This is a genomic window from Stenotrophomonas sp. KH_036_B, from assembly GCF_057839485.1.
On sequence record NZ_CM174491.1, the window covers coordinates 1,931,409 to 1,989,079 of the forward strand.

47 protein-coding genes (2 of these 47 cut by a window edge) are annotated in these 57,671 nt (G+C 67.8%); 27 read left to right on the top strand and 20 right to left on the bottom strand.

From position 1 onward, the window contains the following. From AC3ITN_RS08870 to AC3ITN_RS08895, 6 genes are all read left to right on the top strand, one after another. Positions 1 to 650 carry the 3' portion of a GH92 family glycosyl hydrolase gene (locus AC3ITN_RS08870; RefSeq protein WP_489392701.1) on the top strand. It extends 1,813 nt beyond the left edge of the window, so the window shows 650 of its 2,463 coding nt (coding positions 1,814-2,463); its start codon lies beyond the left edge, outside the window; its stop codon occupies positions 648 to 650. 118 nt (positions 651 to 768) lie between these two features. After that, positions 769 to 1,842, top strand: coding sequence for a LacI family DNA-binding transcriptional regulator (locus AC3ITN_RS08875; RefSeq protein ID WP_313342742.1), 1,074 nt, complete (start codon positions 769 to 771; stop codon positions 1,840 to 1,842). A 44-nt stretch (positions 1,843 to 1,886) separates the two neighbouring features. After that, positions 1,887 to 3,197, top strand: coding sequence for an L-fucose:H+ symporter permease (gene fucP / locus AC3ITN_RS08880; protein WP_489392702.1), 1,311 nt, complete (start codon positions 1,887 to 1,889; stop codon positions 3,195 to 3,197). Positions 3,198 to 3,204: 7 nt separating this feature from the next. Further along, on the top strand, positions 3,205 to 4,203 hold the full coding sequence (locus AC3ITN_RS08885; RefSeq protein WP_489392703.1) for a carbohydrate kinase family protein: 999 nt from the start codon (positions 3,205 to 3,207) through the stop codon (positions 4,201 to 4,203). Next, the gene (locus AC3ITN_RS08890; RefSeq protein ID WP_489392704.1) at positions 4,200 to 5,393 is read left to right on the top strand and encodes an AGE family epimerase/isomerase; all 1,194 of its coding nucleotides are present in this window, start codon (positions 4,200 to 4,202) and stop codon (positions 5,391 to 5,393) included. Before AC3ITN_RS08885 ends, AC3ITN_RS08890 begins: the two co-directional genes overlap by 4 nt. Before the next feature lie 23 nt (positions 5,394 to 5,416). Further along, positions 5,417 to 8,038, top strand: a complete 2,622-nt coding sequence (locus tag AC3ITN_RS08895) for a beta-mannosidase (protein ID WP_489392705.1) — start codon at positions 5,417 to 5,419, stop codon at positions 8,036 to 8,038. Between the two features lie 38 nt (positions 8,039 to 8,076). Here AC3ITN_RS08895 and mtnC read toward each other — a convergent pair whose 3' ends face one another. The 5 genes from mtnC to AC3ITN_RS08920 all read right to left on the bottom strand — a co-directional run bounded on the left by mtnC (position 8,077) and on the right by AC3ITN_RS08920 (position 13,554). After that, entirely contained in the window at positions 8,077 to 8,775 is a 699-nt protein-coding gene (gene mtnC, locus AC3ITN_RS08900) for an acireductone synthase (protein WP_489392706.1), read from the bottom strand. A 3-nt stretch (positions 8,776 to 8,778) separates the two neighbouring features. Next, on the bottom strand, positions 8,779 to 9,336 hold the full coding sequence (locus AC3ITN_RS08905) for a 1,2-dihydroxy-3-keto-5-methylthiopentene dioxygenase (RefSeq protein WP_489392707.1): 558 nt from the start codon (positions 9,334 to 9,336) through the stop codon (positions 8,779 to 8,781). Between the two features lie 316 nt (positions 9,337 to 9,652). Next, positions 9,653 to 10,291, bottom strand: coding sequence for a methylthioribulose 1-phosphate dehydratase (locus AC3ITN_RS08910; RefSeq protein WP_313342762.1), 639 nt, complete (start codon positions 10,289 to 10,291; stop codon positions 9,653 to 9,655). A gap of 359 nt (positions 10,292 to 10,650) precedes the next feature. Continuing rightward, on the bottom strand, positions 10,651 to 12,075 hold the full coding sequence (locus tag AC3ITN_RS08915) for an amino acid permease (protein WP_489392708.1): 1,425 nt from the start codon (positions 12,073 to 12,075) through the stop codon (positions 10,651 to 10,653). Positions 12,076 to 12,078: 3 nt separating this feature from the next. Beyond that, a complete protein-coding gene (locus AC3ITN_RS08920) occupies positions 12,079 to 13,554 on the bottom strand; it encodes an amino acid permease (RefSeq protein WP_313342768.1) in 1,476 nt (491 codons plus the stop codon). Positions 13,555 to 13,757: 203 nt separating this feature from the next. Between AC3ITN_RS08920 and AC3ITN_RS08925 the strand changes: the two genes are divergently transcribed. After that, positions 13,758 to 14,339 (top strand): NUDIX hydrolase, encoded by a 582-nt coding sequence (locus tag AC3ITN_RS08925; protein WP_489392709.1) that lies wholly within the window; start codon positions 13,758 to 13,760, stop codon positions 14,337 to 14,339. Positions 14,340 to 14,388: 49 nt separating this feature from the next. Here the strand turns inward: AC3ITN_RS08925 and serA are convergent, their stop codons facing one another. After that, positions 14,389 to 15,630, bottom strand: coding sequence for a phosphoglycerate dehydrogenase (gene serA / locus AC3ITN_RS08930; protein WP_313342774.1), 1,242 nt, complete (start codon positions 15,628 to 15,630; stop codon positions 14,389 to 14,391). A 172-nt stretch (positions 15,631 to 15,802) separates the two neighbouring features. On the opposite strand from serA, the gene AC3ITN_RS08935 reads away from it, so the two are divergent. The 4 genes from AC3ITN_RS08935 (at position 15,803) to AC3ITN_RS08950 (ending at position 20,293) form a co-directional block, all read left to right on the top strand. After that, positions 15,803 to 17,191, top strand: a complete 1,389-nt coding sequence (locus AC3ITN_RS08935; RefSeq protein ID WP_489392710.1) for an FAD-binding oxidoreductase — start codon at positions 15,803 to 15,805, stop codon at positions 17,189 to 17,191. A gap of 62 nt (positions 17,192 to 17,253) precedes the next feature. Continuing rightward, positions 17,254 to 17,550 carry a DUF2388 domain-containing protein gene (locus AC3ITN_RS08940; protein WP_313342779.1) on the top strand — a complete coding sequence of 99 codons (297 nt, stop codon included), beginning with the start codon at positions 17,254 to 17,256 and terminating at the stop codon, positions 17,548 to 17,550. Beyond that, positions 17,550 to 19,340: a DUF7844 domain-containing protein gene (locus tag AC3ITN_RS08945; protein ID WP_489392711.1), complete on the top strand. Its 1,791-nt coding sequence runs from the start codon at positions 17,550 to 17,552 to the stop codon at positions 19,338 to 19,340. Before AC3ITN_RS08940 ends, AC3ITN_RS08945 begins: the two co-directional genes overlap by 1 nt. A 218-nt stretch (positions 19,341 to 19,558) precedes the next feature. Then, positions 19,559 to 20,293: an MliC family protein gene (locus AC3ITN_RS08950; RefSeq protein WP_489392712.1), complete on the top strand. Its 735-nt coding sequence runs from the start codon at positions 19,559 to 19,561 to the stop codon at positions 20,291 to 20,293. 21 nt (positions 20,294 to 20,314) lie between these two features. Here AC3ITN_RS08950 and AC3ITN_RS08955 read toward each other — a convergent pair whose 3' ends face one another. The 7 genes from AC3ITN_RS08955 to AC3ITN_RS08985 form a co-directional block, all read right to left on the bottom strand. Further along, positions 20,315 to 20,863 carry a hypothetical protein gene (locus tag AC3ITN_RS08955; RefSeq protein ID WP_489392897.1) on the bottom strand — a complete coding sequence of 183 codons (549 nt, stop codon included), beginning with the start codon at positions 20,861 to 20,863 and terminating at the stop codon, positions 20,315 to 20,317. A gap of 2 nt (positions 20,864 to 20,865) precedes the next feature. After that, complete coding sequence (gene yeiP, locus AC3ITN_RS08960; RefSeq protein ID WP_313342790.1) at positions 20,866 to 21,432, bottom strand: elongation factor P-like protein YeiP; 567 nt, start codon at positions 21,430 to 21,432, stop codon at positions 20,866 to 20,868. A 38-nt stretch (positions 21,433 to 21,470) separates the two neighbouring features. Further along, positions 21,471 to 22,241 (bottom strand): SDR family NAD(P)-dependent oxidoreductase, encoded by a 771-nt coding sequence (locus AC3ITN_RS08965; protein ID WP_313342792.1) that lies wholly within the window; start codon positions 22,239 to 22,241, stop codon positions 21,471 to 21,473. Positions 22,242 to 22,319: 78 nt separating this feature from the next. Beyond that, positions 22,320 to 24,884, bottom strand: a complete 2,565-nt coding sequence (locus AC3ITN_RS08970; protein WP_313342794.1) for a sensor domain-containing protein — start codon at positions 24,882 to 24,884, stop codon at positions 22,320 to 22,322. After that, positions 24,881 to 25,774: a hydroxymethylglutaryl-CoA lyase gene (locus AC3ITN_RS08975; protein ID WP_489392713.1), complete on the bottom strand. Its 894-nt coding sequence runs from the start codon at positions 25,772 to 25,774 to the stop codon at positions 24,881 to 24,883. Before AC3ITN_RS08975 ends, AC3ITN_RS08970 begins: the two co-directional genes overlap by 4 nt. Positions 25,775 to 25,930: 156 nt before the next feature. Beyond that, the gene (locus tag AC3ITN_RS08980; protein ID WP_489392714.1) at positions 25,931 to 26,317 is read right to left on the bottom strand and encodes a VOC family protein; all 387 of its coding nucleotides are present in this window, start codon (positions 26,315 to 26,317) and stop codon (positions 25,931 to 25,933) included. A 10-nt stretch (positions 26,318 to 26,327) separates the two neighbouring features. Continuing rightward, positions 26,328 to 27,116, bottom strand: coding sequence for an enoyl-CoA hydratase-related protein (locus tag AC3ITN_RS08985; RefSeq protein ID WP_489392715.1), 789 nt, complete (start codon positions 27,114 to 27,116; stop codon positions 26,328 to 26,330). Positions 27,117 to 27,233: 117 nt separating this feature from the next. On the opposite strand from AC3ITN_RS08985, the gene AC3ITN_RS08990 reads away from it, so the two are divergent. The 9 genes from AC3ITN_RS08990 to recJ all read left to right on the top strand — a co-directional run bounded on the left by AC3ITN_RS08990 (position 27,234) and on the right by recJ (position 38,528). Continuing rightward, positions 27,234 to 27,488, top strand: coding sequence for a FeoA family protein (locus AC3ITN_RS08990; RefSeq protein WP_093536239.1), 255 nt, complete (start codon positions 27,234 to 27,236; stop codon positions 27,486 to 27,488). Then, positions 27,485 to 29,344, top strand: a complete 1,860-nt coding sequence (feoB, locus tag AC3ITN_RS08995) for a ferrous iron transport protein B (RefSeq protein WP_313342810.1) — start codon at positions 27,485 to 27,487, stop codon at positions 29,342 to 29,344. Before AC3ITN_RS08990 ends, feoB begins: the two co-directional genes overlap by 4 nt. Then, positions 29,344 to 29,601 (top strand): DUF6587 family protein, encoded by a 258-nt coding sequence (locus AC3ITN_RS09000; protein ID WP_489392716.1) that lies wholly within the window; start codon positions 29,344 to 29,346, stop codon positions 29,599 to 29,601. The genes feoB and AC3ITN_RS09000 overlap by 1 nt, the downstream gene beginning before the upstream one ends. Positions 29,602 to 29,729: 128 nt before the next feature. Then, entirely contained in the window at positions 29,730 to 30,458 is a 729-nt protein-coding gene (dapB, locus tag AC3ITN_RS09005; RefSeq protein ID WP_313342814.1) for a 4-hydroxy-tetrahydrodipicolinate reductase, read from the top strand. Between the two features lie 226 nt (positions 30,459 to 30,684). Continuing rightward, positions 30,685 to 31,815, top strand: coding sequence for a glutamine-hydrolyzing carbamoyl-phosphate synthase small subunit (gene carA, locus AC3ITN_RS09010; protein ID WP_313342815.1), 1,131 nt, complete (start codon positions 30,685 to 30,687; stop codon positions 31,813 to 31,815). A 153-nt stretch (positions 31,816 to 31,968) separates the two neighbouring features. Continuing rightward, the gene (carB, locus tag AC3ITN_RS09015) at positions 31,969 to 35,211 is read left to right on the top strand and encodes a carbamoyl-phosphate synthase large subunit (protein WP_489392717.1); all 3,243 of its coding nucleotides are present in this window, start codon (positions 31,969 to 31,971) and stop codon (positions 35,209 to 35,211) included. Positions 35,212 to 35,219: 8 nt separating this feature from the next. Continuing rightward, positions 35,220 to 35,684 carry a transcription elongation factor GreA gene (greA, locus tag AC3ITN_RS09020; protein WP_313342909.1) on the top strand — a complete coding sequence of 155 codons (465 nt, stop codon included), beginning with the start codon at positions 35,220 to 35,222 and terminating at the stop codon, positions 35,682 to 35,684. A gap of 7 nt (positions 35,685 to 35,691) precedes the next feature. Continuing rightward, positions 35,692 to 36,612 (top strand): phosphoglycerate mutase, encoded by a 921-nt coding sequence (locus AC3ITN_RS09025; protein WP_489392718.1) that lies wholly within the window; start codon positions 35,692 to 35,694, stop codon positions 36,610 to 36,612. A gap of 182 nt (positions 36,613 to 36,794) precedes the next feature. Continuing rightward, on the top strand, positions 36,795 to 38,528 hold the full coding sequence (gene recJ / locus AC3ITN_RS09030) for a single-stranded-DNA-specific exonuclease RecJ (RefSeq protein ID WP_489392719.1): 1,734 nt from the start codon (positions 36,795 to 36,797) through the stop codon (positions 38,526 to 38,528). Positions 38,529 to 38,536: 8 nt separating this feature from the next. On the opposite strand, the gene AC3ITN_RS09035 is transcribed toward recJ, so the two are convergent. Then, complete coding sequence (locus tag AC3ITN_RS09035; protein ID WP_489392720.1) at positions 38,537 to 39,598, bottom strand: DUF1176 domain-containing protein; 1,062 nt, start codon at positions 39,596 to 39,598, stop codon at positions 38,537 to 38,539. A gap of 150 nt (positions 39,599 to 39,748) precedes the next feature. Here AC3ITN_RS09035 and AC3ITN_RS09040 point away from each other — a divergent pair, with 150 nt between their 5' ends. From AC3ITN_RS09040 to AC3ITN_RS09065, 6 genes are all read left to right on the top strand, one after another. Then, complete coding sequence (locus AC3ITN_RS09040) at positions 39,749 to 42,700, top strand: DUF2135 domain-containing protein (protein ID WP_489392721.1); 2,952 nt, start codon at positions 39,749 to 39,751, stop codon at positions 42,698 to 42,700. Between the two features lie 16 nt (positions 42,701 to 42,716). After that, entirely contained in the window at positions 42,717 to 43,646 is a 930-nt protein-coding gene (locus AC3ITN_RS09045; RefSeq protein ID WP_489392722.1) for a LytTR family DNA-binding domain-containing protein, read from the top strand. Between the two features lie 55 nt (positions 43,647 to 43,701). After that, positions 43,702 to 44,827, top strand: a protein-coding gene (prfB, locus tag AC3ITN_RS09050; RefSeq protein ID WP_313342829.1) for a peptide chain release factor 2 whose coding sequence is annotated in 2 segments (ribosomal slippage) — positions 43,702 to 43,776 and positions 43,778 to 44,827 — 1,125 coding nt in all. Because the reading frame shifts where the segments join, the coding sequence is not laid out codon by codon here. Between the two features lie 123 nt (positions 44,828 to 44,950). Beyond that, positions 44,951 to 46,468, top strand: coding sequence for a lysine--tRNA ligase (gene lysS, locus AC3ITN_RS09055; RefSeq protein WP_313342831.1), 1,518 nt, complete (start codon positions 44,951 to 44,953; stop codon positions 46,466 to 46,468). Positions 46,469 to 46,671: 203 nt separating this feature from the next. Beyond that, entirely contained in the window at positions 46,672 to 47,811 is a 1,140-nt protein-coding gene (gene rpfG, locus AC3ITN_RS09060; RefSeq protein ID WP_489392723.1) for a cyclic di-GMP phosphodiesterase response regulator RpfG, read from the top strand. A gap of 1 nt (position 47,812) precedes the next feature. Continuing rightward, a complete protein-coding gene (locus tag AC3ITN_RS09065) occupies positions 47,813 to 49,966 on the top strand; it encodes a response regulator (protein WP_489392724.1) in 2,154 nt (717 codons plus the stop codon). 14 nt (positions 49,967 to 49,980) lie between these two features. Here AC3ITN_RS09065 and rpfF read toward each other — a convergent pair whose 3' ends face one another. From rpfF to bamE, 6 genes are all read right to left on the bottom strand, one after another. Beyond that, a complete protein-coding gene (rpfF, locus tag AC3ITN_RS09070; RefSeq protein ID WP_489392725.1) occupies positions 49,981 to 50,847 on the bottom strand; it encodes a diffusible signal factor synthase RpfF in 867 nt (288 codons plus the stop codon). 163 nt (positions 50,848 to 51,010) lie between these two features. Continuing rightward, positions 51,011 to 52,687: a long-chain fatty acid--CoA ligase gene (locus AC3ITN_RS09075; RefSeq protein WP_313342840.1), complete on the bottom strand. Its 1,677-nt coding sequence runs from the start codon at positions 52,685 to 52,687 to the stop codon at positions 51,011 to 51,013. Between the two features lie 117 nt (positions 52,688 to 52,804). Continuing rightward, complete coding sequence (locus tag AC3ITN_RS09080) at positions 52,805 to 53,464, bottom strand: ATPase (RefSeq protein WP_489392726.1); 660 nt, start codon at positions 53,462 to 53,464, stop codon at positions 52,805 to 52,807. Continuing rightward, positions 53,464 to 53,835: a type II toxin-antitoxin system Phd/YefM family antitoxin gene (locus AC3ITN_RS09085; RefSeq protein WP_313342845.1), complete on the bottom strand. Its 372-nt coding sequence runs from the start codon at positions 53,833 to 53,835 to the stop codon at positions 53,464 to 53,466. Before AC3ITN_RS09085 ends, AC3ITN_RS09080 begins: the two co-directional genes overlap by 1 nt. Before the next feature lie 131 nt (positions 53,836 to 53,966). After that, the gene (gene acnA, locus AC3ITN_RS09090) at positions 53,967 to 56,723 is read right to left on the bottom strand and encodes an aconitate hydratase AcnA (protein WP_489392727.1); all 2,757 of its coding nucleotides are present in this window, start codon (positions 56,721 to 56,723) and stop codon (positions 53,967 to 53,969) included. A 246-nt stretch (positions 56,724 to 56,969) separates the two neighbouring features. Next, positions 56,970 to 57,347: an outer membrane protein assembly factor BamE domain-containing protein gene (bamE, locus tag AC3ITN_RS09095; protein ID WP_313342851.1), complete on the bottom strand. Its 378-nt coding sequence runs from the start codon at positions 57,345 to 57,347 to the stop codon at positions 56,970 to 56,972. A 231-nt stretch (positions 57,348 to 57,578) separates the two neighbouring features. On the opposite strand from bamE, the gene AC3ITN_RS09100 reads away from it, so the two are divergent. Beyond that, a protein-coding gene (locus tag AC3ITN_RS09100; RefSeq protein WP_313342853.1) for an AbrB/MazE/SpoVT family DNA-binding domain-containing protein crosses the window boundary here: on the top strand, positions 57,579 to 57,671 show its 5' portion. 132 nt of this gene lie beyond the right edge of the window; 93 of the gene's 225 nt are visible here — the first part of the coding sequence; the start codon lies at positions 57,579 to 57,581; its stop codon lies off the right edge, out of view.

A 57,671-nucleotide genomic window follows, 5' to 3' on the forward strand; every position in this document is an offset into this window, starting at 1 on the left:
CCGGGCTGGTGCAGGCGATGCACGGCCGCGAGCAGGCCGGCAAGCGCCTGGATGCCTTCTTCGCCTACGACGCGCTGCTGCAGTCGCCGCTGCAGGCCGCGCGCAAGGAATGGGTGGTGGGGCCGTACAGCTACTACAACCAGTACCGCTACAACCCCAACAACGAGCCGGACCTGCACGCGCCGTGGATGTACACGCTGATCGGCCAGCCGTGGAAGACCGCCACGGTGGTGCGCGCCGCCCAGCAGCTGTTCACCAATGCGCCCAACGGCGTGACCGGCAACGACGACCTGGGCACGATGTCGGCCTGGTACCTGTTCAGTGCGCTGGGCCTGTACCCGGCCGTGCCGGGCAGCGGCCAGTTCCTGCTGCACACCCCGCGCTTCGCCAAGGTTGAAGTGGACCTGGGGCAGGGCCGCACGCTGCGCCTGCAGGCGCCCGGCGCGGATGGCCGCACGCTGCAGTACGTGCAGGGTGTGCAGGTCGATGGCCAGGCGCATGCACCGGTCTGGGTGGACTGGAGCCGCCTGCAGCAGGGCGGCACCATCGCCTTCACGCTCGGCACCCAGGCCCCGGAAACCGGTTGGGGGACCCGCGCCGAGGCGCTGCCGGTGTCCTGGTGCGCCACTCCTGGCGCCGCGCTGGAATAAGCCGCTGCGGCGGCAGGTCCCCGGGGCCTGCTGTCGTGATCGGCCCATGCGCCTGACCTGATCCGCTGACCGATGTGATCGTTTAGGCTTGCACCACCATGAGGATCGCCACGCCACGATGAAAAAGGACACCTCCAGCGCCAAGGGGACGCGTGCAGGCAGCGCCGCACGCACCGGTGCCGCACGCGCGGTCACCGTGACCGACATCGCCGATGCGATCGGGGTGTCGCGCGCCACGGTGTCGCTGGTGCTGCGCGGCAGCCCGCTGGTCAATGTGGATACCCGCGCACGCGTGGAGGCCGAGCTGCGTCGGCAGCGCTATGTCTACAACCGGGGGGCGGCGAACCTGCGTCGGCGCACCTCGACCAGCGTGGCGCTGGTGATCAACGATCTGTCCAATCCGTTCTTCGCCGAATTCGCCTCCGGTGTCGACGAGGCGCTGGGTGCCAAGGGGTTCGTGACCCTGCTGGGCAGTACCGGCGAATCGCCGGCACGGCAGCAGGCGGTGCTGACCACGCTGATGGAACACACGCCCGCGGGCCTGATCCTGTCGCCGGCCGAAGGCAGCGATGCAACCGAACTGCGCCAGGCGCTGGGCTTCAATGCCAACGTGCTGCTGTTCAACCGCGAATTGAAGGGCGCCGAGTGGGACTTCCTCACGCTGGACAACCAGCAGGGGGCCTACCTGGCCACGCGCCATCTGATCGAGCGCGGCCACCAGCGGATCGCCTTCTTCGGCGGCCATGCCGATTCCAGCTCCTGCGAGCAGCGCCGTAGCGGGTATGCGCAGGCCCTGGCCGAAGCGGGCCTGGCCGTGCAGCCGGCGTGGCTGATCGAATCGGCGCCCAACCGCCTCGAGGCGGCGGCGCGTACGGGCGAACTGTTCAACGGCAGCGTGCCTACCGCCGCGGTCTGCTACAACGACACCGTGGCGCTGGGCCTGATGCTGGGCCTTGCATCGCGCGGCGTGCAGCCAGGCCGCGATTTCGCGGTGACCGGTTTCGATGATATTTCCGAGGCAGCGGTGGCCCTGCCGCCGCTGACCACCCTGACGGTCAACCCGCGTGAGCGCGGCCGCCAGGCGGCCGAACTGCTGCTGCAGCGGCTTGATGATCCCACCGCCGCTCCACGACGCACCGTGGCACCGGTCCAGCTCCGTATCCGTGACAGCAGCGGCCCCGCCGTTCGCTGACCCCGACTCCCTTTCACCTGCCCGCGCATTGAGGCGCGTACCGCATGCCCATTTCTCCAACGCCCCGACTGCCCACCTCGTCTTCCTCCGCGCCCGTGGTCAACACGCGCATGGCGTTGGCCGTGGCGACCACGATCTTCTTCATGTGGGGCTTCCTGACCTGCCTCAACGACATCCTGATTCCGCACCTGAAGGCGGTGTTCGAACTGAACTACGCCAAGGCGATGCTGGTGCAATTCACCTTCTTCGGTGCGTATTTCCTGATGTCGCTGCCGGCGGGCCGTCTGGTCGCGCACCTGGGCTACAAGAAGGGCATCGTGGCCGGACTGGCCATCGCCGCGGTCGGTGCGCTGGGCTTCTGGCCCGCCGCCGAACTGCGTGTGTATGAAGCCTTCCTCGGCGCGCTGTTCGTGCTGGCCACGGGCATCACCGTGCTGCAGGTGGCGGCCAATCCCTACGTGGCGCTGCTGGGCCCGGAACAGACCGCATCGAGTCGACTGACCCTGGCACAGGCGCTGAACTCGCTGGGCACGGCGATCGCGCCGATCTTTGGCGGCCTGCTGATCCTCGGCAACACGGTCAAGAGTGCCGATGAACTGGCCGCGTTGGGCGCTGCCGAGCAGCTGGCCTACCGCACCCAGGAAGCGCAGGCCGTGCAGGGCCCGTATGTCGGCCTTGCCATCGCGCTGGCCCTGCTGGCCGTGTTCGTCTACTTGTTCCGCCTGCCCGCATTGAACGAAACCACCGAGAATGCCGACCCGGTCAAGCACACGTTGATGGATGCGTTGCGCCATCGCCACGTGTTGCTCGGCGTGCTGGGCATCTTCTTCTACGTTGGCGCGGAGGTGTCGATCGGCAGCTTCATGGTCAACTACCTGTCCATGCCCAATATCGGCGGCTTCACCGAACAGCAGGCCACCGGGTTGGTGTCGGTCTACTGGACCATGGCGATGATCGGGCGCTTCGCCGGCGCGGCGATCATGATGCGTTTCTCGCCGCGCCTGCTGCTCACGCTTTTCGCCTCGGCCAATGTGGCGCTGCTCGCGCTGACCATGAGCACCGAAGGGCACGTGGCGGTGTATTCGCTGGTGGCCATCGGTCTGTTCAACTCCATCATGTTCCCGACCATCTTCGCGCTGAGCATCGAACGCCTGGGTTCGTTGACCAACAAGGCCTCGAGCCTGCTGATCATGGCCATCGTGGGTGGGGCGATCGTTCCGCTGCTGCAGGGCCTGCTGGCCGACCGTATCGGGCTGCACCTGTCCTTCATCCTGCCGTTGCTGTGCTACGGCTACATCCTCTTCTACGGCGTGTGGGGCTCCCGCCCGAGCGCCGCATTCCGCCAGGGAGCCTGAGGCCCGAATGAGCAAGATTGTCTGTTTCGGCGAGATTTTGATCGATCTACTTGCCCAACCGCCGGCCACGCCGGAGACGCCGCGCGCCTTCCTGCAGTACGCCGGTGGCGCGCCGGCCAACGTCGCCGTGGCCGCCGCACGGCTTGGTGCCGACACCCATTTCGCCGGCATGCTCGGCCAGGACATGTTCGGCGACTTCCTCGCCGACAGCCTGGCGGAGGCCGGGGTGGCGACCGACTGCATCGTGCGCACCGACGCGGCCAAGACCGCGCTGGCGTTCGTGGCGCTGGACGCACACGGGGAGCGCAGCTTCAGCTTCTACCGGCCGCCGGCGGCCGACCTGCTGTTCCGCAGTGAGCACTTCCACGGCAACTGCTTTGCCGGCACCAGCAGCTTCCATGTGTGTTCCAACAGCCTCACCGAAACCGAGATCGCCGACGCCACGCTGGACGGCATGCGCCGTGCGCGCGACGCGGGCGCGATGGTCAGCATCGACCTCAACCTGCGCCCCGCGCTGTGGCCGACCGGGGTGGACCCGCTGCCGCGGCTGTGGGAAGCGCTGTCGCTGGCCGAGCTGGTCAAGCTCTCGCGTGAGGAACTGGACTACCTGGCCGCGCCGCTCGGGGCGGACGGCAACACGGCCGTGATCGAGCGCCTGCTGGCCGCCCACGCGCAGGCGGTGGTGGTGACCGACGGTGCCGCACCGATGCGCTGGTTCACCCGCCAGGGCCAGGGGTCGGTCCGCGGCTTCGAGGTGCCCACCGTGGACACCACCGCCGCAGGCGATGCCTTCGTTGGCGGGCTGCTGTTCGCGCTCGGCGAACGCACCGCCGACGGCGCTGCCTTCGCCGCGTTCTGCCGCGAGCCGGGCGGCCTGCGGGACGCCATTCGCTTCGGTGCCGCCGTCGGCGCACTCGCCGTCACCCGCAAGGGCGCGTTCGCCGCCATGCCCAGCCGTGACGAAGTCCAGCAGCTGCTGCAGCAACAACAGGAACATGCCGCATGACCACGACCCTTCCGGCCCAGCCCGATTTCCGTTCCCCCGAATTCCTGCGCGCCCACATCGCGCAGAGCATGGCCTTCTACCAGCCCAACGAGATCGACCCGGACGGTGGCTTCTTCCACTATTACCGTGACGATGGCAGCGTCTACGACCGCAGCCACCGCCACCTGGTGAGCAGCACCCGTTTCGTGTTCAACCACGCGATGGCGTACCGCGAGTTTGGCAAGCCGGAGGACCTGAAGGCCGTCGAGCATGGCATCCGCTACCTGCGCGAGGTACATCGCAATCCGGTCAGCGGCGGCTACGCGTGGACGCTGCGCGATGGGGTGGTGGAAGATGCCACCAACCACTGCTACGGCGTCGCGTTCGTGCTGCTGGCCTACAGCTGCGCGCTCAAGGCCGGTATCGGCGAAGCGCGCGAATGGATGAACGAAATCTGGTTGCTGCTGGAAGCGCGCTTCTGGGAACCGGCGTTCGGCCTGTACAAGGACGAGGCCGACGCGGACTGGAACTTCAGCGACTACCGCGGCCAGAACGCCAACATGCACATGTGCGAGGCGATGCTGGCGGCGTTCGAGGCCAGCGGTGAAGCCCGCTACCGCGATCGTGCACTGCTCCTGGCCGACCACATGACCCGCCGCCAGGCCGCGCAGGCCGATGGCCTGGTCTGGGAGCACTACGACCCGCAGTGGCAGATCGACTGGGACTACAACCGCGACAACCCCAAGCACCTGTTCCGCCCGTGGGGGTTCCAGCCCGGCCACCAGACCGAGTGGGCCAAGCTGCTGCTGATCCTGGACTGCCATGTGCAGGCCGACTGGCTGGTGCCCACGGCACGGCACCTGTTCGACACGGCCGTGGCGCGCAGCTGGGACGGGACCCGGGGCGGTCTGTACTACGGCTTCGCGCCGGATGGCAGCGTGTGCGACGACGACAAGTACTTCTGGGTGCAGGCCGAGTCGCTGGCCACGGCCGCGCTGCTGGCTGCACGCACGGGCGACACGGCCTACTGGGACTGGTACGACCGTCTTTGGGCTTACGCCTGGCAGCACATGATCGATCACCGCTACGGCGCGTGGTATCGCATCCTGGATGCGGACAACCGCAAGTACAGCGATGAGAAGAGCCCGGCGGGCAAGACCGATTACCACACCATGGGCGCGTGCTACGAAGTGCTCAACGTAGTGCGTTGAGGTTTCTTCCAGCGAGGTGATGCATGAAGCGATGGGCGTGGGGCGTTGGACTGGTTCTGCTGCTTGCGCTTCATGCGCTGCCCGCAGGTGCGGTGCCGTTGCAGGCGCAGTGGTCGTTCCGGCTGCTGCCGGGCAACGCGCAGCTGGCGGCGCATCCCGAGGCCGGGCAATGGCGGCCGGCGGCGGTGCCCGGGTCGGTGCATACCGACCTGCTGGCCAATGGCGTGATTCCCGACCCCCATGCCGGTGCACCCGAGGCGGGGCTGCAGTGGATCGGCCTGGCCGACTGGGAGTACCAGGCAACGTTTGACGTGGACGCGGCCACGCTGGCACGCGCCCACGCCGAGCTGGCCTTCGACGGGCTGGATACGTTCGCCGAGGTCCGCCTCAATGACCGCGCCCTGCTGCGTGCCGACAACAGCCACCGCACCTGGCGTGCGCGGGTGGATGGGCAGCTGCGCGCCACCGGCAACGTGCTGCGCATCGTGTTCCGCTCGCCGATCACCACGCTGCTGCCGGGTGTGCAGGCGATGCCGCACAAGATCGCCGGCAACTACCCGTCGCCGTACGGGGATGAGCCCAGGGACGCGATGGTCGGCAACTTCGTGCGCAAGCCGGGCTACCACTTCGGTTGGGACTGGGGCCCGCGCTATGTCACCGCCGGCGTGTGGCGTCCGGTGCGGCTGGAGAGCTGGGGTACACAGCGCATCACCGATGTCGCGGTACTGACCACGGCGCTGGATGCGAAGCGTGCCGAGCTGCAGGTGGCGGTGGACGTAGAGAGCGCAGCGGCGCGCGATGCCCGCGTGCGCGTGGTGCTGATCGATCCGGACGGGCGGGTGGCCGCGACCGTGGAGCAGGCGGCTGCGCTGCGCGCAGGCCCGCAGGCGGTGTCGCTGCCGGTACGGCTGGAGCAGCCGCGGCGCTGGTGGCCGGTGGGGCAGGGCGAGCAGGCCCGCTACACGGTGCGTGCCAGTGTGGATGCAGGCACCCGCGATGCCGTGGAGGCCAGCATCCGCACCGGGTTGCGCACGGTGGAGCTGCGCCGTGAGAACGATGCCAAGGGCGGGCAGGGCTTCACCTTCGTCATCAACGGGGTGCCGATCTTCGCCAAGGGCGCCAACGTCATTCCGTTCGACATGTTCCCGGCGCGCGTCGACCGGGCGCGGATCCGGCGTGAGCTGACCGCTGCGCGCGACGCCAACATGAACATGCTGCGCAACTGGGGCGGCGGCTACTACGAGGACGATGCGTTCTTCGACATTGCCGACGAGCTGGGCCTGCTGGTCTGGCAGGACTTCATGTTCGGCGGCGGCATGCAGCCCGGCTACGACCCGGCCTTCCGCGCGAACGTGGTGGCCGAAGCGCGCGACAACGTGCGCCGGCTGCGCCGCCACCCCAGCCTGGTGCTGTGGTGTGGCAACAACGAGGAAGAGACCGCCTGGAAGGACTGGGGGCACGGTCGCGACCTGAAGGCAGCCGATCCCGTGTTTGCCGCTCGCGTCTGGCAGGGCTACGTCGATCTGTTCGGCCACGACCTGCGCAAGGTGGTGGCCGAGGAGGGGCTGGGCGTGCCGTATTGGTCCAGCTCGCCCAGCAATGACCTGGACACGGTGGCCAATGATTCCACCCGCGGCGACAAGCATTACTGGCAGGTGTGGGGAAACCCGGCGCTGCCGGTGCAGGCCTACCTGCGCGAGACCCCGCGTTTCATGTCCGAATACGGGCTGCAGGCCTGGCCGGTACTGCGCACGCTCGACGGCATCATTCCGGCGGACGAGCGTCGGATGGACAGCGCCACGGTGCGCGCCCACCAGAAGTTCATGGCCGGGGAGGGCAACCAGCGGTTGCTGCAGTACATCGAGCGGGAGTTCGGGACGCCGCGCGACTTCGCAGACTTCGTCTACCTGAGCCAGGTGATGCAGGCCGAGGGCATCGCGCTCGCCGCGCTGCACCACCGCGCCTCGCGTCCCTACACGATGGGCTCGCTGTACTGGCAGCTCAACGATGTGTGGCCCGGCGCATCGTGGTCGAGCATCGACCATGCCGGTCGCTGGAAGGCGCTGCATTTCCATGCCCGGCGCTTCTTTGCCGACCACGCGGTGGCGGCGCTGCGCGACGAGGGCGTCACCCGGGTCAGCCTGCTCAACGACCTGCAGGCGCCGCTCACGGCGCAATGGCGGTTGCGGGTGATGGATGTGGATGGGCGCGAGCTGTCCAGACAGCAGCATGCGGTGGTGGTACCCGTACTGTCGGCGCTGGAGGTGGGGCGGTTCACGGACGCGCAGCTGCTGGGCAAGGCGGACCCGGCGCGGACGGTGGCGGTGGTGGAACTGCTCGAAGGCCAGCGGGTGCTGTCGCGCCAGGTGGTGTACTTTGCGGCGGCCAAGGACATGCAGTTGCCGAAGATGCAGATCGACAGCGACCTGCAGACCGAGGGCGGCGGGTACGTGCTGACGCTGCGCTCGCCGTCCCTGGTGCGCGCATTGTGGATCGACTTCGATGGGCGCGATGTCACCTTGACGGACAACGCGCTGGACCTGGTGCCGGGCGAGCCTGTGACGATTCGCGTGAGCAGCGATGCCGACCTGCAGACGCTACGCCGGACGATGCGAATGACCTCGCTGGCCAACGTCCTGCGGTAGAGCCACGCCATGCGTGGCTGTGCGGTTCCCGACGCGCGTTACAGCGTGATCTGCTGGAAATTCTCGACGCGGTCGTGGCCGTGGGTGGCGTCACCGGTGCGCGGCAGCGGGTAATCCTCGAGGCGATCGAGCAGGCGGGTCTGCAGGCCGGCTTCACGGGCCGCATCGAGTTCTTCGACCACATCGGACAGGAACACGATCTGGTTGGCCGGCACGCCGATCGCCTGCACGATGTTGCGGTAGCTGGCAGCGTCGCGCTTGCCGCCGATCTCGGTATCGAACCATCCCGACACCAGCGCGGTGAGATCGCCTGCCTCGCTGAAGCCGAAGAACAGCTTCTGCGACGGCACCGAGCCGGAGGAATACACATACAGCGGCTTGCCTTCTGCATGCCAGCCGCTGAGCATCGCCGCAACTTCAGGGTAGAAGTGCGCCTTGTAGTCGCCGTTGCGGTAACCGGCTTCCCAGATCATGCCCTGCAGCGCCTTGAGCGCGGTGTGCTTGCGATCCTGGTCGATCCAGCCCTGCAGGGTCTCCACGATCAGGCTGTCCTGGCAGGCACCGCCGATCTCCACGGCCACCACATCCAGCCACCGACGTACTTCGGGCTGCTGGCCGTGCGCGGCGACGAAGCCGGGCAGCGCGTTGCGCGCATACGGAAACAGCACGTTCTTGACGAACGAGATGCTGCTCGTGGTGCCTTCGATATCGGTGAGGATGACGGTGGGGTGGGGCATGGATCAGGACGCCTTGGTCGGAATGTAGCGGGGGAATTTCTGCGCGATGTCGCTACCGGTGAAGTGCCCGACCCAGCCATCCGGCTCGGTGAAGAAGCGGATCGCCACGAAGCTGGGTTCGTCGCCCATGTCAAACCAGTGCGTGGTGCCGTCCGGCACCGCGATCAGGTCATCCTTCACGCACTCGATCTCGTAGACCTTGGCGTCCACGTGCAGGGTGAACAGGCCTGAGCCGGCGACGAAGAAACGCACTTCGTCTTCCTTGTGCAGGTGTTCGTCCAGGAACTTCCTGCGCAGTTCGGCGCGATTGGGGTTGTCCGGGGCGATCGAGGCCACGTCCACGCTCTTGAAGCCGTGCTCGGCGACGAGGCGGTCGATGTCGACCTTGTAGGCGGCGAACACCTCGTCCTGGCTGGCGCCGGGCGCAACCTCGTGCGCAGCCGTCCAGCGTTCGAAGGTCACGCCGATCTTCTTCAACGCGTCGGCAATGATCGCGCCGTCCTGGGTGTCCAGCAGCGGGGCGTCGGGGGCGTGGTCGTCGTAGATGCGCAGTCGGCTCATGGCGGCAGCTTGAACGTCGGGGGGGGTGAAAGATTATCAGCGCACGGGGCTGAATGGGGATGCGTCCTCATGACGCCAAGGCATGAGGTGCCGGCGCCACAGCGAATGCCGGCCGCTGGCCGGCTCCACGCCATGCCAGGCGTTCCCGGGAGCCGGCCAGCGGCCGGCACTACAGCAGATGTCGGTCGCGCCGGTAGTGCCGGCCGCTGGCCGGCTCCAGGCGGTATCCGGTCGACACGTAACAGCGGATGTCGGCAGCGCCGGTAGTGCCGGCCGCTGGCCGGCTCCAGACGGTATCCGGTCGACAGGGGTTCGTTCAGGGCCCGCGCAACTTGCGCAGCTCGAGTTCGCAGTGGAACAGGAACTCGAAGGCTTCCAGGTGGCGGCGGGCTTCGGCCATGTCGCGGCCCCAGGCATACAGGCCGTGGCCGTCGATCAGGTAGCCCCACATGCAGCCTTCGTCCAGCGTGGCCTCGACCTTGGCGGCGAGCTCGTCCATGTCCTGGGTGTTGGCGAACACCGGCACTTCAACCGCCGTTTCATGGGTGCTGTTGCCGTGGAAGGCCTTGAGCAGCTCGTAGCCTTCCAGCCGGATATGGCCGTTGGCGGCGTACAGGCGCGAGGCAATGGTCTGCACGGGGGAATGGGTGTGCAGCACGCAGCCGATCTCGGGGAAGCGGCGGTACAGCTGGGTATGCAGGAGGGTCTCGGCGGAGGGGCGCAACGGGCGGCCGACGGCCTTGCCGTCGAAGTCGACGACCATGATGTCGTCTTCGATCAGGCGCCCCTTGTCCTTGCCGGACACGGTGATGGCCGCATGCCGGTCGTCCAGCCGATGCGAGAAGTTGCTGCTGGTCGCGGGCGTCCAGCCGGCCTGGGCCAGCTCGCGGATGTTGTCGATCAGCACCTGGGCCAGTTCGCTGAGCCGGGCCGTGTCATAAGGGGTGGAGTTCATGGCTGGCATTTTAACTGTGTAGAGCAGGTAAGGGCAGTCAAGAGCATGTTCCCAGGATGGGCCGCGCGGGGTACGGGTTGCGGGGGACGCCGTAAACCCATCCATGGGGGCTTGGTCGCCGCTTGCACGTGTGCGCTGTCCTGCGCGCACGGCAAGACCGGGGTTGGGTTCCTGCCCAACCCGTCGGGCGTATACGCCCGACCCATGCGGCTCACACCCCCGCAACCCGTACCCCGCCCGACCCTCGACACGTTGAGGCGAGTGCCAGCAATTTGGGGGAGGGGAGGGAAAAAAGCAGAGCCGGCCTGTTGGCCGGCTCTTCAGGGTGGTGCGCGGGGGCCGTCGGGACGGCCGTCCCGTCAGCCGCGGAGGCGGCTGTGTTTCATGCTGTAGCCGAAGTAGATCGCGAAGCCGACGACGGTCCAGACGCCCATCAGCATCCAGTTGTGCAGGGTCATGGCCGAGAGCAGGGCCAGGCAGCTCAGCACGCCCAGGCTGCAGATCAGCCAGGCGGCCGGGATGCGGAACGGGCGGGGCAGGTCGGGCTGGGTGCGGCGCAGGATCAGGACGCCGGCACAGACCGCGGCGAAGGCGATGAGGGTGCCCATCGAGGTCAGTTCGCCCAGCACGTCCAGCGGGAACAGGGCCGCCAGCAGGGCGATGCCGATGCCGGTGATCACGGTGTTGATGTGCGGGGTGCGGTACGTCGGGTGGATCTTGGTGAACACCGGCGGCAGCAGGCCGTCGCGGGCCATGATCATGAAGATGCGCGGCTGCGCGATCACCATCACCAGCACCACCGAGGACAGGCCGATCAAGGCGCCGATCTCCACCACCACGCGCAGCCACCCCAGGCCCGGGTGCGCGGCCACCGCGGTCACCACCGGCTCGTCGGTGCCCAGCATCGTGTACGGCACCAGCCCGGTCATCACTGCGGCCATCGCGATGTAGAGCACGGTGCAGACCACCAGCGAGAGCAGCATGCCGATGGGCATGTCGCGCTGCGGGCGGTGCGATTCCTGGGCGGCGACCGACACGGCCTCGAAGCCGATGTAGGCGAAGAACACCATCGCGGCACCCCGCAGGACACCTTCGAAGCCGAACTTGCCCGGTCCTTCGTTGGCCGGAATGAACGGGGTCCAGTTGGCCGGGTCCACGTACTTCCAGCCGACCACGATGACCAGCACGATCAGGCCGGTCTTGAGGACCACCATCGCCATGTTCATCGCCGACGACTTGCTGATGCCTACGTAGCACAGCCAGGTCAGCAGCAGCACCAGGATGGCCGCCGGCAGGTTGGCGATCGATCCGGTGGGGCGCAGTTGCGCGTCCAGCGGTGCGCTGACCAGCGCCGCGGGCAGGTAGAGGTCGAAATGGCTGAGCAGGCTCAGGAAATAACCCGTCCAGCTCACCGCCACCGCCGACGCCGAGACGCCATATTCCAGCACCAGCATCCAGCCGATGAACCAGGCCGAGAGCTCGCCGAAGGTCGCGTAGGTGTAGGTATAGGCGCTGCCCGAGACCGGCACCATCGCGGCGAATTCGGCGTACGCCATGGCGCAGAACGCGCAGCAGATCGCGGCGAGCACGAACGACAGCATGATCGCCGGGCCGGCATGGTTGGCCGCGGCCTGGCCGGTGATGACGAAGATGCCGCCGCCGATGACCGCGCCGATGCCCAGCGCGGTCAGGCCCCACGGGCCGAGCGTGCGGCGCAGGCTCAGTCCGTTGGCGTCTTCATGGGCGGCGTGCGGGTGCTTGGTGGCCCACAGTTGTTTCAGCATGGATCAGGACGCCTTGTTGAGCTTGCTGTGGCGGATGCCGTAACCGAAGTAAATCAGCAGGCCCAGTACCGTCCAGCCCACGAACAGGTGCCAATGCACCACGAACGCCTGCCAGAACAGGAACAGGCAGGACAGCGCGCCCACCGGGCAGATCAGCCACACCACCGGCACGCGGAACGGACGGGTCAGCTCCGGGCGCGTGTAGCGCAGCACCAGCACGCCCACGCAGACGGTGGCGAAGGCCAGCAGGGTGCCCATCGAGACCAGCTCGCCCAGTACGTTCAGCGGCATCAGGCCGGCCAGCGTGGCGGCGAGGACGCCGACCACGATGGTCGCCCAGTACGGGGTGCGGAAACGGGGGTGCACCTTGCCGAAGATCTTCGGCAGCAGGCCGTCGCGCGAGATGGTGTAGGCGATGCGGGTCTGCCCCATCATCATCACCAGCACCACCGAGGACAGGCCGGCGATCGCGCCGATTTCCACGAACGTCTTCAACCAGGACAGGCTCGGGTAGGCTTCCAGTGCCGTGGCCACCGGCTTGTCGGTGCCCAGCAGGTTGTACGGCAGCAGGCCCGTCAGTACCGCACACACGATGATGTAGACAATGGTGCACACGGCCAGCGAGCCGAGCAGGCCGATGGGCATGTTGCGCTGCGGGTCCTTGGTTTCACCCGCCGCGGTGGAGACCGCATCGAAGCCGATGTAGGCGAAGAACACGATGGTCGCCGCGCGGAACACGCCGCTCCAGCCGAACTCGCCGGACACGCCGGTGTTTTCGGGGATGAAGGGCGTCCAGTTGGCCGGGTCGATGTACATGGCGCCGAAGCCGATGAACAGGCAGATCACGGTGACCTTGATGGCTACGATGATCGCGTTGACGAAGGCCGACTGGGTCACGCCCACGTACAGCAGGCCGGACACCGCCGCCACGATCAGTACCGCCGGCAGGTTGAACAGCTTGCCGGAGGACACGAACTCATGACCGGTCCAGGCGATGGGGGCCGAGCTGAGCGCGTCGGGGAAGGGCATGTGCAATGTGGTGGTGATGAAACTGATCAGGTACGCCGACCAGCCCACCGCCACCGACGCCGAGGCGAACAGGTATTCCAGCACCAGGCACCAGCCGATGAACCAGGCCATGCCTTCGCCCAGGGTGGCGTAGGAGTAGGAGTAGGCGCTGCCGGAAACCGGCATCATCGCGGCGAACTCGGCGTAGCACAGGCCGGCCAGGGCGCAGGCGAAGCCGGCGATCACGAAGGACAGCATGACGGCCGGGCCGGCGTGGTTGGCGGCGGCCTGGCCCGTCAGCACGAAGATACCGGCGCCGATCACCGCGCCGATGCCGAGCATGATGAGGTGTTTCGCCGTGAGGGTCCGTTTCAGTGTGGCTTCGCCGTCCAGGCTGCCTTCGACCGGCTCGCCGGCATCAACGTGGCCGGCCGGTTCGACCGGCTTGACCCTCAACAGAGACTTCAGCATGCAATGCTTCCCAGTAGAGCGGGGCTCGGCCCCGCTGAATAAAAAGGTAGGTGCGCGATGCATTGCCGCGCACCTTGATGAATCGCTGTGCCGCCCCCACGAGGGCGACCGCTGTACCTTAGCCAAAGCTGAAGCCTGCGCACAAGCGCAAATGCAGCATGACCGGCGATAATCGTCATATTCTTCTTCCCACCCCGGTCGCCATGTCCCTTATCCCTGAATCCGTTGTAGGACTTGACGCCGCGCTGCGCGCCCAACTGGCCGATTACGCCCGTCGTTACCCCGAACACGCCGCGCTGGCTGACGAATTCAGCACACTGCTGGACGACCCGGAGAACCCGTTCCTGCGCAGCCGCCTGGCCGGGCACTTCACCGGCAGCGCCTGGCTGGTCAGCGCCGACGGCGCGCGGGTGCTGCTGACCCACCACCGCAAGCTGGACCGCTGGCTGCAGCTGGGCGGGCATGCCGACGGCGAGCGCGATCTGGCCCAGGTGGCGCTGAAGGAGGCCGAGGAGGAATCCGGGCTGGGCGGGCTGGTGCTGGAGGATGGCGTGCTGCTGGACATCGACAAGCACTGGATTCCCGAACGCACGGACGCTCCGGGGCACTGGCATTACGACGCGCGCTATGTGGTCCGGGCGCTGGGCAGCGAGACCTTCGCGATCAGCGAGGAATCGCTGGCACTGGCCTGGCGCGAGGTGGTCGACGTGGCCAACGCGGCGATCGAGACGCCCGACGGCGACGATTCGTTGCCGCGCATGGCCAAACGGTGGCTGGCGCGCTGATTCAAACGCGCGTCGCGCCGCGCGAGCGCACCGTCTGCCGCCGCTGCGATCAATACAGAACGCGCGTCCGCAAGGTGCCCGGAATCGCGGCCAGCTCGTCACGCACGGCGCCGGCCTGTGCCTCGCTGGCGGTGATGTCGATCACCACGTAGCCCACCTTCGGATCGGTGCGCAGGAACTGGCCGTCGATGTTGACGTTGTGGCGCGAGAAGATCTCGTTGACCTTGGACAGCACGCCCGGCACGTTCTGGTGGATGTGCAGCAGGCGCAGGCTGTCCTCATGCTCGGGCAGGGTCACTTCCGGGAAGTTGACCGCCGACAGGGTGCTGCCGTTGTCGCTGTAGCGCACCAGCTTGGCCGCCACTTCGATGCCGATGTTGTCCTGCGCTTCGAGCGTGCTGCCCCCCACGTGCGGGGTGAGGATGACATTGTCGTGCGCGGTCAGCGGCGACACGAACGCGTCGCCGTTGCCCTTGGGCTCGACCGGGAACACGTCCAGCGCCGCGCCGCCGATGTGGCCCGAACGCAGCGCCGCATCCAGCGCATCGATGTCTACCACGGTGCCGCGCGCGGCGTTGATCAGGTGCGCGCCGGCACGCATGCGGGCCAGCTGCGGTGCGCCGATCAGCCACTGGGTGGCCGGCGTCTCGGGCACGTGCACGGTGACGATGTCGGCGCGGGACAGCAGGTCGTCCAGGTCGATCGCCGCGCGCGCGTTGCCGAGCGACAGCTTGGTTTCGATGTCGTGGAAGATCACCTGCATGCCCATTGCTTCGGCCATCACCCCCACCTGGGTGCCGATGTGGCCGTAACCGATGATGCCCAGGGTCTTGCCGCGCACTTCGTGGCTGCCCGCGGCCGACTTCGACCAGCCGCCGCGATGGCATTCGGCGTTCTTCTGCGGAATGCCGCGGGTCAACATGATCGCCTCGGCGATCACCAGTTCGGCCACGCTGCGGGTATTGGAATAGGGTGCATTGAAGACCGGTATGCCGGCCAGTTCGGCGGCGTCGAGGTCGACCTGGTTGGTGCCGATGCAGAAGCAGCCCACGGCCATCAGGCGCTTGGCGTGCGACAGAACGTCGGCGCTGAGCTGGGTGCGCGAGCGGATGCCCACGATGTGTGCTTCGGCGATGCGGGCCTTCAGCTCGTCCTCGGGCAGCGCTTTGCTGTGCAGTTCGATCTGGGAGTAACCGGCGGCGCTGAACACGTCGATCGCGGTCTGGCTCACCCCCTCCAGCAACAACACGCGGATATCCTGCTTCGGGAACGAGGTCTTCTTCGGCGACATGGGCGAGCGGCAGCATGTTGGACGGGAGCTGCCCACTATGCCAGATCGGGGCGCCGATGGTGCGGTGCGCCATGGCCGGTGCGGACGGTTTCAGATGCGACCAATATCGGCCGAGGTCGCACGACCCACGGGCGTGCGCTACCCTTTCCGATTCCCGCCCGCTCTTGTTCCCATGACCGACCCGCGCCTTGAATCGCTCCTGCAGGACTGCCCCGGGCTGCGGCTCACGACCGAGCCGGCCGACCTGGAACACTACGGGCGCGACTGGACCCGTCGCTGGACGCCGGCGCCCCTGGCAATCGCGCTGCCCGGCAGCGTCGAACAGGTCCAGGCCATCCTGCGCTGGGCGAGTGCCCAGGGCGTGGCCGTGGTGCCCTCCGGTGGGCGAACCGGCCTGAGTGGCGGCGCGGTGGCAGCGCAGGGCGAGCTGGTGCTCAGCCTGGAACGCATGAACAAGCCGCTGGCCTTCGACGCGGTGGACCGCACGCTGACGGTACAGGCCGGCATGGCGCTGGAGGCGGTCCACAATGCCGCACGCGAGCACGGCCTGATCTACCCGGTCGATTTCGCGGCGCGTGGCTCGTGCTCGATCGGCGGCAACATCGCCACCAATGCCGGCGGCATCCGCGTCATCCGCTACGGCAATACCCGCGAATGGATCGCCGGGCTGAAGGTGGTCACCGCCAGCGGCGAGCTGCTCGAACTCAACAAGGGGCTGATCAAGAACTCCAGCGGCTATGACTTCCGCCAGCTGCTGATCGCGTCCGAGGGCACCTTGGGCGTGATCGTCGAGGCCACCCTGAAGCTCACCGATCCGCCGCCGGCCAGCAACGTGATGCTGCTGGCGCTGCCGTCGTTCGAGGTGTTGATGCAGGTGTTCGCCGCCTTCCGCGAGCGCATGCAGCTGCAGGCCTTCGAATTCTTCACCGACCGGGCGCTGGAACACGTGCTCGCGCACGGCGCGCAGGCCCCGTTCGCCGAGGTCCACCCGTTCTACGTGGTGACCGAATTCGCCGCGGGCGACGACGCGCAGGAGGCCGCCGCGATGGCCGCCTTCGAAGCCTGCATGGAGCAGGGCTGGGTCAGCGATGGCGTGGTCAGCCAGAGTGATGCACAGGCCGCGCAGCTGTGGCGCCTGCGCGAAGGCATCACCGAGGCGGTGGCGCGCTACACGCCCTACAAGAACGACGTGTCGGTGCGGATCTCGGCCATGCCTGCGTTCATGGCGCGCACCCAGGCGCTGATCGGCGAGGCCTACCCGCACTTCGACGTGGTCTGGTTCGGCCACATCGGCGACGGCAACCTGCACATCAACGTGCTCAAGCCCGATGGCACCGATGACGCGCAGTTCCTGCAGCAGTGCGAGCACGTGACCAAGCTGCTGGCGCAGGTGCTGAAGGATTTCGACGGCAGCATCTCGGCCGAACACGGCATCGGGCTGGTCAAGAAGGGCTACCTGGACAGCACCCGTGGCGCGGCGGAAATCGCGCTGATGAAGGCGGTCAAACGTGCGTTTGATCCCCAAGGGCTGCTGAATCCCGGCAAGGTTTTCGACCTGTAGCAGGCGACAGGATTTCACGCAGCCGATACCCTTTGCGCTTTCCTGTCTTGAATGACCCGAACATGATGCGATCGATCCTGCTCCTCGCCGTGCTTGCGCTGCCGCTGTCCGCCGTCGCGTCCAGCTTCGCCGGTTCTTCGGCCGGTTCCGCCTCCGGCGCGTCGTCGGCCGGGTCGTCCAGCTCGGACGACGACAAGGTGGTGGTCGACGCCCGCGAAGATGCGGCCGCATTCGTGGCCACCGACGGTGCCATCCGCGGTGCCCGCCTGGAGGCCGCGCTGCTGCACCTGCGTGAAACCGGCGCCGCCCAGCGCGATGCCAGCGACATGCAGCTCGCCCAGGCCCTGCTGGCCCGCTGATGCAACCCCGCCGCCGGGCCCTGCGCCGATGCGCGGCGGTCTTGGCGGCGTTGCTGTCCGCCCCGGCCGCCCATGCCGCCCTGAAGCTGCAGTTGCAGGCGGACGGTCTCGACCCCGAGCAGGTCGCGAAGGCCAACGCCGTGCTGGACGCGGCGCCCGCGCTGTTACCTGCGTCCTGGCAGGCACGCTTCGCCGCTCCCGTAACGCTGTCATGGTCGGATCGGCTCCCCGATACCGTGCATGGTCGTGCCCGGCACGGTGCCATCACCCTGCGGCGCAGCCTGCTTGACGAGGTCCAGCCCGGCCAGCCGTTGCCGCGTGCGGTGCAGGCCGCGCTGATCCATGAGTTGACCCATGTGCTGGATCGCGCCCCCGGCGGCGGGTGGTCGTACAGCGCACGCTGGCGTGACCTGGCCGGCTGGCAGCGGCGTCCGTGGCGGCTGGGCCGCGGCGCGAATGCGTTCACCGAGCGCAGCCCCGATCCCTACGAACGGCACAGCCCGGCCGAGTACCTGGCGGTCAATGCCGAGCACTACCTGCTTGATGCCAACTATGCCTGCCGGCGCCCGGCACTGGCGGCGTGGTTTGCCGACCACATCGGGGCCAGGCCGCAGTCGGCGTGCGACCCGCGCGTGGCGCTGGTGCAGGCGGGCGATGTCACCGGCGAGGCCTCGCTGCTGGAACTGGATCCGCAGCGGGTGTACGCGGTGGATTACCTGCTGGCCGAAGGCAACGACCAACTGATGAGCCGCTGGGGCCACAGCATGCTGCGGTTGGTGATCTGTGCCCCCGGACGGCCACGCGGTCCGGGGTGCCGGCTGGATCTGGCCCACCACCGGGTGTTGTCGTTCCGTGCCTTCGTCGGCGATGTGCAGATTTCAAGTTGGCGCGGCCTCACCGGCGCGTATCCATCGCGCTTGTTCGTGCTGCCGCTCAACCAGGTCATCAACGAATACACCCAGTTGGAGCTGCGCGGCCTGGTGTCGGTACCGCTGGCGTTGCAGCCGGGCGACATCGCCACGCTGCTGGAGCGGGTAGGGCAGGTGCATTGGAGCTATGACGGGCGGTACCGATTCGTGAGCAACAACTGCGCGGTGGAAACCGGCAAGTTGCTGCAGGAAGGCGTGCCGCGTTGGGCCGACCCTGGGCTGAACCGGCTCAGCCCGAGTGGCCTGCTGCGTCGGCTGGAGCGGCAGGGGCGTGCGGATGGCGCAGTGTTGGAGGATCGGCGCGAGGCCATGCGGTTGGGCTACTACTTTCCGTCGGCGCAGGCGCATTACCAGCAGCTGTTCGATGTGGCGCGCGCGGAACTGGTGCTCCCGACCGCGCAGGTCACCGCGTGGCTGCAGCTGCCCGCCGCGCAGCGCGCGGCATGGGCCGAACGCGGCGGCTTGCGCGCCACCTCGGCGCTGTTGCTGCTGGAGCAGGCGGCGCGCAACCGGGAAGAGCTGCGGGCGCGCGACGGGTTGAAGCGTGCGTTGGAGGGTTCAGGCGCCGGCGAGGATGCGGCGCTCGCGTCGCTGCGCGCACTGCTGGACGACGCGGGGCAACTGGTGAATCCGGCAGGGCTGGTTGGCAGCAATGGGTATGGCTTGCCGACGGCGGAAGAGCGGGTCATCGCTGCCGACGCCACACGCCAGATCAGCGCGCGCGGCATCCCGGCGTGGACGGCGTTGCAGGCGCAGCTGCGCGCGCAGCTGCCGGCGCACGAGCAGCAGGAGCTGGCGACGATCGACGAAACGCTGAACCGTCTGGGCAACCGCATGCGCCAGCTCGCGCGCGCACCGTAGAGCCACGCCCTGCGTGGCTGCGCGGTGCCCGGCGAAAAACAGCCACGCATGGCGTGGCTCTACGGGATTTCAGCGTAATCGTCCTGTGCACGTAACGGTTCGTAGAGACACGCCATGCGTGTCCACCGCGCGACGCGGCGCCGCAGGCGTTTCACCCCCGCTAACACGGCGGGCGCTAGCATCTCCGGTTGAACCAGAACATCGGCAAGGAGTCGAACATGCGTGCATCTCCCTTGATTTCCAGCCTGGCCATCGCCGCCGCCCTGGCGGCGTGCCAGCCGGCACAACAGGCCGGGGGCACACCGCCCGGCGCCAGCCCCGCCGGGAATGAAGTGGCGCCGCCCGCGGCCGCGCCCACCTCCGACGAACGCGTCTATGCCTTCCAGTGCGGTGATCTTGCCGTGCAGGCAACCTATCGCGGACAGGACGCCGCGACCGTGGTGGCGGGCAACCGCACCTTCGCGATGGCCAACGAAGTGGCGGCCTCCGGCGCCAGGTACGGCGACGGGCAGGGCAACACCTTCTGGACCAAGGGCACCACCGAGGGCACGCTCTCGCTCAAGGGTGAGCCTGAGCGTGCCTGCACCGGTTCCGGGAAGGAAGGCGAGGTCGTGGCGGCCGCCGCTCCCGTTGCCGCGACGGCCTTCCGTGCCACCGGCAACGAGCCCGGCTGGTTGGCCCAGGTAAGCGCGGGCGACGCTCCCCGTCTCCACGTGGAGACCGGCTACGGCGAACAGACGTTCGAGGTTGCCTCGCCCACCCAGGGCAAGGACGGCTGGTCAGGCAAGGCCGCCGATGGCACCGACATCAAGCTCAGTTTCCAGCGCACCGTCTGCCAGGACACCATGAGCGGGCAGGGATTCGGTGCCACGGTGATGCTGACGGTAGGGGCACGCCAGTACCACGGGTGCGGCGACTTCGCGGGTGCGCCGTCGCTGGCCGAGCGTCCCTGAGCGGGGCGACCGCAAGCGAGCTCAGTCCTGTGCGCGGCACGGGTCCGGCGCGACCAGGGTGAACAGGTCGTAGCGGTTGCCGATGTTGATGAGCGCGCCGCGGAGGGAGCAGTCATCGCGGTGCTGCTCGAACAGGTCGGCGAACTGCTGTTCGCGCCCGTCGCAGAATTCCGCGCTCGCCTGTTCCAGCTCACGGCGGCGCGCCTCGTCATAGGCTTCTTCACCGGCAAAATGCTGGCAGGTGTTCTCGCGCGCCAGGAAGGCGCGGACATCCTCAGGCACGCTGCAGTAGACGCGGATGTCGTCCAGATCGTAGACATCGTCGGACACCTCGCAGCCGGCATCGGCACGGGCACGTTGCAGTGCGTCGAACGGGTCGGGCGTATCGGCCACCGCCGCCGCGTCCTGTGCGGGCGCAGCCGCGCTGACCGCAGCCACGTCCGTTGCCGGAGGCACTGGGTCAGCGGCGCTGGCGTCCACGTGCTGGTCGGCTGCCCGCGGCGAACACGCCGCGAGCAGGACGAGCAGGACCGTGGTGCTGGCAGCCACCCATGGGGTGGCGCTACGCACGGTCAATCAGCGCGACCGGCGAATTCGCCGGTGGCGGTGTTGACCAGCACGCGTTCGCCGTTGGAGATGTACTCCGGCACCATGATTTCGAGGCCGGTGCTGAGCCTGGCCGGCTTCGGGCGCTTGGTGGCGGTGCCACCCTTCAGCTCGGGCGGGGTCTCGACCACTTCCAGCACCACGCTGCTCGGCATCTGCACGGCCACCGGCTGGTCGTCGATGACCTGCACGTAGATGCCGGTCAGTCCGTCGGTGATGTAACCGGCGTCGTCGCCGATGACATCGGCATCCAGGGTGTAGGGCGTGTAATCCTCATCGTCCATGAAGACGAACGCATCGCCGTCCTTGTACGAATAGGTGGACTGGCGGCGCAGCAGCTCGACTTCCGGCAGGTTGTCGTCGGCGTCGAAGCTGGCGTCGAGCTTGTTGCCGCCCGGCACGCTGTACATGATGAAGCGGAAGCGGACGTTGCCGCCGCGGCCCTGCGGCGAGCTGCGCTCGATGTCGCGGATCTGGTAAACGCCGCCGTTGTATTCGACGACGTTGCCTTTCTTGATGTCGTTGGCTTTCATGGGAATGAAGGTCGGTTCGTGGGAGGTAGGGTGCTTGCTTACTTGGGTGCCAGGCGCACCGCACCGTCCAGGCGGATGGTTTCGCCATTGAGGTAGGTGTTGCCGAGGATGTGTCCGACCAGGCTGGCGAAGTCGTCCGGCTTGCCCAGGCGGGGCGGGAACGGAATCGAGGCGGCCAGCGACTCCTGCACGGCCGGCGGCATGCCGTCGACCATCGGGGTCCAGAAGATGCCTGGCGCGATGGTCATCACGCGGATGCCGAAACGCGACAGTTCGCGGGCCATCGGCAGGGTCATGCTGACCACGCCACCCTTGGACGCGGCGTAGGCGGCCTGGCCGATCTGGCCTTCGTACGCGGCCACGCTGGCGGTGTTGATGATCACGCCGCGCTCGCCGTCTTCGCCGGGCGTGTTGTGCTGCATGCGGTTGGCGGCGGCCTTGGCGACGTTGAAGCTGCCCACCAGGTTGACCATGATCGTGTTCTGGAAGGTGGACAGCGCCATCGGCGCCTCCTTGCCCAGCACGCGGCCGGCGCCGAGGATGCCGGCGCAGCTGACCACGGCATTGAGGCCGCCCAGGAAGTCGTGCGCGGCATCGATCTGCGTGGCCACGGCGGCCTCGTCGCTGACGTTGGTGCTGAAGTAGCGGGCATTGGCCTCGCCCAGGTCGGCCACGGCGGCCGCACCCTTGTCGTCATTGAGGTCGAACAGGGCCACCTTGGCGCCCTGGCCGACCAGGAACTGGGCGACGGACAGGCCAAGGCCGGAAACGCCGCCGGTGACAACGGCGCGGACAGAAGACAGCTGCATTGCACGATCCCGCTGGTTCAAGAGCCGCCGATTCTAGCGGATGCCGGCGCGTTCGCCGTTGTGCAGCGCGTGCAGGGCTCAGTGGCGCGGCGCCAGCCGCCGGGCAAACTCATCCGGGGCCAGGCCAGGCGCGAACAGGAAGCCCTGGCCGACCGTCACGCCCATGCCATGCAGGAACCGCCGCTGCTCCTCCGATTCGATGCCTTCGGCGACCAGGCCCAGCCCCAGGCTGCGTGCGATGCCGCATACCGCCTCGCAGACGGCCACGTCCGATCGGTTGCCCGGCACGCCCTCGACGAACAGCTGGCTGAGCTTGAGCCCGTGGATCGGCAGCCGGCGCAGGTAGTTGAGCGCGCTGTAGCCTTCGCCGAAGTCGTCGATGGTCAGCAGCACCCCCATTTCGCGCAGCCGGGCGAAGGTCTGCAGGGTGTCCGGCGCGTCTTCGATCAGCACCCGCTCGGTGAATTCCAGTTCCAGCGCGCTGCCGGGCAGGCCGTACTGGTCCAGTGCCTGGCGCACGTTGCGCGCCAGGTCCTCGCCCACGAACTGGCGGTAGGAGACGTTGACCGCGACCCGCACGATGCCCAGCCCCGCATCCTGCCACTGGCGGACCTGCCGGCAGGCTTCGTTCAACACCCACAGCCCGATGCGCACGATGTCGCCGGTGCTTTCGGCATGGCCGATGAAGATGTCCGGGCGCAGCTCGCCCAGCTGTGTGTTGCGCCAGCGGATCAGGGCCTCGGCGGCCACCATCTGGCCGGTGTGCAGGTTCACCTGTGGCTGGTAGACCAGATGGAACTCGTCGTCGTCCAGCGCGCGGTGCAGCTTGCTTTCGATCTGCAGCCGGTCGTGCTGGCGCTGCGCCAGTTCGGGTGAGAATACCTGCCAGCCGTTGCGGGTGCGGCGCTTGCAGTCGTACATGGCGATGTCGGCGTTCTGGATCAGCTGCTGCGGGCGCAGCCCGTCCTGCGGGGCCCGCGCGATGCCGATGCTGGTGGTCACGGCGAACTCGTCGCTGCCGAAGCGGAACGGGGTGGAGAAGGCGTGGGTGATCGCCTCGGCCAGGCGCTCGGGCTGGTCGGGCTGGTCGCGGGTGTCGCACACCACCAGGAACTCGTCGCCGCCGAAGCGGGCCACCAGCCCTTCGGTACCGATCGCGGTGGAGATGCGGCGGGTGGCATCGATCAGCAGCTCGTCGCCGGCGTTGTGGCCGAGCAGGTCGTTGACGGTCTTGAACCGGTCCAGGTCGATGTACAGCACCCCCACCCGGCAGTGGGTGGGGCTGGCCATGCGCGTGGCCAGGTCGGTCAGCACCGCATCGCGGTTCATGATGCCGGTGAGTGGATCGGTGCGCGCCTGGATGCGCAGGGTTTCTTCGGCATGCTTGCGCGAGGTGATGTCCTGCACGGTGCCCGCGATGCGCGCGGCATTGACGTCGCCGGCCTCGGCCTCGCCGATCATGCGCACCCAGAACGAATGCCCGTCGCTGCGTTGCCCCTGCAGTTCCAGCTCGAACGGTGCCTGGCGGTCGATCACATCCAGCAGCGCCTGCTGCAGCTGGGAGCGGTCGTCCAGGCGCAGGCACTCCATCAGGTGCGCCATGTCCTGCAGCGGCGGTTCCTGGCCGAGGATGCGCGCGGCCTCATCGGTGAGGTACAGGCGCTGCAGGCCCCGGTCCCATTCCCAGCCGCCGATGTGGGCCAGCGACTGCGCGCGGTCGAACAGGGTGTTGTTGCGCTTGAGCTCGGTGATGTCGCTGAACAGCCCGAACACGTGGTCGGGCGTATCGCGGCCGGTGCCGTACACGGGCACGTTGGTGGTGGAGATCCAGATCATCCGCCCGCGCGGGCGGTGGTACAGGCCCACGATCGTGCTCCGTACGATGCGCCCGCGGTGCAACGCCTCACTGGCCGGCCACTGTTCGCGGGTCAGCGGGTGGCCGTGCTCGTCCACGCTGATCCAGTCCTCCGCTGCCAGCAGCGCCTTCAGGCTGCCGCCGTTGCCCTGGGTGCCCAGGATGCGGTGCGCGGCCGGGTTGGCCGACACCACGTGCAGGTTGCGGTCGAACAGGATCACGCCCTTGTCGATGGATTCCATCAGCAGCCGGTAGCGCGATTCGGCCTGCCAGCGGCTGCTCAGGTCGCGCGCCACCGCCACGATGCAGTGCTCGTCCTGGTGTTCGAACCCGGCCGAATGCACCTCCACCGGAAACCGGCTGCCGTCGCCGCGCATGTTGGTGACCTCGATGACGTAGGTCTCCCCGCGCCGAAGCGCTTCCCAGACCGGATCCAGGTGGTCGCTGGGCAGGTCCGGGTTCAATAGTTCAATGGGCTGGCCGATGATGTCTTCGCGGGCCCGGCCGTAGGCGCGCACGCCGGCCTTGTTGAGGTCCAGCACCACCCCCGATTCGCTGAGGATGCTCACCGGGTCGGGCACCGCATCGAACAGCGCGGTGTAGCGCCGCAGCGCCAGCTGGCGTTCGTCCATCGCCTCCTGCAGGGCCTGCTGCACGTTGCGAAGCAGGCCGTGCACGTCTTCGCCGGGCGGCTGCGCCAGCGCCTGCTGCAGGGCCGCCAGCGCATGCACGTGCGCGGTGAGGTGGTCACCGACCGCTGCATCCTTGCGCGGGCGGCGTCGACTCATGTGGCGGCCAGTGCCTTTCCCGCCTTGCTGCCGGTTTCGCGACCGAGCAGGGCGGCGAGCCAGCGGCCGGTCGCGGCCAATGCGGGAAGGTCGATGCCGGTCTGCATGCCGATGCCCTGCAGCAGGTACACGACGTCCTCGCTGGCGACGTTGCCGCTGGCGCCCTTGGCATACGGGCAACCGCCGGCCCCGGACACGGCCGAATCGACCACGCGCACGCCTTCCTCCAGGCACGCATCGATGTTGGCCAGGGCCTGGCCGTAGGTGTCATGGAAGTGCACGGCCAACGCCGCCATCGGCACTTCGGCGGCAACCGCATGCAGCATCGCCCGCGCCTTGCGCGGCGTGCCCACCCCGATGGTGTCGCCCAGCGAGATTTCGTAACACCCCATTCCGTGCAGCGCGCGCGCCACGCGGACCACGTCGCTGACCGGCACGTCGCCCTGGTAGGGGCAGCCGAGCACGGTGGACACATAGCCGCGCACCTTCACCCCGTCGGCGCGGGCGCGTTCGAGGATGGGGGCGAAGCGGGCAAGCGATTCGTCGATCCCCGCGTTGGTGTTGGTGCGGTTGAAGGTTTCCGACGCGGCGGTGAACACCGCCACTTCCTGCACGCCCACCGCGCGCGCGCGGTCGTAGCCCTGTTCGTTGGGCACCAGCACCGGATAGGCGATGCCGGGCACCCGCTCGATCCCGGTGTAGACCTCGGCCGCATCGGCCAGCTGCGGCACCCAGCGCGGGCTGACGAAGCTGGTGGCTTCAATGGTGCGCAGGCCGGTGAGCGACAGCTGGCGGATCAGCTCGATCTTGTCGGCGGTGGCCACCGGCTGGGCTTCATTCTGCAGCCCATCGCGCGGGCCGACCTCGACGATGCGTACGAAATCATCCATGGCGATGCTCCCCATGGGTGGGAAGACGCACAGCCTGACGCGGACGGGTGGGGGATGGGGTCACGGAAGTTCCTGGCGACGTGGAGCGGCCCAGGTTTCCCTGTGGGCCATGAAAGGGGGATACGCGGGATGGGCGGCAAAGCGGCCAGCCCACCGTCAGGTGGGGCGGTGGCAGACCGCTTCGACATTGTTGCCGTCCGGGTCCAGCACGAACGCCCCGTAGTAGTCGGGGTGGTAGTGCTCGCGGATGCCGGGCGCGCCGTTGTCGCGGCCGCCAGCGGCCAGCGCGGCGCGGTGGAACGCATCCACCTCGTCCCGGCTGCCGGCACTGAAGGCCACGTGCACGCCGCCATGGGCACCGGGCGCGTTGCCGATCCAGAAATCCGGCTTGCCGGTACGGCCGAACCCGGCGTGGGCGTCGGCGCCAGTCTGTTCGGCGGTGACCTCCATCACCACGCGGATGCCCAAGGGGGCCAGCGCCCGCTGGTAGAAGGCCAGGCTGCGCGCGAAATCGCTGCAGCGGATACCGATGTGGTCGAGCATGGGACGTCCTTCAGTCCTGGGTAACCCAATGAGGGGCGCGCTTGTCCAGGAAGGCACCCAGGCCCTCCTGACCTTCGTCGGACACCCGCAGGCGGGCGATCAGCGCGGCATTGTCGCGGTCGGTTGCGTCGCGATCGCGAGCGATCGTGACCCGGCGCACCAGCTCCTTGGCTGACGACGAGGCGATCGGGCCGGCCTTGTCGAGCAGGCCGAGCTGGCGCTGGACCGCTTCGTCGATCCGTTCAGGTTCGATCAGCTGGTGGACCAGGCCGATCCGCAGCGCGGTGTCGGCGTCGAAATGCTCACCGGTGGCGAACCAGCGCCGGGCCTGGCGCTGGCCGATCGCGTCGATCACGTAGGGGGAGATCACGGCCGGCAGCAGGCCCAGCCGGCTTTCGGTCAGGCCGAAGCGGGCGGTGGCGCTGGCAATGGCGATATCGCAGCAGGCCACCAGGCCGACGCCGCCGCCAAACGCCGCCCCGTGCACCCGCGCGATGGTGGGCTTGGGCAGTTCATCCAGGGTACGCATCAGCCGGGCCAGCGCCATGGAGTCCTGCCGGTTGTCTTCCTCGCTGGCCGCGGCCATGCCGCGCATCCATTGCATGTCGGCACCGGCCGAGAACGAGGCGCCGGTGGCGGCCAGCACCACCGCACGGACCTGCTCGTCGCGGCCGGCCGCTTCCAGCCCCGCCGTGAGCTGGGCGATCAGCCCGGCGTCGAAGGCGTTGTGCAGGGTGGGGCGGTTCAGCCACAGGGTCAGCACGGCCGCGCTGCGTTCAATCCGTAAAGCGTCACTCATCGGGGACCTGCGCCTGCTCCATACATGTATGGATCATAGCGGGCCATGGGGCCCGGGCCATGACGCGACGCGGCGATGCTAGAATTGATAACCATTCTTATCGACCGAAGGCGACCTGTGACGTTGTCCGATCTGCCGCTGCACGGCTCCGCTCTGGTGGAATCGGTGCGCGACCTCCATGCAAACGACGCCATCGCCCGCCGGCTCAGGGAACTGGGTTTCGTCAAAGGTGAAGATGTGCGTCTGGTAGCCCGTGGTCCGATCGGCGGCGAACCGCTGCTGGTGCAGGTCGGGTTCACCCGGTTCGCGCTGCGGATTTCCGAAGCCAAGCGCATCGACATCACCGCGGTTGCAGACGGAGCGGCCGCATGAGCGCCGCCGCCACCCTGCGCATCGCCCTGGTCGGCAACCCCAACAGCGGCAAGACCGCGCTGTTCAACCAGCTCACCGGCAGCCGCCAGAAGGTGGCCAATTACACCGGTGTCACGGTGGAACGCAAGGAAGGCCGCCTGCGCGCGCCGTCCGGGCGCGAGTTCGCCGTGCTGGATCTGCCGGGCGCCTACAGCCTGCAGCCGGCCAGCCTGGACGAGGCGATCACCCGTGACCTGTGCCGGGGTTTCTATCCCGGCGAGGCCGCGCCGGACGTGTTGCTGTGCGTGATCGACGCCACCAACCTGCGCCTGCATCTGCGCTTCGCGCTGGAACTGCGCGAGCTGGGCAAGCCGATGATCGTGGCGCTGAACATGGTGGATGCGGCCGAGCGCCGCGGCATCAAGATCGACGTACCGGCGCTGGAACAGGCGCTGGGCGTGCCGGTGGTGGAAACCGTGGCGGTGCGCCGCAATGGCGCGCAGGCGCTGGTGGAACGGCTGGACGCGATGGTGCCGCACCTGGATGCCCCGCTGGTGGCGGCTGTGGCCGGGGAAGCGGACTACCACGCCCAGGTGCGCGGCATCCTCGCCGCCGCGGTCAGCATGCCCACCCGTACCGCGAAGATCGACGACGCGCTGGACCGCTGGCTGCTGCACCCGGTATTCGGGCTGATCACCCTGGTGGTGGTGATGTTCCTGATCTTCCAGGCGGTGTTCGCCTGGGCCACGCCGATGATGGACGGCATCGAGGCCGGCTTCGGCTGGCTGGGCGAGGTGGTGGGCGCCAACCTGCCGCCGGGCCCGCTGACCAGCCTGCTCACCGACGGCATCATCGCTGGCGTCGGCGGGGTGGTGGTGTTCCTGCCGCAGATCCTGATCCTGTTCGCCTTCATCCTGGCGCTGGAGGAATCGGGTTACCTGCCGCGCGCGGCGTTCCTGCTCGACCGCATGATGGCCTCGGCCGGGCTCTCCGGGCGTTCGTTCATCCCGCTGCTGTCCAGCTTCGCCTGCGCCGTGCCGGGCATCATGGCTACCCGCAGCATCCAGGACCCGCGCGACCGCCTGGCTACCATCCTGGTCGCACCGCTGATGACCTGCTCGGCACGCCTGCCGGTGTACGCGCTGCTGATCGGCGCCTTCATTCCTCAGAAGACGCTGTGGGGCTTTGTCAGCCAGCAGGGCCTGGTGCTGTTCGGCCTGTATGCGGCCGGCATCTTCAGCGCACTGGCGATGTCCTGGGTGATGAAGAAGTGGCGTCGCGACAAGAGCGAGCATCCGTTGATGCTGGAGCTGCCGTCCTACCGCATTCCGCATCCGCGTGACCTGGCGGTAGGCCTGTACGAGCGCGGCATGATCTTCCTCAAGCGCGTGGGCGGCATCATCCTCTCGCTGACCATCCTGCTGTGGGTGCTGCTGTCCTTCCCCGGTGCGCCGGAGAACGCCACGATGCCGGCGATCGACTACAGCTTCGCCGGCCAGATCGGCCACGCGATGGCGATCGTCTTCGCCCCGCTGGGCTTCAACTGGCAGATCTGCATCGCGCTGATCCCCGGCATGGGCGCGCGCGAAGTGGCGGTGTCCTCGCTGGCCACCATCTATGCGCTGTCCGCCGCCGATGACGACGCCGCCATCCAGGCGCTGACGCCGGTGGTCGCCCATGGCTGGTCGTTGGCCACCGGGCTGTCGCTGCTGGTGTGGTTCATCTACGCGCCGATGTGCATTTCCACCCTGGCCACGATCAAGCGCGAAACCAACTCCTGGAAGCAGGTTGGCTTCGCCACCTTCTACCTCTTCGCCGCCGCCTACCTGGCGGCGCTGGTCACCTACCAGGTGACCGTGGCGCTGGGCGGCGGCTGATGGCGACGGGCCTGCTGCTGCAGTACATCGTGGTCGCGCTGATCGTGCTGGCCAGCGCGTGGGTGGTGCTGAAGAAGCAGTTCCCCGGCACCGTGCGCAAGGCGCGCGGCGCGATCGCGCTGGGGCTGGTCAGGCCGCAGCGCGCCAGCTGGATGCAGGCGCTCGGTCGGAAGATCGCACCGCCGGCCACCGGCGGTGGCGGCGCTTGTGGCGGTTGCGACAGTTGTGGGCCGACACCGCCGAAACAACACCGGTAGCGCCGACCGTTTCAAAAAGGGGACGTACCCCGTTAATTTTTTGGAATTAACGGGGTACGTCCCCTTTTTGATTACCCTCCAACGGTGGGCACCTACCGTTCGCGAGGCCTTTCCGCTAGCCTGCGGACATGACTACTCCCCCCCTTCGTTTGCTCATCCACGGCGCGTCCGGTCGCATGGGCCAGGCCCTGCTGCGCCTGGCTGCCGAGCGCGACGACCTGCAGGTCGTTGCCGCCGTTACCCGCCGCTCGCCCGCCCAGCGGGTGGTCGAGGGCGTGCCGCACTTCGCCGCCAGCGAGCTGCACGGTGCGCCGCAGTTCGATGTCGCCATCGACTTCAGCCTGCCGGAGGGCTTTGATCCCGTCCTGGCCCTGTGCGTCGAGCGCGGGGCAGGGCTGGTCTCGGGCACTACCGGTATCACCGAGACCCAGCGCCAGGCCCTGATCCAGGCCGCCGCGCGCATTCCGCTGGTGTGGGCCTCCAACTTCAGCCTGGGCGTGGCCGTGCTCGACGAGCTGGTCGAACGCGCCGCCGCCGCCCTGGCCGGCTGGGATTGCGACATCGTCGAATCGCACCATGTGCACAAGCAGGACGCCCCGTCCGGCACCGCGCTCACGCTGGGTGCCGCCGCCCAGAAGGGCGGCGCCGCGCCGCATTACGCCAGCCTGCGCGCCGGCGACATCGTCGGCGAGCATCTGGTCCAGTTCACGGGACTGGGCGAGCGCATCGAGCTGGTCCACCGCGCCACCAACCGCGACATCTTCGCCCGGGGCGCGCTGTTTGCCGCCCTCCAGCTGAACGGGCGCGCGCCCGGCAGCTACCGTGTGCGGGATCTGGTGGCAGCCAGTCCAACCTGAACAGGCATGCCGGCCACGCCTGAACCCCAGGGTGGCCGGACGCAGCCGTACGCTGGCGATTGCATGCAAACGCTGGCGTCGGAGGGTGCTTGCCTTTACAATTCCCGCTCGCCGAATCACGACAGCCGGACCGGTCCCGCACCGCAGTCCGCGCTTTTTTGCAACCGCTTTTCCGTGAAGCGTGGCGTGACTTCGGTGACCCCTCGGTAGCCAAAGTGAGATTCCCGTGACCCAAGCCGCAATCCTCGTCCTCGAAGACGGCACCGTATTCGAGGGCGAATCCGTAGGCGCGCCCGGCCTGTCCGTCGGTGAGGTGGTGTTCAACACCGCCATGACCGGTTACCAGGAAGTGCTGACTGATCCCTCCTACGCCCGGCAGATGGTCACGCTGACCTACCCGCATATCGGCAACACCGGCATGACCGACCAGGATGACGAGGCCCACAAAGTGTGGTCGGCCGGCCTGATCGTGCGCGATGTACCGCGCCGTCCCAGCAACTGGCGCAGCCAGGTCTCGCTGCAGGACTGGCTGCTGCAGCGTGGCGTGGTCGCCATCTCCGGCATCGACACCCGCAAGCTGACCCGCATCCTGCGCGAGCGCGGCGCCCAGAACGGCGCGCTGATGGCGGGCGATGACATCAACGTGGACATCGCACTGGAAGCCGCCCGCAAGTTCCCGGGCCTGAAGGGCATGGACCTGGCCAAGGTGACCAGCACCGACAAGGCCTACAGCTGGAACGAGGGCCAGCTCGACCTGGATTCCAATACGTTCGCCAGCGCCGCCCCCCAGTACAAGGTGGTGGCCTATGACTTCGGCGCCAAGCTCAACATCCTGCGCATGCTGGCCGAACGCGGCTGCGACATCACCGTGGTCCCGGCCCAGACCCCGGCCGCCGACGTGCTGGCGATGAACCCGGACGGCGTGTTCCTGTCCAACGGCCCGGGCGATCCGGAACCGTGCGACTACGCCATCGAGGCGATCAAGGTGTTCCTGGACAAGAAGGTGCCGGTGTTCGGCATCTGCCTGGGCCATCAGCTGCTGGCGCTGGCCTCCGGCGCCAAGACCGTGAAGATGGGTCATGGCCACCACGGTGCCAACCACCCGGTGCAGGACCTGGACGACGGCCGCGTGATGATCACCTCGCAGAATCACGGCTTCGCGGTGGATGAAGCCACGCTGCCGGCCACCCTGCGCGTGACCCACCGGTCGCTGTTCGACGGCACCAACCAGGGCATCGCCCGCACCGACGTGCCGGCGTTCTCCTTCCAGGGCCACCCGGAAGCGTCCCCGGGCCCGCACGACGTGGCCCCGCTGTTCGACCGTTTCATTGCCCTGATGGCGCAGGCCAAGGCCTGATGCGCCACGCCGACGGCCTGGCCGGCGGCACCGCGCGACGGATCGCGACACCCTGCAGGGCCGCTGCCATCGGCGCGGCGCAGCAGCTCCGGAAGTTTCCTGATCGACAGCGTGCGATCACCCCCGACACGCTGTACTGACTTAGAGAAGACAATGCCCAAGCGCACTGACCTTAAAACCATCCTCATCATCGGTGCCGGCCCGATCGTCATCGGCCAGGCCTGCGAGTTCGACTACTCCGGCGCCCAGGCCTGCAAGGCCCTGCGTGACGAGGGGTACCGCGTGGTGCTGGTCAACAGCAATCCGGCCACCATCATGACCGACCCGGAGATGGCCGACGCCGTCTACATCGAGCCGATCAACTGGCAGACGGTCGAGAAGATCATCGCCAAGGAAAAGCCCGACGCCCTGCTGCCGACCATGGGCGGCCAGACCGCGCTGAACTGCGCGCTGGACCTGGCCGACAACGGCGTGCTGGAGAAGTACAACGTCGAACTGATCGGCGCCAAGCGCGATGCGATCCGCATGGCCGAAGACCGCGAGCTGTTCCGCGTGGCCATGGGTGAGATCGGCCTGGAGTGCCCGTCCGCCGCGGTGGCGCACACGCTGGAAGAAGCGATCGACATCCAGACCCGCGTCGGCTACCCGACCATCATCCGCCCCAGCTTCACCCTGGGCGGCAGTGGCGGTGGCATCGCCTACAACCGCGAAGAGCTGATCGATATCGTGACCCGCGGCCTGGAACTGTCGCCGACCACCGAAGTGCTGGTGGAAGAGTCGGTGCTGGGCTGGAAGGAGTTCGAGATGGAGGTGGTGCGCGACACCGCGGACAACTGCATCATCGTCTGCTCCATCGAGAACCTGGACCCGATGGGCGTGCACACCGGTGACTCGATCACCGTGGCCCCGGCCCAGACCCTGACCGACAAGGAATACCAGCGCCTGCGCGATGCCTCCATCGCCGTGCTGCGCAAGATCGGCGTGGATACCGGCGGTTCGAACGTGCAGTTCGGCATCAGCCCGACCACCGGCCGCGTGGTTGTGATCGAAATGAACCCGCGCGTGTCGCGCTCGTCCGCGCTGGCCTCCAAGGCTACCGGCTTCCCGATCGCCAAGGTCGCCGCCAAGCTGGCGGTCGGCTACACCCTGGACGAATTGAAGAACGAAATCACCGGTGGCCTGACCCCGGCCTCGTTCGAGCCGTCGATCGATTACGTCGTCACCAAGATCCCGCGCTTCGCCTTCGAAAAGTTCCCGGCGGCCGACGCGCGCCTGACCACCCAGATGAAGTCGGTGGGTGAAGTGATGGCCATGGGCCGCACCTTCCAGGAGTCGCTGCAGAAGGCGCTGCGTGGCCTGGAGACCGGCAAGGTCGGCCTCGACCCGACCGGCCTGGACCTGTCCAACGAAGACGACATCACCACGATGAAGCGCGAGCTCAAGGCCCCGGGCCCGGAGCGCCTGTTCTTCGTGGGCGATGCGTTCCGTGCCGGCTTCAGCGTTGAAGAAGTGTTCGCGCTCTCGCACATCGACCCGTGGTTCCTGGACCAGATCGAAGAGATCATCCAGGCCGAAACCCAGGTCGCAGCCGACGGCATCGATGCGCTGGACGCCGCGCGCCTGCGCAAGCTCAAGCGCGCCGGTTTCTCCGATGCACGCCTGGCCGAACTGACCGGTACCAACGAAGCCGCCGTGCGCGCGCTGCGTCGTGCCCACAAGGTGCGCCCGGTGTACAAGCGCGTCGACTCCTGCGCGGCCGAGTTCTCCACCAGCACCGCCTATCTGTATTCGACCTACGAGGACGAGTGCGAAGCGGCGCCGAGCAACCGCGACAAGATCATGATCCTGGGCGGCGGTCCGAACCGCATCGGCCAGGGCATCGAGTTCGACTACTGCTGCGTGCACGCCGCACTGGCGCTGCGCGAAGACGGGTTCGAGACCATCATGGTCAACTGCAACCCGGAAACCGTCTCCACCGACTACGACACCTCCGACCGCCTGTACTTCGAGCCGCTGACGCTGGAAGACGTGCTGGAAATCGTCGAGCTGGAACAGCCGAAGGGCGTGATCGTGCAGTACGGTGGCCAGACGCCGCTGAAGCTGGCGCGCGCGCTGGAAGCCAACGGCGTGCCGGTGATCGGCACCTCGCCGGACTCCATCGACCTGGCCGAAGACCGTGAGCGCTTCCAGCAGCTGGTGGACAAGCTGGGCCTGAAGCAGCCGCCGAACCGCATTGCCCGCAACGACCAGGAAGCGCTGCTGCTGGCCCGCGAGATCGGCTACCCGCTGGTGGTGCGCCCGAGCTACGTGCTGGGCGGCCGCGCGATGGAAATCGTCTACGGCGAATCCGACCTGGCGCGCTACGTGCGCGATGCGGTCAAGGTCTCCAACGATTCGCCGGTGCTGCTGGACCGCTTCCTGGACAATGCGGTGGAAGTGGACGTGGACATCATTGCCGACAAGGACGGCAACGTGCTGATCGGCGGCGTGATGGAACACATCGAAGAGGCCGGCGTGCATTCGGGCGATTCGTCCTGCTCGCTGCCGCCGTACTCGCTGTCGGCCGAGACCCAGGCCGAGCTGCGCCGCCAGGTGGTGGAGCTGGCCAAGGCCCTGAACGTGGTCGGCCTGATGAACACCCAGTTCGCGATCCAGGCCGGCGAGAACGGCGAGGACATCGTGTACCTGCTGGAAGTGAACCCGCGTGCCTCGCGCACCGTGCCGTTCGTGTCCAAGGCGACCGGCATGGCGCTGGCCAAGATCGCCGCGCGCTGCATGGCCGGCAAGACGCTGGCCGAGCAGGGCGCCCTCAAGGAAATCGTGCCGGAGTACTTCTCGGTCAAGGAAGCGATCTTCCCGTTCGCCAAGTTCCAGGGCGTGGACCCGATCCTCGGGCCGGAGATGCGCTCCACCGGTGAGGTGATGGGCGTGGGCCGCAGCTTCAGCGCCGCGTTCGCGCGTGCGCAGGAAGCCGGTGGCATCAAGGCGCCGCCGCTGGGCAAGGCCTTCGTGTCGGTGCGTGACCCGGACAAGCAGCGCGTGCTGCCGGTGGCCAAGCTCCTGCTGGAGCGTGGCTATACGCTGGTGGCTACCCGTGGCACCGGTGCATGGCTGCAGCAGCACGGCATGGACTGCGAGATCGTCAACAAGGTGGTCGAAGGCCGTCCGCACATCGTGGACTCGATCAAGAACGGCGAAATCGTGTATATCGTCAACACGACCGAAGGTCGCGCGGCGATCAACGACTCGTTCTCGATCCGTCGCGAGGCGCTGCAGCACCGCGTCACCTATTCGACCACCATTGCCGGCGCCAAGGCGCTGGTGCAATCGCTTGAATTCCGCGGTACCGGCCCGGTCTGGTCGCTGCAGGAACTGCACAAGGAGTTGAACGCATGAGAGCACCGATCACCCTGAAGGGCGCGCAGCGTCTGCGCGAAGAGCTTGACCACCTCAAGTCGGTCAAGCGCCCCAAGGTCATCGCGGCGATCGCCGAGGCGCGTGAGCACGGCGATCTCAAGGAGAACGCCGAGTACCACGCCGCGCGCGAGGAGCAGGGCTTCATCGAAGGCCGCATCAAGCAGCTGGAAGGCGAGCTCTCGCATGCCGAGATCATCGACATCACCAAGCTCAACGCGGGCAGCAAGGTCGTGTTCGGCGCCACCGTCGAACTGGCCGATGTGGAAAGCGATGAAGAGAAGCGCTACCAGATCGTGGGTGACCTGGAAGCCGACATCAAACTCGGCCTGGTCGCGATTTCTTCGCCGGTCGCGCGCGCGATGATTGGCAAGAACGAGGGCGACAGCATCGTGATCGACGCCCCGGCCGGGCAGCGCGAGTACGAAATCGTCAGCGTCCAGTACCTGGACTGACCTGACCATGGCCACGGCAACCCTGTTGCTGCCGGCGCGCAACCGCTTCCCGGCGGCGGCGTTGCCGGAAGATGTGGCGAAAGCGCTCGGCCAGGCCGAGCGCAGTCGTGTGGATGCCGGTGAGCGTGCCCAGCTGCAGCGGCATTTCCAGCTGCAGCCGGCGCAGTGGCCGGTAGCCGCGCTTACCCGCCAGCTCGACGTGGGTGATGCGGTGGATGGCGTGTGGCTGCGTGCGGATCCGGCCAACGTGGTGCCGGACATGCACGGCGCGCGCATGATGGGCCATGGCGACACGCTGCGGCCCGATGACGACGATGTGGCTGCGTTGCTGCCGGCGCTGCAGCCGCTGTTTGCCGGCTACGGCTTTTCCCTGGATGCGCCGACGCCGTCGCGCTGGTACCTGCGCCTGCCGCCGGGCACCACGCTGCCGGCATTCGCCGCACCGGACGATGTGCTGGGCGACGATCTGTTCGAGCACCTGCCGCAAGGCGATGCCGGCCGACGCTGGCGCGCCTTGTTGACCGAGGCGCAGGTGGTGCTGCACCAGCACCCGTGGAACCAGGAACGGGTCACCGCCGGCAAGCGCGCGATCAATTCGCTGTGGTTCTGGGGCGGCGGGGAATTGCCGGCGCGCGTACAGACCGCGCATGCGCAGGTACGCAGTCGCGATGCGCTGCTCCAGGCATTGGCCAAGGCCGCCGGCGTGCATGCCGACGGCGACCAGCAGGTGGACGCGCTGGTGGACCTGCGCCAGCTGCGCTCGCTCGACCAGCTGGGCAACGATGCGATCCGGCCGCTGTTGTCGGCCCTGCAGCGCGGCGAACTGCGCCGGCTGGTACTGGATTTCGAGGACGGCGCGCGGTTCGAGCTGGACAAGGCCCAACGCTGGCGGTTCTGGAAGAAGCCGGTGCAGCTTCACGACGTCTGACCGTCAGGTCGATAGCACGTAGAGCCACGCCCTGCGTGGCTGCTCTGCGTCCCGACACCGCGTAACCATCCGACACCGCGCAGCCACGCAGGGCGTGGCTCTACGGTGGCCGGGTCTGCCATATCGATCTGCCGCGGGTATCATGGCGGACATCGGCGTTCGCGCTGTTTATCGAGCCCGCGTTGACTTCTCCTGATTCGCTCCAGATCCGACGCCGTCCCGTTGCTGAGCTTGGCCAATGGCCGAGCGACATGCTGCCGCTGCTGCAGCGGTTGTACGCGGCGCGCGGGGTCAGCGATGCGGCGCAGGCGCAGCCCAAGCTGGCCCAGCTGCATGCGCCGGAACTGATGGGCAGCATGCAGGCGGCTGTTGACCTGCTGGCGGCGGCCATCGCGGCCGACGAACGGATCCTGGTGGTGGGCGATTTCGATTGCGATGGCGCCACGGCCTGCGCCGTGGGCGTGCGCGGCCTGCGCATGCTGGGCGCACGCGACGTGGTGCATGCGGTGCCCAACCGCATGCTGCACGGCTACGGCCTGTCACCGTCGCTGGTGGCCGAACTGGCCCCGCTGCACCCCGGCCTGCTGGTCACGGTCGACCATGGCATCGCCTGCCATGCCGGCGTGGCGGCGGCCAAGGCGCTGGGCTGGAAGGTGCTGGTCACCGATCACCATCTGCCGGGCGAACAGCTGCCGGGCGCCGACGTGATCGTCGACCCGAACATCAATGGCGATGCCTTCCCCAGCAAGGCGCTGGCCGGCGTGGGCGTCATCTTCTACGTGCTCATGGCGCTGCGCCGCCACCTGCGGGTGCAGGGCGCGTTCGCCGCCACGGCCGAGCCGGATCTGTTGACGCTGCTGGACCTGGTGGCGGTCGGTACGGTGGCCGACCTGGTGGCACTGGATGCCAACAACCGCGCCCTGGTCTCGGCCGGCCTGCGCCGACTGCGTGCGGGGCAGGGCTGCGTGGGCCTGCAGGCGCTGATCGAGGCGAGCGGGCGCGACCCGGCACGGCTGAGTGCCACCGACATCGGCTTCGCACTTGGCCCACGCCTCAATGCCGCCGGCCGCCTGGAAGACATGGCGCTGGGCATCGAGCTGCTGCTGACCGAAGACCGCAACCAGGCCCGCGAGATGGCGCAGACGCTGGAGCAGATCAATGCCGAGCGCCGCGCGGTACAGCAGCTGATGACCGACGACGCCGAACTGGCCGTGTCGCGCGCGTTGCTGCTTGCCGAGGGCGAGCGCCCGGTGGCGGCCTGCTTGTTCGACGCGGAGTGGCACCCGGGCGTGGTGGGGCTGGTTGCATCGAAGATGAAGGATCGCCTGCATCGTCCGGTCATCGCGTTCGCACCGTCCGAGCCGGGCAGCGATTCGCTGCGCGGGTCGGCGCGGTCGATTGCCGGCTTCCACATCCGTGACGCGCTGGCGCTGGTCAACGCGTCGCATCCCGGATTGATCGACAAGTTCGGCGGCCACGCCATGGCCGCCGGATTGAGCCTGCCACAGGCGCGTTTCGCCGAGTTCCAGCAGGCCTTCGTCGCGGTGGTCGATGCCAGCATGGACCCGGCCGCGTTGCAGCAGATGCTGCTCAGCGATGGTGAGCTGGCCCCCGATGAGCTTGATTTTCGCCACGCCGAAGCGCTGCGGTTGGCCGGTCCGTGGGGGCAGGGCTTCCCGGAGCCACTGTTCGACGGGCATTTCCAGGTGGCGCGCTGGCAGGTGCTGAAGGAGAAGCACCTCAAGCTGAGCCTGCGCGTGCCCGGTCGCGCGGAGCCGATCAGCGCGATTCATTTCAGCGGTTGGCGGGGCAATGCCCCGGCCAACCAGGTGCACATCGCATATCGGCTGGTCAGTGACGATTACCGTGGCGGCGGCGCGATCCAGCTGATCGTCGAGCATTGCGCCGACGCGTAGCGCCAGGCCTACGGCTGCACTTTGGTCACCAGCGTCGGCATGTCCCACGCGCCGCCGGCGGCGACCAGGCGGCACAGACCCGAGCCCGCTTCCGCCGTCTTGACGAACGTGGTGCCGGTCCAGCCCCAGCTGGTCGTGTGCCAGCAGTCGCCGAGGCCGCGCCCCTTGTGCGCTTCCTGGATCGTGCGCAGGTCATCGTCCACGGCCGACGCGGTCACCAGGGTCGGTGCGTACGGCGCGCGGTCGTTGACCACCCAGTAGCCGTCGCCAGTGTTGTAGGCGGCACGCCAGCAGCTCTGCGAGACCAGCAGCTTGCCGGCCGACAGGCGCTGCACGGTGATGTCCTGCGGACCCTCGTCGCCGAACATGGTTCCGTCGGGACGCAGCGCTTCGCATTCGTCGGCCGGGGTGGCCGCCACCAGCGCCGCACGCAAGGCGGGCGCGTCCGCCAGGGCCAGGTCGGCGGGGCGGGTGGCGACCGTCCTGCCCAGCACGATCACCGGAACCGGAAGGGCGGGCAGCACCGAGGCCTCCGCGCGCGTCCCCTTGCGCACCAGCGCGCCCGGCGTGCCGAGCCGGCCCTGGATTTCGTCCATCTTCAGCAGCACGGCCGAGGCGCCGCGATCGGACACGGTCCACTGCCGGCCATCGTCGCCCACCAGCACGATGCGGCTGTCGCGGTTCAACGCGGCCAGCAGCGCAGCGACCTGCTTGGCCGACAGCTCGGCGGTGCCGTCGCCGGCGTTGTACTCGAGCGGCCCCAGCCCGGTGCCGTTGATCTGCAGGCGCAGCGTCTGCGGCAGGGTGGTCTCGTCGTATTGGCCCAGCATCGCCGTCGCGGTCACCGGCTGCCCGGGCCCGCCCTCGCGGGTGAGCAGGATCGAGACCGGTTCGCTGTCGCCGTCGTCGCGCTGGTAGCCCGCTGCGCGGCAGGTGCGGGTGTTGTCGCAGGCCACGGTCCAGTCCTCGTGACCGAAGTCGATGCCGGGCGCGACGGCCGCCGTGGGCGCGGCATGGGCCGCTGCGGGCAGCAGGCCGGCGAGCAGCAGGAGGGTGAGGCACTGGCGCATGGGCGATCCTTGTTGGACAACGTTCCGTGGGGCTGGAATCCTGAACCCGGGGACCGTGCTTGTCCATGACCGGGACGGGCGGCTGGCCGGTGCAACCCCGTTTGCGGCGCTGGTGCGTTCAACCCTTCGTCAACGGATCTGGAGCGTCACATGGGCAGCGTGCTACGCGGTATCGGGGTGGGGATGGTGCTGTGGGTTGGGGTGGGAGTGGGCATGCCGGCGGCGCTGGCACAGCGCACTGCCGATCCGGTGCTGAAGGTGGCCGGCGCCGAGCAGCCGGTGGAGCTTGAACTGGCGCAGATCGACAGCCGTGTCGCCGCCGGCCTGGGCGAGACACGCATCGAGCTGGTGTTCCGCAATCCGAACCGCCGCGTGCTGGAAGGCGCGCTGGAATTCCCGTTGGCCGGGGGCCAGCAGGTGGCGGGGTTCGCGCTGGACATCGACGGCGTGCTGCGCGATGCGGTGCCGGTGCCCAAGGCGCAGGGACGCCAGATTTTTGAAGCCATCGAGCGGCGCCGGGTCGACCCCGGCCTGCTGGAGCAGACCGCCGGCAACCAGTTCCGTCTGCGCATCTATCCGATCCCGGCGCTCGGCACGCGGCGGGTGGCGCTGACCGTGCGTGAGGCATTGCCGATGGGCGCGCAGGGCCTGCGCTGGACGCTGCCGCTGCAGTTCGCGCGCGGCGCGCAGAACGTGCAGATCCGTCTGCAGGCAGTAGGTGTCGGCGTGCCGACCGCCACCGGCAAGGCACCGCTGGCGCTGGCGCTGGCGCTGCGCGACGGTGCATGGCAGGCCGCATGGACGGGGCAGGGCAGCGCGCTGCCTGCGCAGCTCGGGTGGACCCTGCCGATGGCGCGCGGCGTGGAGGCGGTGCGGGGTGACTTCGCGGGCGAGCACTACGTGATGGTGCAGGTGCCGGTGTCCGTGCAGCCGCGCACTCGCGTGCTGCCACAGCGCATCGGCCTGCTCTGGGATGCGTCTGGTTCGGCGCGCACGCGCAATACGGCCGCTGAGCTTGCGGTGCTGGACCGCTACTTCCGCGCGATCGGCAATGGCGAGGTGCAGCTCACCGTACTGCGTGATCGTGCCGAGCCGACCCGCCGCTTCGCGATCCGCAACGGCGACTGGAGCGCGCTGCGTCAGCACATCGAGGCGCTGCCCTACGACGGTGCCAGTGCGCTGGGGGACTGGACCGCGCAGGCCGATATCGACGAGTACCTGCTGGTCAGCGATGGGCTGGCCAACTACGGCCGACGCGAGCGTCCGGCGCTGCGTGACAGCCAGCGCCTGTATGCCCTGAGCGGTGCAGGTGCGCGCACCGACAGCCTGCGCCTGCGCGCATGGGCGCGTGCGGGGCGGGGACAGCTGCTGGTGCTGTCCGGTGCGGAAGAGGTCGATGCCGTGGGCGCACGGCTGCTGCGCGAAGATGCAGGTGACGTCGCGGTGCAGGGCGATGGCGTAACGGATCTTTCGGTGGATGCCGAGGGTGCCGGACAGGGCTGGGTGCGGGTGCTGGGGCGCGTGCAGCGTGCCGATGGCCAACTGCGGCTGCAGCTGCCGGCGGCGGACGGGACGCGTCGAACCGTCACGGTCCCACTGGCGCAGGCACGCGACAGCGGCGGCGCGCTCGTCGCGCATGCCTGGGCGGCGGCGTGGCGGCAGCAGCTGGCCGCCGCGCCGGAGGCCAACCGCGAGGCCATCCGGGCGCTGTCGCAGCGCTTCGGCCTGGTGGACGCGGAGACCTCGCTGCTGGTGCTGGAAACGTTGGATGACTACCTGCGTTACGGCATCCGTGCACCGGCGCCGTTGCGCGACGCGTATGACCGCCTGCATGCCGTGCGCATCGATGACGAACAGACCTCGCGCGCGCAGCGGCTGGACCGCGTCGCGCTGCAGTTTGCCGAGCGCGAGCGCTGGTGGAACACGCCGTGGCCAAAGGGCGCGCCGCCGCAGCAGGCTGTGGCCAAGCAGGCGCCGATGGTCATGGCGGTTGCTTCCGCGCCGCCGGCGCCCATGGCGCCCGTGGTGGAGGTCCCCGAGCCAAGGCCGAACGATATCGTGCCCCCTGCACCCGCGGCGGCCGATGCGACGGCGTTGCGCAGCCGGGCAAGCGCGGCACGCGAAAGCGCTGCCGAAGCGCGCCAGGCGCTGGCGGGCAACATGCGGTCCAAGGGGGCCGCGGACCCGGCCAACCGGGGTGCCATTGCGGTCACGCTGGCGGCGTGGGAACCCGATTCGGCCTACGCACGCCGGCTGCGCGACGCGAGTCCTGCACAGCTGTACGCCACCTACCTGGCCGAGCGCGAACAGCATAGCGACAGCAGCGCGTTCTATCTGGACGTGGCCGATCTGCTGCTGGCCAAGGGCCAGCGCGACCTGGCACTGCGCGTGCTCTCCAACCTGGCCGAGATGCAGCTGGAGAACCGCCACGTGCTGCGCGTGCTGGGCTACCGGCTGATGCAGGCCAAGGCGCCGGCGCTGGCGGTGCCGGTGTTCCGCGATGTACTGGCCATGGGCGAGGAAGAGCCGCAGAGCTTCCGTGACCTGGGCCTGGCGCTGGAAGCGGCGGGGCAGTACCCGGCGGCGGTGGCGTCGCTGTACGAGGTCGTGGTGCGCCCGTGGGACAGCCGCTTCGATGGCATTTCGCTGATCGCGCTGGACGAGCTCACCAACCTGGTCGCCCGCGAGCGGGTCGATGCCAGCGCGATCGATCCGCGCCTGCGCCGCGCCATGCCGCTCGACCTGCGCGTGGTGCTCAGCTGGGACAGCGACAACAGCGACATGGACCTGTGGGTGACCGACCCCAACGGCGAACGTGCGTACTACGGCAACCGCTTGACCTACCAGGGCGGGCAGATGTCGCAGGACTTCACCGGCGGCTACGGCCCCGAACAGTTCTCGCTGCGCGCGGCCAAGCCGGGCAAATACAAGGTGGAGGCGAACTACTTCGGCAGCCGCGAGCAGCTGATCACCGGCGCCACCACCCTGAGCCTGCGCCTGACCACGCACTGGGGCAGCCGCCGTCAGCAGGACCAGCAGGTCACGATGCGCTTGAAGGATCAAGCCGACACCGTGCTGGTGGGTGAGTTCGAGGTGCGCTAGCGCTTAAGCTCTGCAGATGGATCAATCAACGACCTCGCGCACCCCCGCCCGCTGGCGACCTGCTGCCCGCCTGCTGGTGTGGGGTGCCATCCTGCTCGGCAGCGGGGTGGCCAATGCCTTCGTCGACGTGATGGATGCGCAGCGCCGCGGCGAGGTGCTGGCGCTGTGGGAGCCGATGGTCTGGGAGCTGAGCAGTGTCGCGCTGATCCTGTTCACGCTGCCGGTGCTGTGGTGGGGCTGCCAGCGCTGGCCGCTGCACGCTGATACCTGGCGGCGGCGGCTGCCGGCGTACCTGCTCGCCAGCGTGGCCTGGTCGCTGGTCCACGTGGTGGGCATGATGGGGCTGCGCCACCTGGCCTATGCCGGCGTCGGCGAACACTACGTGGATGGGTCCAGCTGGCCCACGCGCCTGCTGTACGAGTACCTGAAGGACGTCCGCGCGTTCTTCACCTTCGTGGCCATCGAGCACTTCTTCAGCTGGTTCGGACGCCGTCGGCAGGGCGAGGCCCACCTGCTGGCCGCGCCCGAGGACGCGCCGCCGGTGGAGCCGGTGGACCGGCCCGGGCGCTTCCTGGTCCGCAAGCTGGGCCGTGATTTCCTGGTCGCCACGGATGATGTCGAGTACGCCCAAGCGGCCGGCAACTACATGAACCTGCGCGTGCGCGGCCATGACTACCCGCTGCGCAGTACCCTGGCGGCGCTGGAGGCGCGGCTGGACCCGGCGCGGTTCGTGCGTATCCACCGCAGCTACCTGCTCAACCTGGCGGTGCTGGTCTCGATCGAGCCGCTGGACAGCGGCGAGGCCCGGGTTCACCTGGCCGACGGCACCATGCTGCCGTGCAGCCGCCGCCAGCTGCCCGGCCTGCGTGCCGCGCTGGGGCAGGGCAGTGGCGCGGGTGGCGTGGAAACCGCCCCGGCCGGTGCGCCGGCAGGTGCATCTACATGAACGGGCACTCTGGGCTACAATTCCGGTCTTGTCCCAAGCCTTAAAAACCGCCGATATGATCGAGCTCAATCCCGTGCGCCAGCGAATCACCGATCTGACCGATCGCGTGCTCTCGCTCAGGGGGTATCTTTGACTACGACGCCAAGAAAGAGCGTCTGGAAGAAGTAACCCGGGAACTGGAAAACCCCGATATCTGGAACAACGCCGAATACGCCCAGACCCTGGGCCGCGAGCGTTCCAGCCTTGAAAAGACCGTGGGCGGCATCGCCACCATCCTCGATGGGCTGACCGAATCGGGCGAACTGCTGGAACTGGCTGAAAGCGAGCAGGACGAGGACACCGCCCTGGCCGTGGTCGCCGACCTGGACAAGTACCAGAAGCACGTGGAGCAGCTGGAATTCCAGCGCATGTTCTCCGGCAAGATGGACAACGCCCCGGCGTTCGTCGACATCCAGGCCGGTGCCGGCGGTACCGAAGCCCAGGACTGGGCGGAAATCCTGCTGCGCATGTACCTGCGCTGGTGCGAATCGCGTGGCTGGAAGACCGAGCTGATGGAAGTGTCCGGTGGCGATGTTGCCGGCATCAAGTCGGCCACGCTGCGCGTGGAAGGCGACTACGCCTATGGCTGGCTGAAGACCGAAACCGGCGTGCACCGCCTGGTGCGCAAGTCGCCGTTCGATTCCGACAACCGCCGCCACACCAGCTTCACCTCGGTGTTCGTGTCACCGGAAGTCGACAACAACATTGAAATCGACATCAACCCGGCCGACCTGCGCACCGACGTGTACCGCTCGTCCGGTGCCGGTGGTCAGCACGTCAACAAGACCGAGTCGGCGGTGCGTATCACGCACATTCCGACCAATACGGTCGTGGCCTGCCAGACCGGCCGCAGCCAGCACCAGAACCGCGACAACGCGATGAAGATGCTGGCCGCCAAGCTGTACGAGCTGGAAATCCAGAAGCGCAACGCCGAACGCGACGCGGTGGAAGCCACCAAGTCCGACATCGGCTGGGGCAGCCAGATCCGCAACTACGTGCTCGACCAGAGCCGTATCAAGGATCTGCGCACCGGCATCGAGCGCTCGGACACGCAGAAGGTGCTGGACGGCGATCTCGACGAATTCGTCGAGGCCAGCCTGAAGTCCGGCCTGGAAGTCGGCTCCAAACGCATCGACGCCTGACCGTCGGGCCGCCACGCGCGGCCCGGCGCTGTCGCCCCGGCCACTGCCGGGGTTTTCGCACTCTGCCCCGTCCATCGGCATGATGGCGGGGTTCGCACCTCCCCACAGACATAGACCCACGCCATGAACGATCAGACACCCGCGCCGCAGCCCCCCGTCGACGAGAACAGCCTCATCGCCGAGCGCCGCGCGAAACTGACCGCGCTGCGCGGGCAGGGCATCGCCTACCCGAACGACTTCCGCCGCGAACACTTCGCCGGCGCGCTGCAGACCGAGTTTGCCGACGCCGAACAGTGGACCGCGGAGGCCCTGGAAGCCACCGACCGCCACGTGAAGATGGCCGGCCGGCTGATGGCCAAGCGGGTGATGGGCAAGGCCAGCTTCGCCCAGATCCAGGACGAGTCCGGCCGCATCCAGCTGTTCCTGCAAGGCAACGCGCTGGGCGATGTCTACACCGCCTTCAAGGGCTGGGACGTGGGCGACATCATCGCCGTCGAGGGCGGGCTGACCCGCACCAAGACCGGCGAGCTGTCGGTCAAGGCCACCAGCATCCGCCTGCTGACCAAGTCGCTGCGCCCGCTGCCGGACAAGTGGCACGGCCTGGCCGACGTCGAGCAGCGCTACCGCCAGCGCTACGTGGACCTGATCGTGACCCCGGAGTCGCGCGAGGTGTTCATCAAGCGCTCGCGGATCATCCGCGCCATGCGCGCCTGGCTGGACAACCGCGACTTCCTGGAAGTCGAAACGCCGATGATGCATTACATCCCCGGCGGCGCCACGGCCAAGCCGTTCACCACCCACCACAACGCGCTGGACCTGGACCTGTACCTGCGCGTGGCCCCGGAGCTGTACCTCAAGCGCCTGGTCGTGGGTGGCCTGGAACGCGTGTACGAGATCAACCGCAACTTCCGCAACGAAGGCGTCAGCACCCGCCACAACCCCGAATTCACCATGATGGAGCTGTACGAGGCCTACGCCACGTACACCGAAGTGATGGACCTGACCGAGGGCGTGATCCGTGACGTGGCCAGCAAGGTGCTGGGCACCACCACGGTGGAGTGGGATGGCGCGACCATCGACCTGGCCCCGGCGTTCCGCCGCTGGCGCATGGACGAGGCCGTCCGCCACCACAACCCCGAGATCAGCGCGGCCGACTGCACCGATCGCGAGGCGCTGCTGCGCCATTGCGAACGCCTGAAGATCCGGGTCAAGCCGTCCTACGGCTGGGGCAAGCTGCTGCTGGAGATCTTCGAGGCCACCGTCGAGCACACCCTGGTGCAGCCGACCTTCATCACCGACCACCCGGTCGAGGTCTCGCCGCTGGCCCGCGCCAACGACGACCAGCCGGGCTACACCGACCGCTTCGAGCTGTTCATCAACGGCAAGGAGCTGGCCAACGGCTTCTCCGAGCTGAACGACCCCGAAGACCAGGCGGCACGCTTCCAGGCGCAGGTGACGGCCAAGGAAGGCGGCGACGACGAGGCCATGCACTTCGACGCGGACTACATCCGTGCGCTGGAGTACGGTATGGCCCCGACCGGTGGCCTCGGCATCGGTATTGATCGCCTGGTCATGCTTCTGACCGGCAGCAGTTCCATCCGTGATGTGCTGCTGTTCCCCTATATGCGCCCGGAAAACTGAGACTTCCGTCAGGATGACCCCCATCCGGGCCGTCCTGTGGGGTTCCGCTACCGTGGCCGGGCGGGTATGGTTTCCGCGTGGCCTTGAGAAGCGTCCCCCGGGACGTTGTGGCCACGGACCATGACGGGACCAGGTGTGAATGACATGCGCATCACACTATGACCACGATCATGAACTGGGGAGATCATGACGGAGGTGGTCCGATGCAAGGTGCCGGTATGCAAAGCGGCGGAGTATCCTTTCCGCAGCATGTTCCAGTGTGGTCCAGGAAGACGACGGAAGCAGCCTTGAACATAGTCATCGTTGACGATCAAACGTCCGCGCGCACCATGCTGCGGCATGTCATCGAAGACATCGCGCCAGAACTGAGCGTGCATGATTTCGGCGACCCGCTCACGGCGCTGGCGTGGTGCGAGTCGCATGGGGTCGACCTGCTGCTGCTCGACTACCGCATGCCGGAGATGGATGGGCTGGAGTTCGCCCGCCGCTTCCGTCGGCTGCCCAAGCATCGCGATATTCCGGTGATCCTGATCACCGTGGTGGGTGACGAGCCGATCCGCCAGGCCGCGCTCGAAGCGGGCGTGATCGACTTCCTGGTCAAGCCGATCCGCCCGCGCGAACTGCGTGCGCGCTGCTACAACCTGCTGCAGCTGCGCCAGCAGACCGAGAACGTCAAACAGCGCGCCCTGTCGCTGGAGCAGCGCCTGCTGGCCAGCATGCATGAGGTCGAGGAGCGCGAGCGCGAGACGCTTTCGCGGCTGGCCCGCGCCATCGAGTTCCGCGATGCGGGCACCAGCGCGTACCTGGAGCGCATGTCGCACGTCACCGGTCTGATCGCCGAGCAGCTCGGCCTGCCGGAAGACGAGGTCAAGCTGATCGAGATGGCCGCGCCGCTGCATGACATGGGCAAGATCGCCATTCCCGATGCCGTGCTGCTCAAGCAGGGCAAGCTCAATGAGGAAGAGATGGCGATCATGCGCCGCCACCCGCGCATCGGCTATGAGCTGCTCAGTGGCAGCCAGAACCGCTTCATCCAGGTGGGCGCGCTGATCGCGCTGCGCCATCACGAGCGCTACGACGGCAGCGGCTATCCCGACGGCCTGGTGGGCGAAGCGATTCCACTGGAAGCGCGGATCGTGGCGGTGGCCGATGTGTTCGACGCCCTGATCTCGCCGCGCCCGTACAAGGAAGCCTGGACGATGGAAGCCACGCTGGCCTATCTGTACGCCCAGCGCGGACGCCTGTTCGATCCGCGCTGCGTGGACGCGCTGCTGCGCGGTCGCGAGCAGCTGGACGCGATCTGTGCGCAGCACTCCACCGCCTCATCCCGACCGGGGATGTGACATGCATGGGCCGTTTTCCCGCCTGAAGGAACGCCTGTCCAATCGCCCGGACAGCGAGCACGCGCAGAACCTGATCCGCATCGCCATCACTACGCTGTTCATCGCGTTCCTGGGCTGGCGTTACCTGGATGGACGTGGCGGCACGCCGTTGGCCACCTGGTTGATCCTGGGCTTCGAGCTGACGGTGTCCGCGGGCCTGCTGGCCGCGATCCTGGTCCAGCCGGGGGTGTCGCACGTGCGCCGGGTGATCGGCATGCTGACCGACTACTCGTGCATGGGCGTGATCATGCTGATCCAGGGCGAATCGGCCGCGCCCCTGTATGCCGTGCTGATGTGGGTCACCATCGGCAACGGCATGCGCTATGGCAGCACCTACCTGCGCGTGGCCACGGCCATGGGCTGCACCGGTTTCCTCTGCGCGGTGCTGTTCTCCCCGTACTGGCAGGCGCACAGCTACCTGGCGTGGGGCCTGCTGCTGGGCCTGGGCGCGATTCCGCTGTACTTCGACTCGCTGCTTCACGCGCTGACCCGCGCGGTGGCAGAAGCGCGCCAAGCGAATGAGGCCAAGAGCCGCTTCCTGGCCAACATGAGCCATGAATTCCGCACGCCCTTGAACGGCCTGTCGGGCATGACCGAAGTGCTGGCGACCACGCGCCTGGACGAGGAACAGCGCGAGTGCGTGAACACCATCCAGGCGTCGGCGCGCAGCCTGCTGGCACTGGTCGAGGAGGTGCTGGACATCTCGGCGATCGAGGCGGGCAAGGTCCGCGTGGAACAGCACGAGTTCGCCTTGGCGGACGTGCTGCAGGCGGTCGATCTGATCCTCACCCCGCAGGCGCGCAGCAAGCGCCTGGACTACCGCGTGCTGGTTGGCGACAGCGTGCCGCCGCGACTCAGCGGCGACGCCGGGCACCTGCAGCAGGTGCTGCTCAACCTGATGGGCAACGCGGTGAAATTCACCGATGCCGGGTTCGTGCAGCTGCGCGTGGTGCGCGCCGCCCAGGCCACCGCGGAGCGGGTGCAGCTGCGTTTCGAAATACTGGATAGCGGCATTGGTGTGCCGGTCTCCCTGCAGGAACGCCTGTTCGACCCCTTCGAGCAGGCCGACGTGGGCCTGGCCCGGCGCCACGAAGGCACCGGCCTGGGGACCAGCATCGCCAAGGGCCTGGTCGAGTCGATGGGCGGGCGGATCGGCTACCAGCCGAACCTGCCGCACGGCAGCCTGTTCTGGTTCGAGATCGGCTTCAGCGCCGCCACGGTGTCCACCGCGCCGGTGCCGGACCCGGTGGAGGGCGGCAACATCATCGCCTTCTCCAACCCATTCCTGCGCCATCGCGCGCGGGTCCGCAGCATGCGCCTGCTGGTGGCCGACGACCACGAGGCCAACCGCATGGTCATGCAGCGGCTGCTGGAGAAGGCGGGGCACAAGGTGGTCTGCGTCAACGGCGGCGAGCAGGTGCTGGACCTGCTGTCGGAAAGCAGTTTCGATGCGGTCATCGCGGACCTGCACATGCCGGGCATGAGTGGCCTGGACATGCTCAAGCAGCTGCGGGTCATGCAGGTCAGCGGCTTGCCGTACACGCCGGTGCTGATCCTCAGCGCCGATGTGACCCCCGATTCCATCCTGCGCTGCGAGCAGGCCGGCGCACGCGCGTTCCTGGCCAAGCCGGTGGTGGCGACCCGGCTGCTGGATACGCTGGCGGATGTCGCCGGCAATGCCCAGGCACGGCTGGAAACCACCCAGGTGGTGGAGACCGCGACGCCGAGGCTGGCCGGCGGCGCGCTCGACCCGAGCCTGCTCGACGAGCTGGCGGCACTGGGCATGGGCGACGGGTTTGAAGCGGAATTCGTGGCGCAGTGCATGAGCGATGCCGACAACTGCCTGATGCAGATCCAGCGTGCCGGCAACGATCAGGCATGGAACGAACTTCGTGAACACGCACATGCACTGCGCGGCGTGTCCAGCAACCTGGGCCTGGTCCGGGTAGCCCAGGGCGGCGGCGAGCTGATGTCGATGCCCGACTGGCAGCTCAGCGCGGAGTGGCGCTCACGCGTGGCCGGCGTCACCGGTGCGTTGCGCCAGGGCAGGAAGGCACTCGATGCCCGTGCCGCATCCCTGCGGCGCTCGGACGGCGACGAGTGCTCCCCTTCCTGACGACATGAGCCGGGTCAGGACGGTTCGCTGGTGCGACGGCCCTGCGCCCGCACCAGCCGGTCCATGGTGCGCAGCGACTTCTCGCCCAGCTGCATGGCCGTATCCACCCAGATTTCGGTGATGCGCATCATCTCGTGCAGCGGCACCATGCCGGCCACTTCACGCACCTGGCGCATCGCCTTCCAGGCATGCGGAATCCGCTTGCTTTCGCGGATCACCTGTTCCACCGCGGCCACGCCTTCGCCCGCCGGCACCACCCGGTCCACCAGGCCCATCGCCAGCAGCTCACGGGCACTGTAGACATTGCCCTCCAGCATGATCTTCTCCGCCAGACGCGGGCTGATGCGCTGGCACATGAAGGAATAGGCACCCATGCCGGGGAACAGGTCGAACAGCACTTCGGGCAGGCCCATCATCGCGCCTTCCTCGGCCACGATGGTGTGGCAGCTCAGTGCCGCCTCGAAACCGCCGCCCAGCGCGTTGCCCTGGACCAGGGCGATGCTGTGGGCCTGCACGCCCAGGCCGGCATGGAAGGCGTGCACGCCCCGCACGCAGCGCTGCGCGTAGTCGAGCAGGCGCGGGCGGTCGCCTTCGCGGATCAACCGGCAGAACAGGTCAAGGTCGCCGCCCAGGTTGAAGACGTCGCTGCCCGAGGCAAGCACGACATGGGGTGACTGCGCATGGGCGATGACCAGGCGCTCGGCGAGGTTGCGCTGGTAGTTGACGATGTCGTCGACCAGGCCGGAGGAGAAGCACGGCCGGCCGGGCTGTTCCACCAGGTTGGCGTGCATGTGGATCCAGTAGACGTCGCGCTGGGTCTCTTCCGTGATGCGCAGGGTCGGGTGGAGGTGGGGACGAACGAAGGGATGGATGGCAGACATGGGAGTTCTCCGTAGGACCGTCCGGCCGACCGCATTGCGGACGGAGAATCAAGGGGGCGGGAGGAAACGCGCGGTGGCCAGTGATTCTATGCGCGCAAAGTGAAGCGCCAGCAAGGAGACTCCCTGCGGGCGCTGGCACGGCCCTGTCTGCTGGGTGAAACCCTTACGCGGCGGGCGCGTCCCGCAGTTCGCGGCGCAGGATCTTGCCGACGTTGGTCTTCGGCAGTTCCTTGCGGAATTCGACGATTCTGGGGTGCTTGTAGCCGGTCAGGTTGGCGCGGGCGTGTTCTTTGACCATCTCGGCGGTCAGGTTGGGGTCCTTCTTGACGATGACCACCTTGACCACTTCACCGGACTTCTCGTCGGGCACGCCCACTGCCGCCACTTCCAGCACGCCGGGCATCATCGCGATGACGTCTTCGACCTCATTGGGGTACACGTTGAAGCCGGACACCAGGATCATGTCCTTCTTGCGGTCCACGATGAAGAAGAAGCCCTGCTCATCCATGCGCGCCATGTCGCCGGTGTGCAGCCAGCCCTCGGCGTCGATCGCCTTGGCGGTTTCTTCCGGGCGCTGCCAGTAGCCCTTCATCACCTGCGGGCCGCGGATGCACAGTTCGCCCACGTCGCCGGCCGGCAGGGTCACGCCGTTGTCGTCCTTCACGCAGGCGTCGGTGGACGGGATCGGCAGGCCGATCGCGCCGTTGTACTCGGCCAGGTTCAGCGGGTTGATGCAGGCCGCCGGCGAGGTCTCGGTCAGGCCGTAGGCTTCGACCAGGGTGACGCCGGTGGTCTTCTTCCAGCGCTCGGCCACGGCGCGCTGCACGGCCATGCCGCCACCCAGGGTGACCTTCAGCGAGGAGAAATCGATCTCGTCGAAGCCGGGGGTGTTGAGCAGGCCGTTGAACAGCGTGTTGACGCCGGTGATGGCAGTGAAGCGGGTCGCCTTCAGTTCCTTGACGAAGCCCTTCATGTCGCGCGGGTTGGTGATCAGGTGGTTGCAGCCACCGAACTTCATGAAGACCAGCCCGTTCGCCGTGAGTGCGAAGATGTGGTACAGCGGCAGGGCGGTGATGATCCACTCCTTGCCCATCTCGACGCCCGACGCGGAGATCCACGCCGAGGCCTGCTGCATGTTGGCCACCAGGTTGCGGTTGGTCAGCATGGCGCCCTTGGCCACGCCGGTGGTGCCGCCGGTGTACTGCAGGAAGGCCACGTCGTCGTGGTCCAGTTCGACCTTCGGCAGGGTGTGCCCGCTGCCCAGCTTCAGCGCCTGGTTGAAGCGGATCGCGCCGCGCAGGCTGTAGTTGGGCACCATCTTCTTGATGTACTTCAGCACGAAGTTGACCACCACGCCCTTCAGCCCGAGCATGTCGCCCAGGCCGGTGGTGATGACCTGCTTGATCTGCGTGTCGGCGATGACCTGCTGCACGGTGTCGCCGAAGTTGTCCACCACCACCAGCACGGCGGCGCCGGAGTCCACCAGCTGGTGCCGGAGCTCGCGGGCGGTGTACAGCGGGTTGACGTTGACCACGGTCAGCCCAGCGCGCAGCACGCCGAAGGTGGCCACCGGGTACTGCAGGCAGTTGGGCATCATCAGGGCGACGCGGTCACCCTTCTTGAGCTTCAGCTCGCCCAGCAGGTAGGCGGCGAACTGCTCGACCAGGGCATCGGTCTCACCGTAGGTCAGCACCTTGCCGAAGCTGGAGTACGCGGGGCGGTCGCGGAACTTGGCCACCGAAGCGTCGAATACGGCCGACACCGAATGGAATTCGTTGACGTCGATGTCGGCGGGTACGCCGTTGGGATAGCTCTGCAGCCAGGGACGTTCCAGACTCATATTCCCCCTCCAGGAAACGTTGATGGTGTCGTGCGGTGACGGAGAGTATCCGTCGTTTCAGTCACCGGCAGCATACCGGTCCGAATGGAAAACGCGAAGGATTCGTGAAAAAAGGGGTCATGGGTCCTCCCCGGCAGCGGCTTCGTCGCACTGCAGCGCCGCTTCCATCAGCGGCACCGCCCAGGACGGGGTGCGCCGCAGCTGCGCGGCATCATCCGGCGCGGGCCACGTCAGGCGGCCGGCCTCCATCTGCAGCAGCAGCTGCGGATCTGGAACCGCGTCGCCGGGCGCGGCATCCACGCTGTTGTCGTAGACCTGCAGCTGGGCCAGTCGCGGCATCAGCACGGCCAGGTTGTGCAGGGCCATCGGGAAGCGTCGGCGGATGTCGGCCTCGCTGATGGGGTGGCCGCCGGCCCGCACGCGCGCCTGGACGCGGGCCAGGTGCTGTTCGGGCGAGGCCAGGCCGCAATACCAGACCAGCACGTCATGGCTGGCACTGGCGTCGGCCAGGGTGGCGGCGATGGAGCGGCCGCCCAGGGTGGTTTCGAGCGCGTGGTTGCGGCGTTCGCGGATCGCGGCCTGCAGGCGCTGGAAGCCTTCGGCCCAGGCCTGCGCGTTGGCTTCGGCCTGCGTCATGTGCAGCTCGGTGCGCAGCTGGCGGGCCCATGCGTCGGGATTGAACCAGTCCAGCCCGGCCTCACGCAGCAGGTGGCCACCGATGGAGCTCTTGCCGGCACCGTTGACCCCGGCCAGCACGAACAGGAACGGACGCGGCATCAGTAGCCGGTGCCGGCCTGGACCTTGCCCTTCAGCCGCGCCGGCTTGCGCAGCAGGGCGTGCGCCTTGCGGGCGGCGCCGGCGTCATCAAGGCTGGACAGGCGGGCATCGAAGCTGTCGCGCAGCTGCTGCAGGGCAGGGGTCTGCTCGCGCAGTGACGCCAGGTTGCGCTGCAGGTCCACCACCTGGGCCTGCAGGGCCTGGTACTGCTCGGCGGAGATGATCACCGCCTGCGGTTCGTTGTGGTTGGTGACCAGCACCATCTGGCGCTCGCGCACCTCCTGCATGACCTTGCGCCAGTGCTCCTTCACCGCGGAGGCGGTGGTGCGGGTCAACTCGGTGATCGGGTCGAACTTGAGGGCGTGCAGCATGGCGTGGGTCCAGGCAACGGCGATGGACCCAGCATACCCCGGATGGGATGAAAGGGTGGATTTGGCAAAAATATGAAAAATAGACGGTTCAGGGTTGCGGTAGCGCCGGCCTTGGCCGGCGCTACCGTGTTTCAGCGCTTTGCCGCCAACTGCCGCAACACGTACTGCAGCAGCCCGCCATGCTTGAAGTACTCCACTTCCTTCGGGGTCAGCAGCATGACGTGGGCCTGGAACGTCGTGCGGGTGCCGTCTGCCTTGGTCGCGACGAGGGTGGCGGTCTTGCTGACGCCATTGTCCAGGCCGCCGACGTCGATGACTTCCGAACCATCCAGGCCCAGGCTCTGGGCGTTCTCGCCGGCCTTGAACTGCAGGGGCAGCACGCCCATGCCGACCAGGTTGGAGCGGTGGATGCGCTCGAAGCTCTCGGCGATCACCGCCTTGACGCCCAGCAGGTTGGTGCCCTTGGCCGCCCAGTCGCGCGACGAGCCGGTGCCGTACTCCTTGCCGGCAAACACCACCAGCGGCACGCCCTCGGCCTTGTACTTCATGGCCGCGTCGTAGATCGCCAGCTTCTCCGGTTCGCCGCCGGCCTTCGGGAAGTACAGCGTGTTGCCGCCTTCTTCGCCGCCGAACATCAGGTTCTTGATGCGGATGTTGGCGAACGTGCCGCGCACCATCACATCATCATTGCCGCGGCGGCTGCCGTAGCTGTTGAAGTCGGCCGGCTGCACACCGCGTTCCTGCAGGAAGCGCCCGGCGGGCGAATCCTTCTTGATGTTGCCGGCCGGGGAAATGTGGTCGGTGGTGATCGAATCACCGAACAGGCCCATGACCCGGGCGCCGTGCACGTCGTCGATCTGGCCGACCTGCATGGTCATGCCGTCGAAGTAGGGCGGGTTCTTGATGTAGGTGGAGCTGCCATCCCAGTCGTACAGGTCGCCGTCGGGCGACTGGATGGTGTTCCAGCGGGTGTCGCCCTTGAACACGTCGGCGTAGTTCTGCTTGAACATCTCCGGGCCGATGGTGGCGGCGATGACGTCGCCAATTTCCTTGTTGCTCGGCCAGATGTCGCGCAGGTACACCGGTTGGCCATCGCTGCCGGTGCCGAGCGGTTCGGTGGTCAGGTCGATGTCGGTGGTGCCGGCGATCGCATAGGCCACCACCAGCGGCGGGCTGGCCAGGTAGTTCATCTTCACTTCGGGGTGCACGCGGCCCTCGAAGTTGCGGTTGCCCGAGAGCACCGAGGTCACCACCAGGTCGCCGCTGGCGATGCCGGCACTGACTTCGGTGGGCAGCGGGCCGGAATTGCCGATGCAGGTGGTGCAGCCGTAGCCGACCACGTAGAAGCCGACCTTTTCCAGTTCGGTGAGCACGCCGGCCTTCTCAAGGTAATCGGTGACCACCCGCGAGCCCGGGCCGAGCGAGGTCTTCACCCACGGCTTGCGGTCCAGGCCCTTGGCGGCCGCATTGCGCGCCAGCAGGCCGGCACCGATCATCACCGCCGGGTTGGAGGTGTTGGTGCAGGAGGTGATCGCGGCGATCACCACCGCACCGTCCTTGAGCCGGAAGCGCGCGCCGTCCATCTCGACATCGGCGTAGCCCCTGGCCAGCTGCTCGTTGCCCACGGCGGCGCCGCCGCCTTCATTGACGAAGGTGGACACGTCGGCATTGCGCTTGTCGCGGTTGGTGGTCAACCCGCCCAGGTTGTCGCGGTAGTTCTGCTTCACGTCCTGCAGCAGTACGCGGTCCTGCGGACGCTTGGGGCCGGCCAGCGACGGCTTGACCTCACCCATGTCCAGTTCCAGCGTGGCGCTGTAGCTGGCATGCGCGGTCTGCGCGTCGTGCCACAGGCCCTGCGACTTGGCATAGGCCTCCACCAGCGCGATCTGCTCCTCGCTGCGCCCGGACAGGCGCAGGTAGTTCAGCGATTCCTGGTCGATCGGGAAGATGCCGCAGGTGGCGCCGTACTCGGGCGCCATGTTGCCGATGGTGGCGCGGTCGGCCAGCGGCAGGTGCTGCAGGCCCTCGCCGAAGAACTCGACGAACTTGCCCACCACGCCGTGCTTGCGCAGCATCTGGGTGACGGTCAGCACCAGGTCGGTGGCGGTGGCACCCTCAGGCAGGCGGCCGGTGAGCTTGAAGCCCACCACCTGCGGAATGAGCATGGACGAAGGCTGGCCCAGCATCGCGGCTTCGGCCTCGATGCCGCCCACGCCCCAGCCCAGCACACCGATACCGTTGATCATGGTGGTGTGGCTGTCGGTGCCGAACACGGTGTCGGGGTAGGCCACGGCCTTGCCGTCGACGTCGGCGGTCATCACCACGCGCGCCAGGTTCTCAAGGTTCACCTGGTGGACGATGCCGGTGTTGGGCGGCACCACCTTGAAGTTGTCGAACGCCTTCTGGCCCCAGCGCAGGAACCCGTAGCGTTCCTGGTTGCGCTGGAATTCGATCTTGCCGTTGAGGTCCAGGGCGTCCGGCGTACCGAATACATCCACCTGCACCGAGTGGTCGATCACCAGCTCGGAGGGGATCTGCGGGTTGATCTGTTCGGGGCGGCCGCCCAGCTTCACCACCGCATCGCGCATCGCGGCCAGGTCGACCACGCAGGGCACGCCGGTGAAGTCCTGCAGCACCACGCGGGCCGGCATGAAGGCGATTTCGATGTCCGGTTCGGCGCGCGGGTTCCAGCGGGCCACGGCCTCGATGTGGTCCCTGCCCACGGTTGCGCCGCCATCTTCGTGCCGGAGCAGGTTCTCCAGCAGGATCTTCATGGAATAGGGCAGGTGGGAGATGTCGAACTGCTGTCCGAGCTTGGGCAGGCTGAAGTAGTCGTAGGTCCGGCCGCCAACGTCGAGTTGGCTGCGGGTGGAGAACGAATCGCTCATGCGGGGTGACTCCTCTTGCGGATGGCTTGCGATGGCCCGCCCGGAGCAGGCCTGCTTGCGTGTTTTGCCGGTAGCCCAGGGGCACCGGATCGCAGCCAGTATGAGCGATCCCGCGCCGGGCCATGGACGGCCAGTGACAGAACGCAAGGTTACACAGCCACATGTAGCGCCTGTGTCATCACGCAGGCCCCACAAACGCGGACGGGGCGCCAAAGGGCGCCCCGTCGGGGAAAGCGTGCTGCGCCGTTACTTGCCGTTGGCGGCGTCGATCAGCGGGTTGCCGGTCTTGCCCACGGCATTGGACTTCGACTTGGCCGACAGCAGGCCCTTCTTGTTGAACTCGAACACCGTAGCTTCCTGCACATTCTTGCCGAAGTGCTTGATGTTGACGTAGTCGTAGTACCAGATCTGCGTATCGCCGAGCTGCTCGCGCCGGCTGGGGGCGCCGTAGGCCTCGCGGATCTGGTCCTGCGTGGTCTTGCCGACTTCAGCGGCATCCATCTGCTTCTGGGTGATCTCGGTACCGGTCTTGTAGCCGCCGAACGGATTGGCGTGGGCCGACGGGGTGGACAGGGTCAGCGGGGCGGCCAACAACAGGGCCAGGGCAAGTGCGGTGTTGCGCATCGGGGGATGTCCTTCTCTAGGCGATGGAGGTGTACAGCCCTTTCATTCTAGTGAATCAATCCGCCCATTCAGCCGTTTACGTCACAAATCGGCGGATATGCCTACATTTCGCCCCTTTCTTGGGCGAGGCGCCTTCACGCCGCCGGGGGTTCAGCCCGCAGCCGGTCAGTACCGTGGCGGTATGGATGGTCAGGTATGTATAATTCGTACATACCAAACCGGGCCTACCCCATGGAAGCCACCGTCGCCGAGCGCGGCCAGATCACCCTGCCCAAGGCAGTGCGCGATGCGTTGGGCCTCACCAAGGGCACCCAGCTCAAGGTG

Excerpts from the sequence above, each read along its gene's own strand:
- yeiP (WP_313342790.1), bottom strand. The coding sequence starts at position 21,432 with ATGAAAGCCAACGACATCAAGAAAGGCAACGTCGTCGAATACAACGGC.
- AC3ITN_RS08895 (WP_489392705.1), top strand. The coding sequence starts at position 5,417 with ATGAAGCGATGGGCGTGGGGCGTTGGACTGGTTCTGCTGCTTGCGCTT.
- AC3ITN_RS08940 (WP_313342779.1), top strand. The coding sequence starts at position 17,254 with ATGATGCGATCGATCCTGCTCCTCGCCGTGCTTGCGCTGCCGCTGTCC.
- dapB (WP_313342814.1), top strand. The coding sequence starts at position 29,730 with ATGACTACTCCCCCCCTTCGTTTGCTCATCCACGGCGCGTCCGGTCGC.
- AC3ITN_RS08935 (WP_489392710.1), top strand. The coding sequence starts at position 15,803 with ATGACCGACCCGCGCCTTGAATCGCTCCTGCAGGACTGCCCCGGGCTG.
- rpfG (WP_489392723.1), top strand. The coding sequence starts at position 46,672 with ATGCAAGGTGCCGGTATGCAAAGCGGCGGAGTATCCTTTCCGCAGCAT.
- AC3ITN_RS09080 (WP_489392726.1), bottom strand. The coding sequence starts at position 53,464 with ATGCCGCGTCCGTTCCTGTTCGTGCTGGCCGGGGTCAACGGTGCCGGC.
- AC3ITN_RS09075 (WP_313342840.1), bottom strand. The coding sequence starts at position 52,687 with ATGAGTCTGGAACGTCCCTGGCTGCAGAGCTATCCCAACGGCGTACCC.
- mtnC (WP_489392706.1), bottom strand. The coding sequence starts at position 8,775 with ATGCCCCACCCCACCGTCATCCTCACCGATATCGAAGGCACCACGAGC.
- AC3ITN_RS09040 (WP_489392721.1), top strand. The coding sequence starts at position 39,749 with ATGGGCAGCGTGCTACGCGGTATCGGGGTGGGGATGGTGCTGTGGGTT.
- AC3ITN_RS08925 (WP_489392709.1), top strand. The coding sequence starts at position 13,758 with ATGTCCCTTATCCCTGAATCCGTTGTAGGACTTGACGCCGCGCTGCGC.
- carB (WP_489392717.1), top strand. The coding sequence starts at position 31,969 with ATGCCCAAGCGCACTGACCTTAAAACCATCCTCATCATCGGTGCCGGC.
- AC3ITN_RS08875 (WP_313342742.1), top strand. The coding sequence starts at position 769 with ATGAAAAAGGACACCTCCAGCGCCAAGGGGACGCGTGCAGGCAGCGCC.
- AC3ITN_RS09025 (WP_489392718.1), top strand. The coding sequence starts at position 35,692 with ATGGCCACGGCAACCCTGTTGCTGCCGGCGCGCAACCGCTTCCCGGCG.
- AC3ITN_RS08915 (WP_489392708.1), bottom strand. The coding sequence starts at position 12,075 with ATGCTGAAACAACTGTGGGCCACCAAGCACCCGCACGCCGCCCATGAA.
- AC3ITN_RS09065 (WP_489392724.1), top strand. The coding sequence starts at position 47,813 with ATGCATGGGCCGTTTTCCCGCCTGAAGGAACGCCTGTCCAATCGCCCG.
- AC3ITN_RS08890 (WP_489392704.1), top strand. The coding sequence starts at position 4,200 with ATGACCACGACCCTTCCGGCCCAGCCCGATTTCCGTTCCCCCGAATTC.
- AC3ITN_RS08920 (WP_313342768.1), bottom strand. The coding sequence starts at position 13,554 with ATGCTGAAGTCTCTGTTGAGGGTCAAGCCGGTCGAACCGGCCGGCCAC.
- AC3ITN_RS08950 (WP_489392712.1), top strand. The coding sequence starts at position 19,559 with ATGCGTGCATCTCCCTTGATTTCCAGCCTGGCCATCGCCGCCGCCCTG.
- AC3ITN_RS08945 (WP_489392711.1), top strand. The coding sequence starts at position 17,550 with ATGCAACCCCGCCGCCGGGCCCTGCGCCGATGCGCGGCGGTCTTGGCG.
- AC3ITN_RS08965 (WP_313342792.1), bottom strand. The coding sequence starts at position 22,241 with ATGCAGCTGTCTTCTGTCCGCGCCGTTGTCACCGGCGGCGTTTCCGGC.
- lysS (WP_313342831.1), top strand. The coding sequence starts at position 44,951 with ATGAACGATCAGACACCCGCGCCGCAGCCCCCCGTCGACGAGAACAGC.
- AC3ITN_RS08985 (WP_489392715.1), bottom strand. The coding sequence starts at position 27,116 with ATGAGTGACGCTTTACGGATTGAACGCAGCGCGGCCGTGCTGACCCTG.
- AC3ITN_RS08975 (WP_489392713.1), bottom strand. The coding sequence starts at position 25,774 with ATGGATGATTTCGTACGCATCGTCGAGGTCGGCCCGCGCGATGGGCTG.
- rpfF (WP_489392725.1), bottom strand. The coding sequence starts at position 50,847 with ATGTCTGCCATCCATCCCTTCGTTCGTCCCCACCTCCACCCGACCCTG.
- acnA (WP_489392727.1), bottom strand. The coding sequence starts at position 56,723 with ATGAGCGATTCGTTCTCCACCCGCAGCCAACTCGACGTTGGCGGCCGG.
- serA (WP_313342774.1), bottom strand. The coding sequence starts at position 15,630 with ATGTCGCCGAAGAAGACCTCGTTCCCGAAGCAGGATATCCGCGTGTTG.
- feoB (WP_313342810.1), top strand. The coding sequence starts at position 27,485 with ATGAGCGCCGCCGCCACCCTGCGCATCGCCCTGGTCGGCAACCCCAAC.
- AC3ITN_RS09045 (WP_489392722.1), top strand. The coding sequence starts at position 42,717 with ATGGATCAATCAACGACCTCGCGCACCCCCGCCCGCTGGCGACCTGCT.
- AC3ITN_RS08885 (WP_489392703.1), top strand. The coding sequence starts at position 3,205 with ATGAGCAAGATTGTCTGTTTCGGCGAGATTTTGATCGATCTACTTGCC.
- bamE (WP_313342851.1), bottom strand. The coding sequence starts at position 57,347 with ATGCGCAACACCGCACTTGCCCTGGCCCTGTTGTTGGCCGCCCCGCTG.
- fucP (WP_489392702.1), top strand. The coding sequence starts at position 1,887 with ATGCCCATTTCTCCAACGCCCCGACTGCCCACCTCGTCTTCCTCCGCG.
- AC3ITN_RS09000 (WP_489392716.1), top strand. The coding sequence starts at position 29,344 with ATGGCGACGGGCCTGCTGCTGCAGTACATCGTGGTCGCGCTGATCGTG.
- AC3ITN_RS08910 (WP_313342762.1), bottom strand. The coding sequence starts at position 10,291 with ATGAACTCCACCCCTTATGACACGGCCCGGCTCAGCGAACTGGCCCAG.
- AC3ITN_RS08905 (WP_489392707.1), bottom strand. The coding sequence starts at position 9,336 with ATGAGCCGACTGCGCATCTACGACGACCACGCCCCCGACGCCCCGCTG.
- AC3ITN_RS08980 (WP_489392714.1), bottom strand. The coding sequence starts at position 26,317 with ATGCTCGACCACATCGGTATCCGCTGCAGCGATTTCGCGCGCAGCCTG.
- AC3ITN_RS09085 (WP_313342845.1), bottom strand. The coding sequence starts at position 53,835 with ATGCTGCACGCCCTCAAGTTCGACCCGATCACCGAGTTGACCCGCACC.
- AC3ITN_RS08970 (WP_313342794.1), bottom strand. The coding sequence starts at position 24,884 with ATGAGTCGACGCCGCCCGCGCAAGGATGCAGCGGTCGGTGACCACCTC.
- AC3ITN_RS09035 (WP_489392720.1), bottom strand. The coding sequence starts at position 39,598 with ATGCGCCAGTGCCTCACCCTCCTGCTGCTCGCCGGCCTGCTGCCCGCA.